Genomic DNA, 55447 nt, shown 5'->3' with positions numbered 1-55447 from the left:
GCGTTCGACGCTGCGTCCGTCGGGGTGACGGTCAGCGCCCGGGGATCGTGATCGTGAAGCGCTCGTCGAAGTACATGTACTTCACGACGAGCTTCCGGACCGACCCCGGGATGTTCCGCAGCGTCGTGGCCTTGCCCTCGGGCGTGCCGACGATGTTCGCGTAGCCGTTGCCCTCCTCGTCGCCGATGAGGAAGCGGGTCTCGAATGCGCTCGTCGCCGTCAGGGTGATCGCGCCGTCCGCCGCCACGTCGGTGACGCGGACGGGCGAGTCCGCTGCCTCCTCGCCCTCACCCTGACCCGCGCCGGGCCCCGGGACCGGGGTGAAGCCCGGGTCGACGTTGCCGTCCGACGGCTCCGCCACCACCGGCTCCGGCGCGGCGCCCGGCCCCGGCGTGAAGCCCGGGTCGACGTTGCCGTCCGACGGCTGCGCCACCACCGGCTCCGGCGCGGCACCCGGCCCCGGCGTGAAGCCCGGGTCGACGTTGCCGTCCGACGGCTCTGCCACCACCGGCTCCGGCGCGGCAGCATCCCCGGTCACCGTCACCGTGACCCACTTGCTCCCGTGCCACGGCCGGAAGGACCGGACGAGCACGCGGTCACCCGCCCGGACACCACGCAGGGACAGCGAGAACCGCCCGTCGGCGTCGGGCGTGACCAGTCCGTAGGCTCCGCCCCGCTCCACACGCGCTTCGACCTCGTTGTCCGGGTTCGTGGTGCCGGAGACGGTCGCGCCGTCGTCGGTCGCGATCGCCTGCAGTTCGGCAGGTGCGGGCTCGGAGATGTAGAGCTTGACGTCGAGCCATCGCTGTTCCGTCCCGTCCTGCACGGTCACCGTCGTCACGGTGTGCATGCCGGGGCTCAGGGTCTCCGACGGCGTGCAGGCAACGGCCTGGCGCGCGGGGACGGCGACCTCGCACAGCGTCTGGTCACCCTCGACGAAGCGGATCGTGGTCGCTGCGGCCGCCCACCCGGAGATGGCGGGTCGCCCGGAGTCGGGCGTGAAGACGTACTGGCGGTCCTGGTAGTCGACCGGCTGCTGCCCGTCGACCGTCGGGATGTAGGCCACCGGGTGCTCGGCGGCGGATGCGACCGACGGGACGAGCGCGCCACCCGCGGCGGTGAGGCCGACAGCGGCGAGCGCGGCGGTCTTCGAGATGCGAGGCATCGAGGTCCTTCCTGTCTGGACGGGTGGAACGCGTCGTTCCGAGGCCCCGCCTGACCCGCACATCCTAAATGTTGCATATCAAAGGCCCCTGCGTGCGATCCCTTCCCGGAGCCAGACCGTGTGTTCAGCCGCCACAGCGCCGGACGGGAGGCGCGGTGTCAGCCGGCACCGCACCTCCCGTCCGTCGCTGCGTCCGTCGCTGCGTCCGTCAGGGTGACGGTCAGCGCCCGGGGATCGTGATCGTGAACCGCTCGTCGAAGTACATGTACTTCACGACGAGCTTCCGGACCGACCCCGGGATGTTCCGCAGCGTCGTGGCCTTGCCCTCGGGCGTGCCGACGATGTTCGCGTAGCCGTTGCCCTCCTCGTCGCCGATGAGGAAGCGGGTCTCGAATGCGCTCGTCGCCGTCAGGGTGATCGCGCCGTCCGCCGCCACGTCGGTGACGCGGACGGGCGAGTCCGCTGCCTCCTCGCCCCCACCCTGACCCGCGCCGGGCTCCGGGATCGGGCTGAAGCCCGGGTCGACGTTGCCGTCCGACGGCTCCGCCACCACCGGCTCCGGCGCGGCAGCATCCCCGGTCACGGTCACCGTGGCCCAACCGCTCCAGTTCCAGGGCGTGCCCGCGCGCACGAGGACACGCTCGCCGGCCTTCGTCCGCGGGACCACCACGGAGAAGTGCCCGTCGGCGTCCGCGGTGCCGATCTGCAGCGCGGCGCCGAGCTCGGACCGCGCCTGGACCGTGTTGGCGGGGGCGGTGGTCCCGGTCACGACCGCGTTGCCCTCCGAGGTCTCGGCATGCAGGTCGGTCGGCTTCGTTGCGGCGACGTGCACCGTGATCGTGCCCCAGCGCTGCTCGGTGCCGTCCTGGACCGTGACCGCGGTGATGTCGTGCTGCCCGCGGCCGAGCGCCTCGGCCGGGGCGCAGCCGACCGACTGCTGGGTCGGTGCAGCGACCTCGCACAGCGTCTTCTGGCCCTCGACGAACCGGATCGTGGTGGCGGCGGCCGCCCGCCCGAGGATGAACGGGCGGTCCGACTCGGCGGCGTAGACGTACTTGTGGTCGACGTAGTCGAAGGGCTTCTGACCGTCGACCGACTGGATGATCGCCGTCGGGTGGTCAGCCGCCGACGCGACGGACGGGACGAGGGCGCCTCCGGCGGCGACGAGGCCGACCGCCACGACGGCGGTGGACGTGGTGATGCGCGGCATCAGGATCCTTCCTGCCCGTGTGGGTGGAGCACGTCGCTCCGCCATCCCACAGGACCCGCGACATCCTGTATGTCGTGTATGAAAGACCCTCGAACGCGATGCCTTCAGCGTCCGACTCAGGCCGACGGCACCGCCAGCTCGCCGGTCTGGTACTGCGCCCGCCCGAACCCGAAGGACCAGTCCTCGGGGCCGTTCTCGACGTAGCCGATGAAGACGTCCTCGGAGGCGACGCCGACCGCGACGAGTCGCTCGTGCACCGCGGCGTACAGGGCCGCCTTGGCCTCCGCGCTCCGGCCGCGCTGCGTGAAGACCTGCACCATCACGACGCCCTCGGTGCGCTCGAAGCCGAGGCCGGCGTCCTCGGCGATGATCTGCTGCGCCGGGTGCTCCGTGACGATCTGGAACCGGTCGCGCGGCGGGATGCCGTACTGGTCGACGATCGCGGCGTGGATCGCGTCGGCGACGGCGCGGACCTGCTCCGGGGTGCGGCCGGTGGTGAGGTCGATACGGACGAGCGGCATGACGGTCTCCTGCGGGTGGGTGCGTGTCGGGGTCGGGGTGCGCGCTGCTCCCGACCGGACGGCGGACGGGAGGCGCGGTGCCAGCCTGCTCCGCGCCTCCCGTCCGGCACACGGTGCGTCCCCAGGACCGCACCCCCGTCCGTCACCGACCCGTCGGTCCGTCTCGCGTGCCGGGAGGCGCGGTGTCGGTGGGCTCTGCCAGGGTCGCGTCATGCAGATCCTCGCGTTGGTCATCGGTCTCGTCCTCGGCATCGCCGTCGGAGCGGTCGTGGCCTTCGCGCTGGCCCGCTCGCGGGCCGGCGTCGACGCCGCCGCCGCGCACGCCACCGCGGACGCGCTGCGCGCGCAGCTCGCCACGGTCCGGTCCGACAGCGAGGAACGCCTCGACGCGCAGGACGCGCAGTACCGCCGGCAGGTCGACTCGCTCGAACGTCGGGCGGCCGAGTTGGAGCACCTCGTGCAGCGCATGCACGGCGCCGACGCGGCCCGGAAGCAGGACGAGTCGAAGGTGCTCTCGGCCCTCAGCCCGGTGGCGCAGACCCTCGATGTGATGCGCGCCAAGATCGCCGAGCTCGAGCAGTCCCGGAGCGAGCAGTACGGCGCCCTGTCCGCACAGCTGCGGTCGGCGGCCGAGTCCGAGGAACGCCTGCGCGCGACTGCCGACACCCTCGCGAGTGCCCTGTCCTCGAACAGCACCCGCGGCGTGTGGGGCGAGACGCAGCTTCGGAACGTCGTCGAGGCCGCCGGGCTGCTCGAACGCGTCGACTTCGACGTGCAGTCGTCGGTCACCACCACCGCGGGCGCGGCCCGTCCGGACATGGTCGTGCACCTGCCGGGCGGCAAGACCATCGCCGTCGACGCCAAGGTGCCGTTCAGCGCGTACCTGCAGGCTGCCGAGATCCCCGCGACCGCCGGCGGTGCCGAGGGGGCGCGGCGCGACCAGCTCGTCGCCCAGCACGTCAAGGCGCTGCGGGCACACGTCGACGCCCTCGCCGCGCGCGAGTACTGGTCGGGCTACGACGCCTCCCCCGAGCTGACGATCGCGTTCATCCCCTCGGAGTCGCTCGTGTCCAGCGCCCTGGCCGCCGACCCGGGCCTGCTCGACCACGCGTTCCGGAAGCGGATCGCGCTCGCGTCGCCGGTCACGCTGTGGTCGGTGCTGAAGACCGTCGCGTTCTCGTGGCAGCAGGACGTCGTCACCGCCGAGGCCCGCGAGCTGTTCCGGGTCTCCCGGGAGCTGCACGGCCGGCTGTCCACGATGGCCGCGCACGTGGACAAGCTCGGGCGCTCGATCCGCGGCAGCGTCGTCGACTACAACCGGTTCGTGGGGTCGCTCGAGCGCCAGGTGCTGCCGAGTGCCCGGCGGTTGTCGCTGCTCGACGAGTCGAAGGTGATCGCGGACCCCGCCGCCGTCGAGGACGAGCCGCGGCTGCTCACCGCGCCGGAGCTCGTCGGCGCCCTCGACGAGGACTGACCCCGGGGCTGCAGCGCTGCGCCCGCGGCGCGGCGCACGCCCGCGCCGCGCCGGCCGACGGCCGGCCGCGCCGGCGCGGGCGGGCCCGGCGCGACGTGATCGCACACAACGGAAAGCACCTCGCACCACGTCACTTCGCGGCGCGAGGTGCTTCCGCTTGTGCGAAACGCCGCGTAGCAGCGCCGCGGCAGGCGCGGCCGCCCGACCGCCGCCGCAGGCGAGGCGGGCGGCCGGCACGGCGCGGTTCCGGCGCGACGTGCGCGCGCACAACGGAAAGCACCTCGCACCACGTCATCGCGTGGCGCGAGGTGCTTCCGCTTGTGCGAAGCGCCGCGTAGCAGCGCCGCGGCCGCCCCGCCGCCGGCGGCCGGGCGGCCGGGCGGCCGGGCGGTCCCGGCCGGGTCGGCGGCGCCGGCCGGGCGCGGGCCCGGCGCGACGTGCTCGCGCACAACGGAAAGCAGCTCGCACCACGTGATCACGTGGTGCGAGCTGCTTTCGGTTGTGCGAAGCGCAGAGCGGCGGTCGGCGGCGCGGCGCGCCGCGCCGCGCGGCCGCGGCTCAGCGGATCAGAACCACTTCTCGGCGCGGTGGTCCGCCTGGATGCGACGGATCGTGTTCGAGCGGGAGCGCAGCACGAGCGAGTCCGTGTGGATGACGCCACGCGAGCGACGGACCCCGTCGACGAGGACGCCGTCGGTGACACCGGTCGCGACGAAGAACGTGTTGTCGCCCGTCACCAGGTCGTCCTGGTCGAGGACCTTGTCGAGGTCGTGGCCCGCGGCGAGTGCACGCTCGCGCTCCTCGTCGTCCTTCGGCTGGAGCTTGCCGAGGATCACGCCGCCAAGCGCCTTGATCGCGCACGCGGTGATGATGCCCTCGGGCGTGCCGCCGACGCCGACGCACATGTCGATCTTCGAGCCGGGCAGCGCCGCCGAGATGCCGCCGGCGACGTCGCCGTCGAGCAGCAGCCGGGTGCCCGCGCCGGTCGCACGGATCGCGCGGATGAGCTCGTCGTGACGGGGACGGTCGAGGACGGCGATCTGCATGTCCTCGATGTCCTTGTGCTTCGCCTTGGCGAGCGCACGGATGTTCTCGCCGATCGGCTTCTCGAGGTCGAGGACACCACGGCCCTCGGGGCCCGCGGCGATCTTGTCCATGTAGAACACGGCCGACGGGTCGTACATCGAACCGCGGTCGGAGACGGCCATCACCGAGATGGCGTTCTGGCGGCCGGCAGCGGTCAGCGAGGTGCCGTCGATCGGGTCCACCGCGATGTCGCAGGACGGGCCGTGGCCGTTGCCGACGTGCTCGCCGTTGTAGAGCATCGGGGCGTTGTCCTTCTCGCCCTCACCGATGACGACGACGCCGTCGAAGTTGACGGTGCCGAGGAACTTGCGCATCGCGTCGACCGCGGCGCCGTCGGCGAGGTTCTTCTCGCCCCGACCCACCCACGGCTGTGCACGGATCGCGGCGGCCTCCGTCGCACGCACGAGCTCGAGCGCCAGGTTGCGGTCGGGCTGGAGGAACAGGGAGCCGGTCTCAGTCGTGGGAGTCACGACCAGAGCCTACCGACCGGTGGCCACCCGGGGCCGCGCAGGCGGCGGTCGTGAACGCATGTGCACGACCGCCGCAGGCGGTCTGCGGAACGGGCACCGCGCCTCCAGTCCGCCTGACTAGGCTCGGACGGGAACCACACGTCGAAGGAGATCGCAGTGCCCATCGCAACGCCTGATCAGTACGCCGAGATGCTCGAACGAGCGAAGGCCGGCAAGTTCGCCTACCCCGCGGTGAACGTGTCCTCCTCACAGACGATCAACGCGGTCCTCCAGGGCCTGCAGGAGGCCGGCTCGGACGGCATCATCCAGGTCACCACCGGTGGTGCCGACTACTTCGCCGGCCACACCGTGAAGAACCGCGCGGCGGGTGCCCTCGCGATGGCGCGCTTCGCCCACGAGGTCGCGAAGAACTACGACATCACGGTCGCCCTGCACACCGACCACTGCCCGAAGGACGCCCTCGACGGCTTCGTCCTCCCCCTCATCGCCGCGAGCGAGGAGGAGGTCCGCCAGGGACGCAACCCGATCTTCCAGTCGCACATGTGGGACGGCTCGGCCGTGCCGCTCGACGAGAACATCGAGATCGCTCGGACGATGATCCAGAAGACCCGCAACATCAACGCCATCCTCGAGGTCGAGATCGGCGTCGTGGGCGGCGAGGAGGACGGCGTCCAGCACGAGGGCACGAACGACGCGCTCTACACGACCCCGAACGACGTCGAGAAGGTCGTCGACGCGCTCGGCCTCGGCGACCAGGGCCGCTGGATCGCCGCGCTCACCTTCGGCAACGTGCACGGCGTGTACAAGCCCGGCAACGTCAAGCTCCGTCCCGAGCTCCTCGGCGAGATCCAGGCTGCCGTCGCGCAGAAGCACGGTACCGGCGAGAACCCGCTCGACCTCGTCTTCCACGGCGGTTCCGGCTCGACCGACGACGAGATCCACGAGGCCGTCCGCAACGGCGTCATCAAGATGAACATCGACACGGACACGCAGTACGCCTTCACGCGGTCGATCGCCGACTCGATGTTCCGCAACTACGAGGGCGTCCTCAAGGTCGACGGCGAGGTCGGCAACAAGAAGCAGTACGACCCGCGCGCCTGGGGCAAGGTCGCCGAGACCGCCATGGCGGCGCGCGTCGGCGAGGCCGCGAAGGTCCTCGGCTCGGCCGGCCACACCAAGGGCTGATCCTCCGGACACCAGCCGGGAGGAACGGGGCGCGTCCGACGGACGCGCCCCGTTCCGCGTCCGGTCACCCCCACGGCCCGTGCCACGATGGGCGGGTGACCTCCGACGCCATCGCCTCCGCATTCGCCCAGTACGTCACCGAGTCCCCCACCGCGTTCCACGCGGCGGCGGTCGCCCGTGACCAGCTCGTCGCAGCGGGGTTCACCGAGCTGTCCGAGCTCGACGCCTGGCCCACCGAGCCCGGCGCCTACGTCGTCGTCCGCGACGGCGCGGTGATCGCCTGGCGCCTGCCGGAGTCCGCGACCGCGACGACGCCGTTCCGCATCCTCGGCGCGCACACCGACTCCCCCGGCTTCCGGATCAAGCCGAACCCGACCGTGCGGGTCGGCGGCTGGGAGCAGCTCAACGTCGAGGTCTACGGCGGCGCACTGCTGTCGACGTGGTTCGACCGCGACCTGCGCATCGCCGGCCGGGTCGTCGACGCCGACGGCTCGGTGCGCCTCGTGGCGACCGACGCCGTCGCCCGGATCCCGAACCTCGCGATCCACCTCGACCGCGGGGTGAACGACGGCAAGGAGATCGACCGGCAGCGGCACGTCCTGCCGGTCGTCGGCACGGACGGCACCACGGGCGGCACCGACGTGCTCGGGTGGCTGCGCGGCCGGCTCGGCGAGACCGCCGTGTCGTGGGACCTGTTCCTCGCGGACACCCAGGCGCCGGCGCGGATCGGGATCGGGCACGAGTTCCTCGCGTCGGGGCGCATGGACAACCTGACGAGCGTGCACGCCGGTCTGCGCGGGATCGTCGAGGCCCCGGCCGACGGCGACCACGTGCCGGTCTTCGCGGCGTTCGACCACGAGGAGATCGGCTCCTCGACGCCGTCCGGCGCGGGCGGACCGTTCCTCGAGGACGTGCTCGGCCGCGTGCAGGAGGGGCTCGGCGCGACCCGCTCCGAGGCCGCGCGGGCGTTCCGTGCCTCGTGGCTGCTGTCGAGCGATGCCGGTCACCTCGTGCACCCGAACCAGTCCGAGAAGCACGACCCGACGAACCGCCCCCGGCCCGGCGGTGGTCCGCTCCTGAAGATCAGCGCGAACCAGCGCTACATGACCGAGGCGAAGGGCGAGGCCGTGTGGGCCGCCGCGTGCGACACGGCCGGGGTGCCGTGGCAGCCGTTCGTCAACGTGAACACGATCCCGGGCGGCTCGACCATCGGCCCGATCGCGGCGACGCGGCTCGGCATCCCGACGATCGACATCGGCGTCGGCCTGCTGTCGATGCACTCGGTCCGCGAGCTCGTGCACGTCGACGACCTGGCGGCGTTGCACGGCGCGGTCGCCGCGTTCCTCGCCGGGTAGCGTTCGCGGCCGACCGGCTCGGCGTCGTCGAGCCGGTCGGGGTCAGCCGCCGGAGTGCTGCAGCACGGCCTGCAGGAAGCGGGGGTCCCGCAGCACCACGGCGATGAACGCCGCCACGCTGATCGCGGTCGCGACGACCCCGCCGAGCAAGGGCACCCAGAAGGTCCACCGGCGGGCCCGCAGGCGTCGCGCCGACCACCACGCGACCAGGGCGAACACGACCACGTTGCCGATCGCGCCGACGACGGCCGCCGTGGAGAGCGCCGCCGGGTCCGAGAAGGTCGTGTACTGCCGCTCGAAGGTCTCGCGGACCGAGGAGGCCACCTGCGAGACGGCGAGCGCCTGCACGGTCGAGAACAGTCCCGTCGCGAGCAGGCCGACCGTCACGACGAAGTCGAGCGGCGTCGCGCCGTAGCGGTTGCCCGCGCCCGGTGCGCCCTCCGTCGCAGCGGCGCGTCCCTCGGGCCGAGCAGCGGTCCCCGCTCCGGGCCGCCGGGACGACGCGGAGGACCCGGTCGTCTGCGCACCTGCGGCCGCGCCACGCTCGCGCTCGTCGCGGCGCTCCTGCTCGACGAGGACCGGGTTCACCCAGCCCTCAGGCGCGTACTCGCCGTACCCGGGTGCCGGCGTGCCGTGCACCCGGCCGTCCGCGCGACCGGCGGCCGACGTGGCGGAGGCGGGGCGTGCCTCCCGGCCGAGGGCCGTCTCGTCGACGTGACCCGGCTCGCGTTCCGGAGCCGCCGACCACTCCCCGCCGCTCACCGGCGACGCCCGCCGAGCGAGCGCGTCGGGTTGCCCGACGCGTCGGTGCGGAGCTCCTTCGGGAGCGAGAACATGAGGTCCTCGTGCGCGGTGACGACCTCCTCGACGGCGCCGTAGCCGGCGTCCGCGAGCTGCTCGAGCACCTCGGTGACCAGTTCCTCGGGCACCGACGCGCCGCTCGTGACTCCGACCGTGGCGACGCCGTCGAGCCACTCCTGACGGATCTCCTCGGCGTAGTCGACGCGGTGCGCGGCCGCGGCGCCGTACTCGAGGGCGACGTCGACGAGCCGGACGCTGTTCGAGGAGTTCGCGGACCCCACCACGATCACGAGGTCGGCGGCGGGCGCGACCTTCTTCACTGCGACCTGGCGGTTCTGCGTCGCGTAGCAGATGTCGTCCGAGGGCGGGTCCTCGATCGTGGGGAACCGCTGCCGCAGCCGGCGGACGGTCTCCATCGTCTCGTCGACGCTCAGGGTGGTCTGGGACAGCCAGACGAGGTTGTCGGGGTCCGGTACCTCGAGCGTGGCGACGTCCTCCGGCCCGTTGACCAGGATCGTCTGCTCGGGGGCGTGGCCCATCGTGCCCTCGACCTCCTCGTGTCCGGCGTGGCCGATCAGGACGATCGTGCGCTCGGCCTTCGCGAAGCGGGTGGCCTCGCGGTGGACCTTCGTGACGAGGGGGCACGTGGCGTCGATGGCGTGCAGGTCGCGCTCGGCGGCACCGGCGACGACGGCGGGTGAGACCCCGTGCGCGCTGAAGACGACGTGGGCGCCGCGCGGGACCTCGGTGACGTCGTCGACGAAGACGGCTCCGCGCTGCTCGAGCGTCGACACGACGTGCACGTTGTGGACGATCTGCTTGCGGACGTAGACGGGCTCGCCGTACTGCTCGAGGGCCTTCTCGACGGCCACCACCGCACGGTCGACGCCGGCGCAGTAGCCGCGGGGAGCGGCGAGCAGCACCTTCTTGGTGCCGGCGACGGGTTCGTCCCGCAGTCGACCGCGCGCTGCGTGCACCCGCGGCGGGGCGAGCGGGACCGTGCGGCCGTTGGTGATCGTCACGCCCTCGATGATAGGTGGCGGGCAGGGGCGCGGCCTGGGTGCCGTGGACCGGCCGCCGACCGCCGCCCGGTGCCGCCGGACCGCGGCGAGGGTCCCGTCGTCCGGTGTCGCCCGGATGCGGCGAGGGGCCCGCCGCCCGGTGTCGCCCGGATGCGGCGAGGGGCCCGCCGCCCGGTGTCGCCGGGATGCGGCAGCATTGGGGGCATGGCGATCGAACAGGGACCCCCGACGGCGGACGACCCGTGGCCCGTCGCACTGCTCGGGGCGAAGCTGCGCGACTGGATCGACCGGCTCGGGGTCGCCTGGGTCGAGGGCGAGATCACCCAGTGGAACGTCGCCGGCGGCAACGTCTACGGCAAGCTCAAGGACGTCGAGGTCGACGCCACGGTGTCCTTCTCCATCTGGTCGAGCGTGCGCTCCCGGGTGCCGGCGGACCTGAAGCAGGGGGCCCGGGTCGTCGCCGCGGTCAAGCCGAACTACTGGGTCAAGGGCGGCTCGCTGACCATGCAGGTCGTCGAGATGAAGCACGTCGGGCTCGGTGACCTGCTCGAACGGCTCGAACGCCTGCGTCGCACGCTGGCGGCCGAGGGGCTGTTCGACCCCGCCCGCAAGAAGCGTCTGCCGTTCCTGCCGCACCGCATCGGGCTCATCACCGGCAAGGACTCCGACGCCGAGAAGGACGTCAAGCGGAACGCGCAGCTCCGGTGGCCGCAGGTCGAGTTCCGCACGGTGCACACCGCGGTGCAGGGCGAGCGCGCGGTCGGCGAGGTCACGGCGGCGATCGTCGAGCTCGACGCCGACCCGACGGTCGACGTCATCATCGTCGCGCGCGGCGGCGGCGACTTCCAGAACCTGCTCGGCTTCAGCGACGAAGGGCTCGTGCGGGCCGCCGCCGCGGCGAGCACCCCGATCGTCTCGGCGATCGGCCACGAGGCCGACCGGCCGATCCTCGACGAGGTCGCCGACCTGCGGGCCTCGACGCCGACCGACGCCGCCAAGCGGGTCGTCCCCGACGTCGCCGAGGAACTGGCCAACGTCCGCCAGGCCCGCGCCCGGCTCGGCCTGCGGCTGTCACACGTGCTCTCCGTCGAGGCCGACCGGATCGCCTCGCTGCGGTCCCGTCCGGCGCTCGCGTCGACCGCGTGGCTCGTCGACACCAGGGCCGAGGAGATCGCCCGCGACCTGTCCCGGGCCCGGGAGCTGCTCGACCGTCGGCTGGAGCGCTCGCACGCCGAGGTCGGCCACCTGACCGGCCGGCTGCGCGCGCTGTCGCCGCGGGAGACCCTGCGCCGCGGGTACGCCATCGTGCAGACCGCGGACGGCGGGGTCGTCCGCGGCTCGGAGGACCTGCGGGGTGCGACGCCCGTGCACGTCACGCTCGGTGCCGGGACCGCGACGGGCACGCTCGAGCCCGACGGGCCGGGGCCGGACGGCGCCGGGGCCTGACCGGGGTCGGGGTGGACGCGGGGCCGGAAGGCTCCGCGACCAGACCCGAAGCGAGGCCGGACCTGGGCCGGGGCCCGCCGTCCGTCCTCCACAGGGGGTACCGCGCGGTACGGCACGTCGGAGGGTGCTCGGTAGGATCGAGGAGTGTCGACCCAGCAGGAACCCACGCCGTCCGACGTGCAGTCACTGAGCTACGAAGCGGCGCGCGACGAACTCGTGCGCGTCGTCGGCGAACTCGAGCAGGGCTCCGCGACGCTCGAGCGGTCGCTGGCCCTCTGGGAGCGCGGCGAGGCCCTCGCCGCCCGCTGCGAGGAGTGGCTCGTCGGCGCACGTGCCCGGCTCGACGCCGCCCGTGCCGCCGGCACTGACCAGGACGCCGACGGGGGTGCCCGGTGACCGACCCCGACGGCCGCCCGATCGTCGCCGAGCTCGGCCGCCCCGAGACCCCCGAGGAGACCTGGGCGCGCAAGGACGCCGCCCGCCGCTCCCGCCGCGAGCACCAGACGGCGTTCAACCTCGTCCTCGCGCTCATCGCGTCGCTCGGCATCGTGCTCTTCCTGGTCCTCGTCGTGGTCCGACCCGACCAGACCGTCGACCGCTCCGTCGACTACCAGCAGATCGCGTCGCAGGCGAAGGTCCCCAGGGTCGAGCTCGCGGCTCCCGACCTGCCGAAGGGCTTCTCGTCGAACCGCGCCGACTTCCAGGACGGCTCCTCCGACCAGGTGCGGGTCTGGACCGTCGGCCTCGTGACCCCGGACCGCCAGTACATCGGGCTGCAGCAGGGCATCGACGCGAACGCCTCGTGGGTGTCGAACCAGCTCGACCAGAAGCCGGCCACGGGTGTCCGCACCATCGCGGGCACGAAGTGGACCGTGTACGACCGCCGCGACGAGGGCAAGGACGCCGGGAACCACGCGTACTCGCTCGTCACCACCATCGACCGCAACACGATCGTGCTGAGCGGCACCGCCGACGACGACTCGTTCGAGACCGTCGCGAAGGCGGTCACCGAGCAGTTCTCCCGGTAGCGTCAGCACCGCAGCTCCGTGGTCGCACCGTCCCCGTGCGCCACGGGCCGTGACGAACCCCGACCCGATCCGCACCGCCCGAGGAACCTGATGACCGACCGCGCCGCCTCCACCCCGTCCGAGGCCCTGCGCCTGCTCGTCGAGGGCAACTCCCGCTTCGCCGCCGACAAGCGCCGCACGGGCCGCATCGACCCGGACCGCCGCACCGAGCTCACCGGCTCGCAGGCACCGTTCGCGACCGTCCTCGGCTGCTCCGACTCGCGCGTGCCGTTCGAGCACGTGTTCGACGCCGGCATCGGGGACGTCTTCGCGATCCGCAACGCCGGTCAGATCGTCGACGACGTCGTCCTCGGCTCGATCGAGTTCGCGGTCGTCGCGCTCGGCACCCCGCTCGTCGTCGTGCTGCGCCACACCCGCTGCGGTGCGGTCGCCGCCGCCCGGTCCGGTGAGCCCGTGCAGGCCCCGCACCTGCAGGCACTGGTGGACGCCATCGCCCCGAGCGTCGAGCGCGTCCGGGCCACCGACCCCGACGTGCCGCAGGAGGTCGTCGGCGCCGCCCACCTCGAGGCCACGCTCCGCCAGGTGATCGAGCGGTCCGGCGTCGTCTCCGACGCGATCGCAGACGGTAGGTTGGCGGTCGTCGGGGCGACCTACGACCTCACCACGGGCGAGGTCTCCTTCGACACCGTGGTGGGCCAGGCCTGACACGAGGCCGACCGGCCCGCCAGGCCGGTCCCCCACCGCGACGAGCGTCCCGGACGACCTCCGGGGCGACCCACCGCCGGGGCAACCCGCCCCGGCAGCGCACCCCAGGAAGGACCACGACGACGTGACCGACACCACTGCGACCGACACCACCGGCTCCCCCGCAACCGACGGGTACCGCATCGAGCACGACACGATGGGCGAGGTCCGGGTCCCCGTGGACGCCCTGTACCGCGCACAGACGCAGCGCGCCGTCGAGAACTTCCCGATCTCGGGCGCCGGGCTCGAGCCGGCGCAGATCGTCGCCCTCGCCCGGATCAAGCGTGCCGCGGCGATCGTGAACGGGCAGCTCGGCATCCTCGACGCCCCGATCGCCGAGGCCGTCGCCCAGGCCGCCGACGCGGTCATCGGCGGGGACCACCACGACCAGTTCCCGGTCGACGTCTACCAGACCGGCAGCGGCACCTCGTCGAACATGAACATGAACGAGGTCCTCGCGACGCTCGCCACCCGGATCGCCGGGTCGGACGTGCACCCGAACGACCACGTCAACGCTTCGCAGTCGTCGAACGACGTCTTCCCGACCTCGGTGCACGTCGCCGTGACCGAGGCGCTCATCCGCACCCTCGTGCCCGCGCTCGAGCACCTCGCGGAGTCCCTCGAGGCGAAGGCCACGCTCTGGGCCGACGCCGTGAAGTCCGGCCGCACGCACCTCATGGACGCCACGCCCGTCACGCTCGGGCAGGAGTTCGGCGGCTACGCCCGCCAGGTCCGGCTCGGCATCGAGCGCGTGCAGGCCACGCTGCCCCGCGTCGCCGAGGTCCCGCTCGGTGGCACCGCGGTCGGCACCGGCATCAACACGCCGAAGGGCTTCCCGCAGCAGGTCATCGCGCAGCTCGCCGAGGACACCGGCCTGCCGATCACCGAGGCGGTGGACCACTTCGAGGCGCAGGGCGCGCGCGACGCCCTCGTCGAGGCGTCCGGCGCCCTCCGGGTGATCGCGGTCAGCCTGACGAAGATCAACAACGACCTGCGCTGGATGGGCTCCGGCCCGAACACCGGCCTGGGCGAGCTACACATCCCGGACCTGCAGCCGGGCTCGTCGATCATGCCCGGCAAGGTCAACCCGGTGATCCCCGAGGCGACCCTCATGGTCGCGGCCCGGGTGGTCGGCAACGACGCGACGATCGCGTGGGCCGGGGCCTCCGGCTCGTTCGAGCTCAACGTCGCGATCCCGGTGATGGGCACCGCGCTCCTCGAGTCGATCCGCCTGCTCGCGAACAGCTCGCGGGTGCTCGCGGACAAGACGATCGACGGCCTGCAGGCGAACCTCGAGCGGGCGCGCGCCTTCGCCGAGTCCTCGCCCTCGATCGTGACGCCGCTGAACCGCGCCATCGGCTACGAGGCCGCCGCCAAGGTCGCGAAGTACGCCGTCGCCGAGGGCGTCACCGTCCGCGAGGCCGTCGTCGCCCTGGGGCACGTCGAACGCGGCGAGGTCACCGAGGAACAGCTCGACCGCGCCCTCGACGTGCTCAGCATGACCCGCCCCGCCTGACCAGCGGGACCCCCTGACGGACGGGAGGCGCGGTGCCAGCCGGCACCGCGCCTCCCGTCCGTCGTCCGGTCGCGCCCACCGCGCGCCGGCTCGTCCACGGCCCCTTCCCCGTGCCCTGGATCGCGAAAGCGACAGATCGCGCTGAACCATCAGCGGCGATCTGTCGCTTCCGCGGACAGGACGGGCGCGCGGTCCCGCGATCTGTCGCTTTCGCGGGACGGGCCCGGGCCCGGCCGGGCCGGGCCGGGCCCGGCCCGGCCCGGCCCGGCCGCGCGCTACCCCAGGTCGGGCGAGTCGAGCAGCTCGGTCACGAGCGCCGCGATCGCCGAGCGCTCCGACCGCGTCAGCGTGACGTGGGCGAACAGCGGGTGTCCCTTCAGCCGCTCGATCACCGAGGCGACGCCGTCGTGCCGGCCCACCCGCAGGTTGTCGCGCTGGGCGACGTCGTGGGTGAGCACGACGCGGGAGTTCTGCCCGATGCGCGACAGCATCGTGAGCAGGACGTTCCGCTCGAGCGACTGCGCCTCGTCGACGATCACGAACGCGTCGTGCAGGGACCGACCGCGGATGTGCGTCAGGGGCAGCACCTCGAGCATCCCGCGCTCGACGACCTCCTCGAGCACGTTCTCCGACACCAGTGCACCGAGCGTGTCGTACACGGCCTGTGCCCACGGGTTCATCTTCTCGCCGGCGTCACCGGGCAGGAACCCGAGTTCCTGGCCGCCCACCGCGTACAGCGGGCGGAACACCATGATCTTCTTGTGCTGCTGCCGCTCGAGGACGGCCTCGAGCCCGGCGCACAGCGCGAGCGCCGACTTCCCGGTCCCGGCCGAGCCGCCGAGCGACACGATGCCGATCTCCGGGTCGAGCAGCGCGTCGATGGCGAGCCGTTGCTCAGCGGACCGACCGCGGAGGCCGAAGACCTCGCGGTCGCCGCGCACGAGCGCCACCGACCCGGCGGTGTGCACGCGGCCGAGGGCGGAGCCGCGCTCGGACTGGATGACGACACCCGTGTTCACGGGCACGTCCGCGAGCTGCGCCGAGGCGATCTCCTCGCGCTCGTACAGGTCGCTCATCTGCTCGCCGGAGACCTGCAGGTCGGTGATGCCGGTGTAGCCCGAGTCGACCGCGAGCTCGGCGCGGTACTCCTCGGCGGCCATGCCGATCGACGACGCCTTGACCCGCAGCGGCAGGTCCTTCGACACCACGACCACGTCGAGCCCGTCGTTCGCCAGGTTCGACGCGACGGCGAGGATCCGGGAGTCGTTGTCGCCGAGCTGGAGTCCCGAGGGCAGCACCGACTGGTTCGAGTGGTTCAGCTCGACCCGGAACGACCCGCCGTCGGCCAGGGCGATCGGGAAGTCGAGGCGTTCGTGCTCGATGCGCATCTCGTCGAGCAGCCGGAGGGCCTGTCGCGCGAAGTACCCGATCTCCGGGTCGTTCCGCTTGGCCTCCAGTTCGCTGACGACCACGACGGGCAGGACCACGGCGTGCTCGGCGAAGCGGAACAAGGCCCGCGGATCGCTGAGGAGCACCGATGTGTCGAGCACGTACGTGCGTTGGGCGACCGAGGTGGACGAGTCCGCGGTGGGGTGCTGCTGGGTTCCGCGCGAGACGTTCTGAGAGGTCACGACCACTCCATCCCCGGGCCGCGAGCAGCCCGGTCCATGTCCTCGACGCGGCCGTGGAGCGGGTCTCGAAGCACCGACCGTGGCCGCCTCGACCGGGCGCTGTGCCCGATGTGGCGACCGTACGTCCGGCCCGTGGCGTCCGACCCGCGACACGCTGCGCCGCAGGTTACGGTCGCGTGAACGGGACGGTGCGGGGTGCTACTGCATCGTGGCGTAGGACAGGCAGGCGTCCCGGAACATGTCGAGCGTCTCGTCCGTGGTGGACGCGAACACCGACACCCGGGCGACCCCGAGCCGCGTCGTCGCGGTCACGCCGTGGTTGTGGAACGCGGCGGACAGCGCGGTGAGCCGGCCCTGCGGCGGACGCAGCGTGACGATCCCGGCGCGCTCGCGCGGGTCGCGGCTCGACTCGATGACGAGGCCGAACTCGTCGGCGATGTCGAAGACACGCTCGACACGGTCGGCGACGACCCGCTCGACCTCCGCGACACCGACGGCGACGAGCCGCTCGAGCGACACCGCGAGGCGCGCCTGCGCCACCGGGTCGACGCGGGTCATCTGGTAGCCGGCGGCGCCCGGCTTCACCGCGGGCACCTCGGTCGGCCACCCGGTGGTGCCGTGCGGGCCGGACAGCGCCGGACGGAGCCGGTTCAGGGCGCGGTCGCTGAAGGACACGAAGCCGGTGCCCCACCCGGCGTGCAGCCACTTCTGTCCACCGGTCGCGACGACGTCGGCGGCCTCGTAGGGCGCGTCCACGACGCCGAAGCCCTGGATGGCGTCGACGACGAGCAGGCGGTCGCCGATGACCTCGCGGATGCCGGCGAGGTCGGCCAGGTACCCGGTCTGCCAGTCGACGAGCGAGACGGCCACGGCGGTGACGTCGTCGGTCAGGCGCGAGGCGATCAGCTCGGGTGTCATCCACCCGGCGCCGGCCTCGACGACGACGGGCTGCACGCGGCCGCCCGTGGCCGACGCGGCGCTCGCGAGGGCGAGGGGCAGCGACGGGTACTCGTCCGCGGCCACGAGCACGCCGCCGGTCATGCCGAACGCGGCGTGCAGCAGGCCCGGGGTGGTCGCGGTCTGCGACACGACCTGGTCCTCGCGGCGGCCGACGAGCCGTGCGGCGACGGTGCGGACACGGGCGTCCTGCTCGTCGAGCGTCTCCATGGCGCCGAAGCGCATGTGCTCCTGGATGGTGCCGAGCACGCGCTGTTCCTCGAGGACGGCTGTCTGCACGGGACCGAACGCGGCGTGGTCGAGGTAGCCGGGCTCCTCGGCGAAGCCGGCCGCGTACTCGGTGGTGTTCACAGGGGCAACCTTCCGTGGGACGAAAACCCTGTGAGTCTACTGGGATGGACCGGTCCGACCGAACGCAGGCCACCAGGCGCACATCGGTCGCGCCGGGGCGGGTGCCCGCCGGCAGCCTGAGCACCGCCGGGCAACCGCCCGCCGGCCGCCCGAGCACCGCCGGGCAACCGCCCGCCGGCCGCCCGAGCACCGCCCGGCAACCGCTCGTCAGCCGCCGAAGCGCCGCGACCGCCGTCCGAAGTCGCGGACCGCGCGGAGGAAGTCGACCTGCCGCAGGTCGGGGTAGAACGCCTCGACGAAGTAGAACTCGCTGTGCGCGCTCTGCCACAGCATGAAGTCGGAGAGCCGCTGCTCGCCCGAGGTCCGGATCACCAGGTCGGGGTCGGGCTGCCCCTGCGTGTAGAGGTGGTCGCCGATGAGCTCGGGGGTGAGGACCTCGGCCAGGGTGTCGAGCGTGCCGCCGCCCTCGCCGTGAGCCCGGACGATGCTCCGCATGGCGTCGGCGATCTCCCGCCGTCCGCCGTAGCCGACCGCGAGGTTGACGTGCAGCCCGGTGTGGTCCTTCGTGCGTTCCTCGGCGGACTCGAGTGCGGCGACGAGGTTCTCCGGCAGGCCCTCGTTCGCACCGACGTGCTGCACCCGCCAGTCGCGGTGCTCGGCGAGCGTGCCCGCGAGGTCGGCGATGATGCCGACGAGCTCCTCGAGCTCCGCGCCACCGCGCCCGGTGAGGTTGTCGGCTGACAGCAGGTAGAGCGTCACGACCTGCACGTCGACGTCGTCGCACCAGTCGAGGAACTCGGGGATCTTCGCGGCGCCGGCCCGGTGGCCGTGGGCCGCGGACTCCAGCCCGAGCTGCTTCGCCCAGCGCCGGTTGCCGTCGACGATCATGCCCACGTGCTTCGGCATCGCCTGGCCGTCGATCTGGCGGCGGATGCGTCGCTGGTAGGCGCGGTAGAGGATCCCGCTGCCTGCCCACTGCACCTTGCCCGCCACGGCACGACTGTAGTGCACCGTCGTGCCCTCCGTGCGATGCTCGGCTGCCGTTCGGCCAGCGCCCCTACTGTGTCGTCCCATGCAGGACGAGACCGCGACCCTCCCCCACGTCCCGTTCACCGAGGAGGCCTCCGCCGCGCAGGAGGCACCCCGGCCGGCCTGGCGTGGGTGGATCCACCTCGGCACGTTCCCCGTCGCGGTCGCGATGGGCGTCGTGCTCGTCACCCTGGCCGACAGCGCGGCGGCGAAGGCCGGCAGCGCCGTGTTCATGGCGACGTCCCTGCTGATGTTCGGCGTCTCCGCGACCTACCACCGGTTCCCCTGGGGACCGCGGGTGAAGGCCGTCCTCAAGCGGATCGACCACACGAACATCCTGCTGCTCATCGCGGGCACCTACACGCCGATCGCGATCTGCGCCCTGCCCCACCAGCTCATGGTGGTCGTGCTCTGGGTGATGTGGACGGGGGCCGCGCTCGGCATCGCGTTCCGGGTCCTGTGGATCGGTGCCCCGCGCTGGCTCTACGTGCCGATCTACCTGGTCCTCGGGTGCGCGGCGCTCGGGCTCCTGCCGCAGTTCTTCGCCGCGAGCGTCCCGATGACCGTGCTCGTGCTGTCCGGCGGCCTCGCGTACGTCGTCGGTGCGCTCGTGTACGGCTTCAAGCGTCCCGACCCGGCGCCGACCGTGTTCGGGTTCCACGAGGTCTTCCACGCGCTGACCGTCGTTGCGTTCGCCGCCCAGTGGGTCGGCGTGCTCATCGTGGCGCTGCACCCGGTGCGCTGACCAGGACCACCGTTCCGACGGTCCTGACGGACCGGGCCGTCCCCGGGACGCGACCGGTCACGACCGCTCGGGACCACGTGACGGACGGGAGGCGCGTGGCGGGCCCGCCACGCGCCTCCCGTCCGTCACCGGGTCGCGACTAGCCGCGTTCGGTGTCGTCGCCGACGTCGGCCCGGCCGTCCTCGGCCGCACGCCGCTCCGGCTCGTCCGTCACGGCACCGGTGTCGCCGGCCTCGAGCCGCTCGCGCACCTCGGCGCGGTAGCGGGTGCGACGGATGCGTCGCGTCATGTCGACGACGAGGAAGATCGTCACGACGGCGACCACCGCGATCGCGATGAAGCCGACGACCCCGGGGGTGACGTCGACGTCGGGGACGACCGACGGGCTCGGGCTCGGTGCGGCGGCGGCGAGGGCCGTCAGGATGGTGCTCACGCGGCGTGCTCCTGGTCTGCCGGGATCCCGGCGAAGAGGTCGGACTCGGGCAACTCGGTGGGCACGCGGGCCTCGACGAGCTGGTAGTCCTCGGTCGGCCAGACGGTCGCGAGGAGGTCGTTCGGCCAGTAGAAGAACGCGCTGTCCGGCGGCACCTGGCTCGCGTGCGCGCGCAGGGCGGCGTCACGGGCGTCGAAGTACTCGTGCACGTCGACGTGGGTCGTCGCGAGGTCGGGCCGGTCGGCGAACCGCTCCACCCACTCGCGGAGTTCACCGAGCGCCGGGCTGTCGGGCTCGCGTTCCTGCAGGGCCTCGAAGATCGTGCGGAAGCGGCGGGGGTTCATCGTGCGCTCGTAGTAGAGCTTCGCGACCTCCCACGGCTCCCCCGCGTCCGGGTACTTCGCCGGGTCGGCGGCGTCGCGCCAGGCGGCCACGGAGACCTCGTGCGTGCGGATGTGGTCGGGGTGCGGGTACCCGCCGTTCTCGTCGTACGTGACGAGCACGTGCGGACGGAATCGACGGACCACGCGGACGAGCGCCTCGGTCGAGTACTCGAGCGGGACGGTCGAGAAGGTCCCGGGTCGCACCGTCTCACCCTTCTCGGCGTCGGGCAGCCCGGAGTCGTGGTAGCCGAGCCAGAGGTGGTCGATGCCGAGCGCGGCCTGCGCGGCGGCCATCTCGGTCCGCCGGTAGCCCGCCATGTCGCGGTGCGCGCGCGTGGTCGCCGGCTCGCCGAGCTGCTCGTTGAGGACGTCGCCGGCCTCGCCGCCGGTGCACGACACGACGAGGACCTGGTGGCCCTCGGCGACGTACCGGGCCGCGGTCGCCGCCCCCTTGCTCGACTCGTCGTCGGGGTGGGCGTGGACGGCCAGCAGGCGGTACGGCACGGTGATCCTCACGGGTGGCGAGCGGGACGGTGGTGGGGTGTCGGGCGGCGTCGCACGGGCGGCACCACCGGGACGTGACGCACACCGACGGTGTCCGGGGACCCGGGCGGCACACAGCGGGGCGTGAACTACCCTGGGATCAGGATAATCACCCCAGGAGCCCCGAACTGTCCGAACCGCTTGCACCCGACGCGTCCACGACCGCGCGTCCCACCGGCACCGCCGCACTGGACGACCGGTACGGACGCACCCCGGACCGCCGCAAGCGCTCCCGACTGTTCGGCGTGGTCGCGGCGGCCGCCATCGTCGTCGTGTTCGCCGCATGGGTGATCTGGGCCGGTCTCGACCAGAGCTCGCACGGCCTCGACAACACCGAGGTCGGGTACACCGTCGTCTCCGAGCACCAGACCGTCGTGCACTCGCAGGTCTCGGTCGACCCCGGGACCGAGGCGAAGTGCGCCGTGCAGGTGCTCGACAAGGGGTACGCGATCGTCGGGTGGAAGGTCATCACCCTGCCGCCGTCGGACCAGCGCACCCGCACCGTCACGACCGAGGTCAACACGGCGACTCGCGGCGTGACCGGCTTGATCCACGACTGCTGGGTTCCCTAGACTCGTCTGATTCGCGAGCGAGACCGGCCACACCGGCCGGTCTCGTTCTCTGTCGAAGGGAACCCACATGAGCAACGACCCCCAGGTCACCTGGCTGACCCAGGAGGCGCACGACCGTCTGACGGCCGAGCTCGAGCAGCTCTCCGGCCCGGCCCGCAAGGAGATCGCGGACCGCATCGAGGCGGCTCGCGAGGAGGGCGACCTCAAGGAGAACGGCGGCTACCACGCCGCCAAGGACGAGCAGGGCAAGATCGAGGCGCGCATCCGCCAGCTCACCGAACTCCTCAAGCACGCGACCGTGGGCGAGGCCGACTTCGACGGCACCGTCGAGCCGGGCACCGTCGTCACCGCGGTGATCGCCGGCGACGAGTCGACCTTCCTCGTCGGCAACCGCGAGATCGTGGCCGACGGCTCGGACCTCACGGTGTACAGCCCGGTCAGCCCGGTCGGCGCCGCGATCGTCGGCCTGCGCGCCGGCGAGAAGACGACGTACACGGCACCGAACGGCAAGGAGATCGCCGTCGAGGTGACGAAGGTCGAGCGCTACGAGCCGTAGGCTCCGCCGCAGCACCTGACGACGCGCTCCGCTCCGGCGGGGCGCGTCGTCGTTCGTGGGCGGGGCGCGTCGGTCTCGGGCGGCACGCGTCAGTGCTCGAGCAGCTCCGGCTGGAACCCGACCTCGTGCAGGCGCTGCATGACCTCCTGCGCGTGCTCGGGACCGCGGGCCTCGATCGACAGGTCGAGGGCGACCTCGTTGATGACGAGCCCCTGGCCGTGCCGGGTGTGCAGGACCTCGACCACGTTCGCCCCCGCGTCGGAGATGACCTGGGCGACGCGGGCGAGCTGGCCCGGACGGTCCGGCAGCATGATCCGGATGCCGATGTAGCGCGACGCGGCGACGAGTCCGCGCGTGATCACGCGCTCCATCATCAGCGGGTCGATGTTGCCGCCACTGAGGAGCACCACGGTGCGCCCGGTGTCGCGGACCGCACCCGACATGATGGCGGCGACGCCGACCGCCCCGGCGGCCTCGACGACGAGCTTCGCCCGTTCGAGCAGGACCAGGAGCGCCCGTGCGGTGTCGTCGTCGGAGACGGTGACGATCTCGTCGACGTGGTCGCGGATGATCGGGAAGTTCATGTCACCCGGTCGGGCCACCGCGATGCCGTCGGCGATGGTCGGTCGGGTGGTCACGGTGACCGGCTCACCCGCGCTGATCGAGGACGGGTAGGCCGCGGCGTTCTCGGCCTGGACCCCGATCACCCGGATCTCGCGACCGAGGCGCTCGGCGGTGCCCTTGACCGCGAGCGCGATCCCGGAGATGACCCCGCCGCCACCGATCGGCACGACGACCGTGTCGACGTCCGGCACCTGGTCGAGGATCTCGAGCCCGAGGGTGCCCTGCCCTGCGATCACCGCGGGGTGGTCGAACGGCGGGATGAAGACCGCGCCGGTGCGGTTCGAGAACTCCTTGGCGGCGCTCAGGGCTTCCTCGACGGAGTGGCCGCGCAGGACGACCTCGGCACCGTAGTGGCGGGTGGCCTGGAGCTTCGGCAGGGCGACGCCGACCGGGGTGAAGATCGTTGCGGGGATGCCGAGCTCGCGAGCCGCGAGGGCGACGCCCTGGGCGTGGTTGCCGGCGCTCGCGGCCACCACGCCCGCGGCACGCTCCTCGGGGCTGAGCGCCGCGAGCCGGTTGTACGCACCGCGGAGCTTGTACGCCCCGGTCCGCTGCAGGTTCTCGCACTTCAGGTGCACCGGGGACCCGAGCAGTCCCGCGAGGAACTCCGAGGTCTCCATCGGTGTCACCCGGGCGACCCCGGCGATGGTGCGTCGGGCGGCCTCGATGTCCGCGAGCGTCGGGAACGCGGCGGTCTGCTGCTGGGGCACGCTGGTGTCGGTCACGGACCCATCATCGTCGTTCGGGGCCGGTGCGGCGAACTCGTGACACGGATCTGTGGACGGACTCAGCCGTCCACAGCGGGTCGTGCCGGAGGTCAGCCTGCCGTGCCCTTCGTGGCCGTCGGCTGCTCGTCGCTGCCGGGAGCGGGCACGCCGTCGGGGTGCCGCTTCCGCCACTTCCGCTTCCGCTTCGCCTCGACGCTCGCGTGGTGGTCGCGCTGCTTCGCCTCGAGCACGTGGTCGGAGTCGAGGCCCTTCCACCGGCCGCTCGCGATCGTCGTGACCATCGAGTTGACGGTGGCGATGAGGGGCACGGCGAAGAACGCCCCGGCGATGCCGGCGAGCCCGGAGGCGGCCGTGACGCCGAGGACCACGGCGAGCGGGTGCACCTTGACCGCGCTGCCCATGACGAGCGGCTGCAGGATGTGCCCCTCGACCTGCTGCACGACGAGGATCACGCCGAGCATGATGACCGCGGCCACCCACCCGTTGAAGATGAGGGCGATGAAGACGGCCAGGAAGCCGGTCACGATCGCACCGACGACCGGGATGAACGCGCCGAGGAAGACGAACACCGCGATCGGGATGACGAGCGGCAGCTGCAGGGCGGCGGCGCCGATGCCGATGCCGACGGCGTCGACGAAGGCCACGAAGATCTGCACGCGGATGAAGCTCGTCAGGGTGGTCCACCCGGCGACCCCGGCGCCGTCGATGGCCGAGCGCGCGTTCTTCGGGAAGAGGCGCACGGTCCAGCGCCAGACGTTCTTGCCGTCGATGAGCAGGAAGATCGTGGTGAAGATCACGACGAACAGCCCGGCGAGCAGGTGTGTGAGCGACGAGCCGGCACTGGCGACGCCGGACAGGATCGAGCCGGAGTTGCTCGAGAGCCAGTCGGTGGCCTGGTTGAGGTACCGGTTGACGTCGTCCTGGCTGATCCCGAGGCCCGAGTTCATCACGAAGTCGCGGATGGTGTCGTACTGCGACAGGGTCCGTTCGCGCAGCGAGGGGTAGGACGCGGCGATCTGGTCGACGACGAGCCAGACGAGGCCGGTGACGGCGGCGAGGCCGCCGACCAGGCTCACGACCACGGCGACCCACTTCGGCACGTGGTGGCGCTGCATCCAGTTCGACAGCGGCACGAGCAGCGCCGCGACGACGATCCCGATCAGGAACGGGATGAGGACCTCGCTGAACAGGGTCACCAGGTAGATGACCACCGCGACGACGCCGATCACGACGAGGACGCGCCACGACCACGCCCCCGCGATGCGCATGCCCGCGGGCACCGTCTCGTCGACGACGGGATCGGGCTGTGTCTTCTTTCCCCAGGCCATGTCCGCCACTGTACCGACGCGACAGATCGAACGTTCCAGATGCGGCATACACCGCGAACACCCCGTGTCGGCGGGGATCGGTAGCGTCGGGCGCATGGTCAGGACGACGCTCTCCGCTGCCGAGGCACGCCGCATCGCGCTCGGCGCCCAGGGCTTCGCCGCCCCGCGACCGGCGACCGTCGGGACGCGGTCGCTGAACACCGTCGTGCACCGACTCGGGCTCCTGCAGATCGACTCCGTGAACGTGTTCGAGCGGTCGCACTACCTGCCGCTCTTCGCCCGGCTCGGTGCCTACGACCGGTCGGCCCTCGACCGCCTGACGATGACGAGTCGCGGCCCCTACGTCGAGTACTGGGCGCACGAGGCGGCGTTCGTCCCCCGCGCCGACCTGCCGCTGTACCGCTGGCGGATGGACGCGTACCGCGAACGGGACGCCGGACCCACCCGCGCCACGGGTGTCGAACGGACGGCAGCGGTGCGACGGGAACTCCTGGCGCTGCTCCGGGCCGAGGGGCCGATGCCGGCGAGCGCGGTCGAGCACGAGTCGAACGTCCGCCGCGGGCCATGGTGGGGGTGGAGCGACGTGAAGACCGGGCTCGAACAGCTCTTCCGCTGGGGCGACGTGGTGAGCGCCGGACGGGCGGGCTTCGAGCGCGTGTACGCCCTGCCCGAGCAGGTCCTGCCGCCCGGGTTCCTCGAGACCGCCCCGGACCGGCACACCGCGATCACCGAGCTCGTCCGACGCGCCGCGCGGGCGGTCGGCGTCGGGACCCGGGCGGACATCGCCGACCACCACCGGCTGCGCGCCGACGACACGGCAGCGGCGATCGCCGAACTCGTCGACCGCGGCGAGCTCGTGCCGGTCGAGGTGGCGGGCTGGCGGGACCGCGCCTGGATGCACGTCGACGCCCGGCTGCCGCGCCGCATCGACGCCGACGCGCTGCTCAGCCCGTTCGACCCCGTCGTGTGGTTCCGTCGCCGGGCGGAGCGGATGTTCGGGTTCCACTACCGCATCGAGATCTACACGCCCGCGCCGCGCCGGGTGTTCGGCTACTACGTCCTGCCCGTGCTGCAGGACGACCGCCTGGCCGGTCGGGTCGACCTTAAGAGCGACCGGCAGCGCGGGGTGCTCCGCGTCCGGACCGCCTGGCAGGAGCCCGGCGGACAGCTCGACGCCGAGCGCCTGGCCGAGGCGCTCCGGCGTGCCGCCGCGTGGCAGGGGCTCGACGGGATCGAGGTCACCGACCGCGGGTCGGCAGCGTCCGCGGTGGCCGGGGCGCTCGGCGTCCCCCTCGTGCCGCACGTGTCGGCCGACGACACCGACGCCGCGGAGCCCGCACCCGAACCGACGGCGGACTGACCGGCCGCGGTCCGCGACGGACGGACAAGCTCCGACGGCCGCCCGTCAGAACTGGACGCGCGGCGGTTCCGCGATCGCCGCGGGCTCCGCGGTCTCGAAGAACCGCGCCTCGGTCACGCCCTTGCTCCTGGCGAAGGCCGAGTTCGGGAACGAGCGGATCTTCGTGTTCAGTTCCCGCACGCCGCCGTTGTAGGCGCGGCGGGCAGCCTGGATGCCGTCCTCGGTCGCGACGAGCTCCGACTGCAGCTGCAGGAAGGTCTGGCTCGACTGCAGCTGCGGGTACCCCTCGGCCACCGAGAACACGCTCTTCAGTGCCTTCTGCATGTGTCCCTCGGCGGTGGACGCACTCGTGGCGTCGGTCGCACGGAGGGTCTCCGCCCGCGCCGCAGCGACGTCGTCGAAGACCGCCTTCTCGTGGGTCGCGTACCCCTGCACCGTCTCGACGATCGTGGGGACGAGTTCCGCGCGACGCTCGAGCTGGGCCGCGATGTCCGACCACGCGCCGTCGACGCGGGCCTGGAGCGACACCATGGACCGGTAGCTCACCCAGAGGGCGATCCCGACCACGACGAGCAGGACCACCACCACTCCGACGACGATCAACGTCGTGACGAGACCGGTGTCCATCGCGTGTACTCCTCTGCGCGTCGGGTCCCGCGGGGTGCAGCGCGGGTGCGAGGCCGTCTGACGGCCGTTGTCGATCCTACCGAGCAGCACCCTGACCGCCGGACGGGAGCCTCGGTTCACGGGGGATTCCCGAGTGGCGTCCACCTCGCGTGCGGCAGTCGCCCTGGCCGACCGGCCGACGTGGGTGTCATCCGTGTGGTGGATTGACCCGAGCGCCGCGATCACGTGTGATGGAAACGGTGAACACGCTCGGGGACAACGTGGACGAACGGGCCGTCGGGGACGACGGCCCAGCCGAGCGACCCCGCGGGCGTCGACGAGCCCGCGCGGGTGCCCTCGGCGCCGCCCTCGTCGCCGCGGTCGCCGGCCTGCTGGTGATCGCCCCCGCGGCGCTGGCCGACACCGCCGCACCCGCCACGACGACACCGGCGGTGACCGCCGGGAACACCGCGACGGCGTCGCCGCTGACCGCCTCCACCGAAGCCCTCGCCGCCGAGGCCCCCGCCGCGGCCGAGGCCCAGACCCCTGCCGCCGGCTCGTCGACCGGCGCCCCCGACCGCACGCCGCTGCTCGGCACCCTGCCGCCGGCCACCGGGCGCCCGGGGACACCGACCCCGACGCCCACCGACCCACCGGTGACCCGTCCCACGATCGCCGACCCGGGCGACGTGACGACGGCGACGGTCCGTTTCAACGGCAGCGGCACGGCCGGGCACGCGGTGCAGGTCTCCGGTCCGGCTGACACGGGCTGCGGGACGACCGTCGCGGCCGACGGCTCCTGGGCGTGCCTGGCGACGGTGCGCTCGGGACCGCAGCAGGTCTTCACCGTGACCGACCGCACCGACCCCGCCCTCGGCTCGGCCGCCGCGCCGGCGTCGGACGTCGTCGTCCCGCCCGTCGTCACGACCGCCGGTGCCACCGTCGGCCCGGTGAGCGGCACCGGCCTCGCCGGCGCCCGCGTCGCCGTCGCCGTGGCCGGTTCGACCGGCGAGGCCTCGGCGATCGTCGGGGCCGACGGTCGCTGGACCGTGCCCCTCGCGGCCACCGGTGCCCAGGACGGTCAGCTCACCGTCACCGCCACCCAGACCGCGAGCACCGCGGCCGGCTACCGGTCCGACCTCCGCAGCGCGGCGTCCGCACCGCAACGCGTGGTCCTGGACCGCTCCGCGCCGGCCGCCCCCGTCGTCACGGCGCCGGTGTCGGGCGACCGGCTGACCGAGGCCACCACCACGGTCAGCGGCACCGGCGAACCGGCTGCCGTCCTGACGGTGTACCTCGACCGCGCACCCGTCTGCCGCACGACCGTCGGTGGTGACGGAACGTGGCGGTGCACCACGTCCGGCCCCGGCGCGACGGCCGGCTCCCACGACCTCACCGCGACCCAGCAGGACGCCGCGGGCAACTTCTCACCGTCCTCGTCGGTCGTGCGGGTGGTCGTCGCCGGGGACGCCGTCGCGGGCGCCACCGCCAGCGCCGGCACGCCCACCCCGGGCCGGGGCACGACGCCGACGCGTGCGGGTGCCGGTCCGGGTGCGACGGCCGGTCCGGGCACGCCGGTCCCGGACCCCGCGGGGACCGGGACGAGTACCGGCGCGCCGTCCGACGGTGGCGCGGGGACCACGGGCGGCCCCTCCGCTGGTCACGGCGGCCCCGGCTCGGGCGCGTCACGCGACTGGACCGGACCCGCGGGCGACTGGACCGCGTCCACCTCCTTCGACCGGGGCGTCCCGACCGTCCAGTCGTCCTGGTCGTGGCCCACGGCGGGCACCGCCGCCGCCGTCGCCGTCGGCTTCCTGGTGCTCGTCGCGGCACCGTTGGCGCTCGTGGGAGCGGCCGCGCGGGGACGGCTCCGGAACCCGTTCGTCGGTCTGCTCGGACGGAACCGACCGCGATCCGAGCGTCGGCCCGGCGACGAGGTCCTGCCGACCTGGGCGGCGGTCACCCTCGGTGTCGGGATCGTCGCCGTCACGACGCTCCTCGGCGTCGGTGTCTCCCTCGAGGCCCGGTACGTCCGCCTCGCCCTGGCCGTCCTGGTCGGGTCCGCCCTGCTCGCCGCGGCTGTGGTCCTCGCCACGCGCTGGGCGGCCGGCTCGGACCGTGCCCTCGTCGGCTTCCGCGTCTCGCCGTGGCTCGTGGCCGTCGCACTCGTGGCCTGCGCGGTGACCCGGGCGGCCGACTGCTCCCCCGCGCTCGTGCTCGGGCTCGTCCTCGTCCCCGTCGGTCGCCCGGGCGACGGCACCGGGTCACTCCGCCTCGCGTCCACGACGGCGAACGGGGTGCGCGTCGCGACGGCACGGACGACCGCGGTGCTCGTGCTGGCGGTCACCGGGTGGGTGCTGCACTCGCTCACGCCCGAGACCGGGTTCCTGCCGGCCCTCACCTCCGAGGTCGCGACCACCCTGTGCGTCGGCGGCGTCGGTGCGCTCGTCGCGTCGCTCGTCCCCGTCCCCGGCACCGCGGGCGCGGTGCTGCTGGCGCACGCCCGGACGCGGTACGTCGCCCTCGCCGCGGTCTCGCTCGCGCTCGGCACGGCGGTGCTGTCCGGGCCCGGTACGGCCGGTCCGGCCGGCACCGCGGCCACGGCGGTCGCCGTGACCTGCGCGCTCGGGGCGCTCGCGACGTGGTGGGTGCTGCGCCGGACGGCTCCGGTCGCCGCGCGCTGATCCCCGCGGGCGCCACGGCGCCGGGCCGGGAGGCGCGGGTCGGCTCCTCGACGTCGGCCCGGCGCTGCCCCCTGGTCGGTGCGGTCAGGCACGGTCAGGGTGACGGCTCGTCCACCGGCATCGTCGGGATCGACCGCGTGTGCGGCGCGTTGCGCCGGAACAGGCCCGGCAACAGCCCACCGAGCTTCGTGCCGATGCACAGGCTCACGAACGTGGCGATGGGCGTCCCGAGCGCGACGGGGTCCGAGGTGGCGACGGCGACCAGCCCGACCGTCCCCGGGACGAGCAGCAGGAACGCCGGCAGGAACGACACGGTCGCCGGGATCGCGGGCACGAGCCGTTCGAGCAGACGGGTCGCGACGAACAGGACGGCGGCCGTGACGCCGGTCGCGACGACGCTGCCGGCGATGGGCGTCACGCCGGACACGAGCGCGTAGGCCGCGGTCATCACGACGACGGACGCCACGGTGAGCTTCCACCCGGCGACGAACACCAGGCTGATCCCGACCGCGAGCAGGGCGACCGCGACCCAGGACACCCAGTAGGGCGGGACGGCCTCCCACCCGGCGCGGTCCGTGCCGACCCCGGCGACCTCGCCGACGAGCGCGGCGGAGGCCGGGTCGACCCGCAGGCCCGTCAGCGCGCTCCCCGCGGCGATGCCCGCAGCCATGAAGCCGAGCATGATGAGGCCCTGCACGAGCCGCGACGCCCCGGTGACGATGTCCGCCGCCGTGAGCTCGAGCAGGGCGTTCGTGATGAGTGCGCCGGGCACGAACACCGCCACGGGTGCGCACACCGCGTAGAGCGGCACGTGGTCGAACCCGGTCCCGGCGGCGACGAGCCCCACGATGGACGTCGACCCGAATGCGGCGAGGAACGGCACGATCGCGACGGCCTCGCGGAACCGCCGGAGCACCAGGCTGAGGACGCCGACGAGCGCGCCCACGCCGAGGGCCACGAGCACCGCCCACCACGGGCAGCGGAAGACGACCGCGAGCCCGGCCGAGGTCAGGGCGTTCCCGAGCACCCACGGCAGCCCGGGCGGCGGGACGGTCACGGCGCGGATCGCGCGGACCCGGGCGGGGATCTCGGCGAGGGCGATCGACCCGCTCTCGAGGCCGAGCACCAGTCGGTTCGCGCGGGCGACCTGGCGGAACGAGAGCTCGACGCCCTCGGCGTTCACGATCGTGGCGGCGCCCGTCGAGGTCTCGCTCACCATGACGAGTGCGGGGAGCACCCCGATCGCGAGCGACGGTCCGACCCCGGCCGTGTCGCGGGCCTTCTCGAGCGCGGACCGCACGTCGGTGACCGAGCTGCCGGCGTCGAGCAGGAGCGCGCCGAGCGTGCCGAGCAGCATGCCGGTCGGGACCGTCTCGCCGTCGACGACCTCGACGTGGGCCTCGGGGCGACCGAGGGCGTTGCGCAGGTTCGCGAGGGCGCTTCCGAGTCCGACCACGGAGACGATGCTAGGTCCTCGCGCCCGGTCGCCGGACCCGGCCACGGGACGGACGCGGGCCGGGCGCCCGAGGCGGGTCGCGCCTCCAGGCCGTCCCGTACCCCCGGTGGGACTCGAACCCACAACTCGGCGAATAGGAAGGGGCTATCCCGCCCCTTCCCTCCTGTATCCCGGAAGCACCCCTGACCGGGGCTTATCAGGACTTTGGGGACCCGGGTAACACCCGCTCTATCCCGTACTTTCCCGAGCAAAGCGGCGGGTAAGCGGCACCTACCGCGATGGTTCCACCGGTACCGCGGCGGGCGGCGACGGCTGGACCACCTGGGGCGGCCAGAAGCGCTGCGGAACCCGGAGCTCTGCCATCTCGTCGGACACGAGATCGCGGAGGACCCACTCGTAGTCCGCTGCGCTCGCCGCGGCGGCGTTCCCGGTCACGCGTCCTCGCCGAACTGGTCGAGCACGTCCCGAACGTCGGGAGCGAGGTACTCGCGAGCCGCGTAGAACTTCCGGGTCACGTCGGTCCCCGAGTGGCCGAGCTGGCCCCCTGCATCCTCGATCGACCGGCCGTCGCGGATCGCGGTCGCCACGGTCTTCCGGAATGACTTCGGGGTGATCCACTCCGGGTAGTCGTTCGCGAGCTTGAACTCGCGCCACTGCCGCCGGAGGTTCGCCGGGGACCGGAGCGTGCCGGTCGAGGACGGGAAGACCCAGTCGGAGTAGGAGGCCTCGCGGCGGCGGACGAGCATCTTCCAGACGAAGTCGGGTAGCTGCAGCTTCCGGAAGGACGAGTCGGACTTCGGGCGTTCCTGACGGATGAGCCCGACGCCGTCGAGCTGTACCGCGGTGGCCTGCACCGTGACGAGCGGCACGTCGACGTCGAGGGCCAGGTCGGTCCAGCGGAGCGCGACGAGCTCGCCGGTGCGCATGCCCGTCCCGAGCAGCATGTCGATGACCGAGGCGAGGTCTGTCGTGCGCTCGCGGCCGGCACCGTCCTTGCCGCCGTCCCAGGCGCGAAGCTCCTTGCGGAGCCGCTGCACCTCGGAGAGCGCGACGACGCGCACCTCCTTGCGCTCGAGTCGAACGGACTGCGCGTCGCGCACCGGGTTGGCGGCGACCGCGCCGCGGCGGACGGCGAGGGCGAACATCGCGTTCAGAACGACACGGGCGGTCTTCGCCGCTCCGGGCCCGCGGCGCTGAGCAAGAGTCTCGACAACGCGGTCGATCACGGGCACCGTCGCTTCACGCAGCCGCACCCCGCCGAGCGCCGGGAGGACGTTCACCTCGAGCGACGCCTTGTACTGCTGCACGGTCGAGGGCGCTCGGCCCAGCTTCTCGAGGACGGTGACCCACTGGGCCGCGAGGTCTGAGACCTTGCTGTCGGACGTGAGGTCCGAGCCGTGGGTTCGCACGCGGTCCCGGAGGTGCTCGACGAGGGCATCCTCCGCGCGGCGTCCGGTCGGCCCCTGACGCGAGACCTTGCGGGTGACGCCGTCGAAGTCGCGGAAGCGGGCTGTCGCGGTCCACTTGCCGGGGCCCTGCTGCAGTCGGGAGATGGCACCCCAAGTGCCGAGAACGAGTGGTGGTCGCGCCATCAGCTGACCCGCCTTCCTGAGGCGTAGGTGCGCTCGCCGAGTCGGGCGAGGACGAGAGACTGGAACGCCTGTACGAGATCCACGGTAACGCAGAGCTCGTCGGCGATGGCATGGACGTCGCCGCTGTACAGCAGCTCCGCACGTGCGTACTCGGTGGGCTCGATCAGGAGTCGGGCTGCGTAGGCGTCAGCCTGCCGCTCGATCGGGCTGTCCGCGCCGAGGTCGCAGGTGTGCCCGTGGTGGACGTGCCCGAGCTCGTGCGCGATGACGCTGCACTTCTCGTCGGGCGTGCAGCGGACGTCCGCGTACACCCGGTGCTCGAGCGGGTTGTAGTAGCCGATCACGCCGGCTGGCATCGGCGCGTAGGTGATCCGCACCCCCAGCGATCGCGCGACCTCGCCCAGAGAGGTCCGCCGAGATCGCCCCGTGTCACTCCGCATGTGGCTGATCCACCTTCCGTTCTCCTCGCTTCGCGGCGAGGCCCATGTCCTTCTGGACGTCAGTGGCGACGTCGAAGTCCTCTTCATGGTCCGGGTGGTCACTGACATCGGAGGACGCTCTGGGCACGTCCGGGAACACGATGCGGGACGCGAACGGCTCGCGCTCCTGCGCCTCTCGCTGCGCCCGCGCAGAGATGTCCGCCGCCCGGTAGACGATCGTGGTGATCGCGTCGTTGTCGTCTGATCGAGCAAGCAAGCCCACGGTCCCGGAGTCGATCGCGACTGCGACCAGCGCAGAGGTGAAGTCCCGGATGAGGGCCGGATCGACACCAACCGCGACCGCTTCCTCGGCCCAGTCCAACGCCTTCACCGCGCCTTCGTACAGCCGGAGCACCTTATCGACGAACTCATTCGGGTCCTCGGTGCTCGCCGCTTGCGCTCGGAGCCGTTGCACCGCGCGGTACAGGTCATTGACCATCCGCTCGCGCTCTTCGGGCTCGGCCGGCGTCGAGCGGAGAGGAACCTCGGTCGAGTCTGCCTGCGGGAGGATCTCGACGATTTGCTTCCAGTGCTTCCGCGGGACAGCTCCGCCTCGCTCCCAATTCCCGACGGTGCGGAGTGCGATGCCGAGCCCATCCGCGAGGTCCTGCTGCGTCATGCGTGCGCTGTGGCGGGCGGCCCTAAGGCTCTGTCCTGTGATCACATGCCCATCGTAGGCAGTGGCAGGCAACACAGCAAGACCAGAATCCGCAGAAACTCGCGACGCGGGAAACTTTTTGTTGCCTACTGGCACTCAACAGGCAAAGTTGCCTTAGATTGTCTGGCATGGAACAGCGACGCACGAACGGCCCGGCAGTCCGGGTGATCCGCGAACTGATGGGCATCCGTCACGGGCAGTTCGCCCGCCGGGTGGAGATCGACCCCGGCTACCTCACGAAGATCGAGGCAGGCAACAGGCAACCTTCACCGGAGGTAACTGTGCGCATCGCGAACGCGCTCGGCGTCTCGCTTGAGGTCATCTCCTACCCCGTCACCGTGTTGGAGTACGCCGCGTGAGCGCCGGCCAGCCCGTCATGCGCACGGAAGAGGCGGCCGCCTACATCGGCATCTCGCCGAAGACGCTCCTCAACTGGCGATCGCTGCGCAAGGGCCCCGTCGCCGTCAAGCAGGGCCGACTCCTGGCCTACCGGCAGGCGGACCTCGACGCCTACCTCGAGCAGCACACCGAAGAACGGCCCGGCGTCATCCGGGACTGACCCGCGCCAGGCGGCGTACCCGGTTCGACTCCGGGGCGGGTCACCAAGCGCCTGGATACGGCTCCCTCGGGAGCACGCCCTCGCCGCACCTGCAACTCGACAACTACACAGCGTGGCAACAAGCAAGGCGAGACGTACACGGCCCCCGTCGCTGGACAACCCGTCGTCTCGCATCCACCACTTCGGACCGAGAGCTACCCCACCAGGGGTCAACACGGCCGCCCTCGTGGCGGTCAGGAACGGCTCGGTCTAGCTCGTCCTCAGGAGGCGGCGCGCAAGCGACCGTCGGGGGCACGTCGGGATCGGCACTCGACGGCGAGCACTCCCTCGCACTCGCTCACCAGAAGGAGCAGCCATGCCAGCAGCACGAACCTCCGACCCAGAGACCAGCCACGCCGCAGCCCGCTCGGCGCACAAGCCGACCGAGGTCCAGCAGCACATCCTCGAAGTGCTTCGCGCACAGACCGACCCACGCGGCCTCACCGACGATGACCTCTACAGCGCGTACAGCCGACGGGCCATCCGCAACGGCTGGACCGTCCCGACTCCCCAGTCCGTCCGCTCCCGCCGCAAGGAGCTCGAGAAGCGCGGCACCGTCCGCTTCTCGGGGCACTACGGGCTGACCGACACCGGCCGGAAGTCGCGTCGATGGGTGGCCGCCTCGTGAAGCGCGCCGCCGCGAAGGAGTGGGCGCTCGCCGCGGCCTTCTTCGCGGCCGTCATCGCGGCCATGTTCCTGCCCTCCGCGCTGTGACGGACGGCCCGGAACCGCGCGCCTGGCGCAACCCTCTCCGCTCGCGACGGGCGCTCGAACTGCGCCGCGACCTCACCGCACCCGCCGAAGACCTCGACCCGACCGACTGGTGGATCGAGGACGACGCGGCCGCCACCTGATCTCCCCCACCAACGACGAGGGCCCGGCGCTGCAACGCCGGGCCCTCCACTCCCGAAGGAGCAACACAGTGACTTCCGCAACCCTCTCACACCGCGCCGACATCCGCGCAGCCCGCCGCAGGGCCGCGAAGGACGTCCGCATCCTGCGCCGCAACATCAAGGCCGCCGCCGTCCGTCTCGGCTACTCCACCCCGCGCCTCGCCAAGGAGGCGCGCGTCCCGCTCCTACGAGTGCTCGCGATCCGTCTGCACCTCGGCAGGCAGATCACCGTCCCCGAGCTGTTCGCGCTCATGTTCGCCGTGAACCTCGACGTCGACGGGCTCTTCGCCGGGACCCGGGAGACGAGCGCATGACGTTCCAGCCGACGCCCGCCCAGCGCCAGAAGTACGCCGGCTACGACGTCGAGATCCGAGACGCGCAGAACAATCACGTCCGCATCGCTGTCGAGGACGGCGCGGTGATCCGCTTCTACGCCCGAGCACACCGCGTCCCCTCGCTCAAGAAGTTCGTCGTGTTCGTCTACCTCGGCGCGACGGACCAGGACCGCCGCCGTGCCGACCAGTGGGCCCGCGACCTGCCCCTCGGCGGCTGGGCTCAGTTCCCGTCCTGCTGGTTCAAGCGCCGACGGCCGGACGGCTCCTACCTGTGGAAACAGGAGATCGGGGTCGTCGCGCCGGACCCGTTTGCGCAGCTCGAACTCGAGATGATGATCGACGCGGGCAGCGAGGTGCACGCATGAAGATGGCACCTCCCGGCACCGGCTCGCAGCTCAAGGCACTCCGCACGAGCGGCCGAGCACCCCAGCCGCTCGTCGCGGCTCTCGTCGGCTCGTCGACGGCGTACCTCGCGAAGGTCGAGGACGGCGTCGTCTCCCCCTCCCGGGCCTACGTACAAGCAGGCGAGCGCGTACGCCGCGGCCCTCAACGGACGGCCCTCGCAGGTGACGCCATGACCTTCCCCGTCACCGCCGAGCAGTTCGAGGACGACCCTCCCGTAGTCGTCGTCGCACTCGACAACCTCCTCCGCGAACTCATCAACACGTCCGAATGGGACGGCTACACCCTGACGCTCCGCCCAGACCGTGCCGACGCGCTCGCCGCGGCACTCACCAGCAAGGCGGCCGCCATCCGCGCCGGCCGCATCGACATCCACTTCACCGAGGACGACGACGCATGATCGACCAGACCCCCATCGACACCACACCGAACACCCCTCTCGACGCCATCAAGGGCGCGTACCTCCGCAGCCACGACCGCATCGGCTCCGCGATCGACGACCTCGTCGGCGGGCTCGGCGTCGACGAGGACCGCGCCGGCATCGGGATGCTCGACGACGCGAACCACACGCTCGCCCAGCTCGTCTGCGAAGCGCTCGGCTACGACAAGCCCGGACGGGGCTGGGTTCCGACCCGAGAGAGCGCTCCCGAGCTGTACCGGTACGACGACGGATCCCCGATCGTCTACTCCGTCCCCATCGCCCCGCACACGACGATGGACATCTGGCCGCGGTTCGACACGATGGACGACGTACAGACCGTCCTCGGGTACTCACTCGACCTCGCCTTCCCGAGCGCCGGCGAGCGCGCAGCCCGACGGGCGGAGGAAGAGCTGCAGCAGCGAGAAGGCCCAGCCGTCGGAGGCGAGGTGCCCGTCCAGGACATCAACATCGTCACCCGCTTCGGCGAGCCCGCCGCCTCACACGCGCTCAAGCGAGCACTGGACACCCTCAGGCAGGGCGGTGTCGTATGACGCACCACCTCGCGGTCTCATCCACTCTCTCGACGGCCGCCCGTGAAGCGCTCGCCGACTTTCTCTCCGCGTCGTGCCCGACATCGGAGATCCTCGCCCCGGACTCCGGCTGGCCTGAGGAGGCGAACGCGTCCGTCGTCCGCGAGCTCGTCGCTGCTGGCTACGGCACTGAGAGCGACGGCACGTTCACGCTCGACATCCGTCCGCTCGCACCGCAGCAGCTCCCCACCGACGCGCTCGACGACCTCATCCCCGCCCTCCACACGGTCGACCAGATCGTGCAGGACACTGACCGCCGACGCGCGCCGCAGCGCCCCAACCCCGGCAACGAACTCGGCGTCTCGTTCGCGATCCTCATGCAACTGCAGAACGTCCTCCGCCTGGCCGTCTACGGGCGTGAGGGACGCCTCAGCAGCGACGACGTGGCCCGGCAGCTACCCGCGGTCGCGACGATGCTCGCACGGGCCGTCCGGGCGGAGGTGCGCTGATGGGTATCCGTCGCTCAAGCCTCAGCTTCGAGGGACGGTACGTGCAGGTGCCGAACGACTGGGCACGCGACGAGCGCCTGTCCCGGCGGGCGAAGGGCATGCTCGTCGAGCTCATGTCCCACCGGGTCGGGTGGCACATCACCATCGCCGCGCTGCAGCGGACCGGACCTGAGGGGCGCGACGCGATCCGCACGGTCGTCAACGAACTCGCCGCTCTCGGCTACCTCCGCAGAGTGCAGGGGCGCGGTGATGGCGGACGGTTCAACGAGGTCGAATACGAACTTAGCGAACCGCTGCCCGCTGACGGGAAATCCGACATCGGTGGATTTGCCGTCGTCGGTTCATCCGACGACGGTTCACCCGTCGTCGGTGAATCCGACACTAAAGAAGACCATCAATCAGAAGACCATCTGGAAGAAGACGATCCGGAAGAAGATCTCTTGCTCGCTCCTTCGGAGACGAGCCCGAGAGAGAGCCTTTCGGCTGCGTTCGAGCGCTTCTACACGATCTTCCCGAGGAAGGTCGGACGGCTCAAGGCCGAGGCCGCCTTCGGGAAGGCAGTCGCGAACGGCATGCCGGTGCACGTGCTGATCGAAGCGGCACGGAGGTTCGCCACCGACCCGAACCTGCCCGCGGACAAGCAGTTCATCGTGCACCCCGCGACATGGCTCAACCAGGGCCGTTGGGGCGACGAACCGCTGCCGCCTCGGGCGCAGAGCAACCACAAGCAGCCGGCCTACGTCGGGAACCTCGACGTTGTCCGCCAATTCGAAGAGGAGGAACGCCATGAACAAGAGCGAGGTATCGAAGCTGCTCACGGTCGCTTCGGCAATTGACCACCGCAGCATCACCCCGGAGATCGTCAACGCCTGGCACGCGATCGTCGGAGACGTGCCGTTCGACGAGGCGCAGGCGGCCCTCATCGCGCACCGCCGCACCAGGCCGGGCGTCTACTTCGAGCCGGGACACATCATCGAGCAGCGGAAGCTCCGCATCGCTCGGGAGCGGGAGCTGAACGGCCCGCACCCCGCGCCGCCGCCCGGGAAGCGGTGGGCGGCGGACGCGATCGAGAACGACCCGCAGTGGGGCAGCGGCCCGGGCGGAGTGCAGGTGGCGAGCCTTGAGCCGCCGCACTGACCGCCGCGGGCGGGAGCGGGACGCGGAGCGCCGGTACGAGCACGCCGCGTCCGTGGCATCCGCCGAGCGGCTCCGCCGTCACGCCGCCGAGCGGGAACGCGACGACGCCCTCGACCGGGCCGACCACCTCGCCCGGGAGCTACACCGCCTGAACGAGATCCACGAGGCGACCGTCGGCTTCCCGACGGCCGCCGACTACGAACAGATCGGAGCCGAACCGGATGGGTCGAGCTAGTTTCGACCGCGTCATCGACGCCTTCCACGCGAAGGGCCTCAAGGTCCAGATGCGCGGACAGGACGCCGCGGACGCGCAAGGCCCGGGCCACTCGGGCCGCGACAGGTCGGTGTCGATCCGCTCGGTCGAGGGCCGCACCCTGGTCTGGCCGCACGCCGACGACCGGGACGAGGTGCTCGCCGAACTCGGCCTGACCCTGCAGGATCTCTTCGACGAGCCGCGGAAGGGCATCGAGTACCGCTACCGCGACGGCCGCGTCGTCCACCGCTCTCCCGACAAGAAGTTCCGGCAGTCCGGCAACACGAAGGGCCGGGACCTCTACCGGGCGGAACGCATCACCGACGCCGTCTCCGAGGTGTGGATGGCCGAGGGCGAGCAGGACGTGCACGCGCTCGAGTCGCTCGGCGTCGTCGCGGTCTGCACCGCAATGGGTGCGGGCAAGGCGGCCATGTTCGACCTCGCGCCGCTGCACGGTCGCAAGGTGTTCCTCGTCCGTGACATGGACGAACCGGGACTGAAGCATGCCCGTCAGGTTCGGGACCTGCTCGCGGGGAAGGCGACGGTGATCCTCCTCGAACCCATCGAGGGCAAGGACGCCGCCGACCACATCACCGCCGGCCACTCCCTCGAGGACTTCCGCCTCGCCCCGCTCGACCCCGTCGAACCGGAGCAGGACGAAGAGCCGCCCCCGCCCCCGCCAGTGGACGACCAGTTCGAACGGCAGGTCGCCTACGAGCTCGAGAAGCTCGAGGTGCGAGACGAGGTCGCTCGCCGCCGTTCCAACGTCGGCGCGGCCGTCCTCCGCCCGAAGTACCTGGACGAGATCCTCACCATCACGGACACGCAGGACTGGCTCATCCCGGGCCTGCTCGAGCGCCGCGACCGGCTCATCCTCACCGGCGGGGAAGGAGCCGGGAAGTCGTTCTTCAGCCGTCAGCTCGCGATCGCCGCGGCCGCCGGAGTCCACCCGTTCCGCAACGAACGGATCGCCCCAGTCCGGGTCCTCGCGATCGACGCGGAGAACAGCGAAGTGCAGTGGGCCCGCAACGCCCGCTACGTCGCGAGCATGGCCCGCACCTACGGCTCCGTCGACCCCGGCAGGCAGGTCCTCGTGTCCGCCGGCACCCGACTCGACCTCACCCGCCAGGCCGACCTCGACCAGGTGCACCGCCTCATGGACCAGCACAAGCCCGACCTGCTCTACATCGGGCCGCTGTACAAGCTGCTCGCGAAGGCCATCAACTCCGATGACGACGCAGCACCGTTGATCGTCGCCCTCGACGGTCTCCGCGAACGCGGCGTGGCTCTCCTCATGGAAGCGCACGCCGGCCACGGCAAGTCCCTCGGCGGCGAGCGAGACCTCCGTCCGCGCGGATCGTCCGCGCTCCTCGGCTGGCCCGAGTTCGGCCTCGGACTCCGACCCATCGAGGACGACCCCGGCATGGTCTCCGTCGTCCGCTGGCGCGGAGACCGAGACGAACGGGACTGGCCGAAGCACCTTCGCCGAGGCCAGCAGGGCGAGATGCCCTGGATGCCCGCTTAACCACCCACCGAACACCGCGGCGAGCGCCACCCCAACCCCGGGGCACGGCGCTCGCCGCGTCTTCACCACCAGGAGGTCACAGACCATGGAGCAGATCACGAAGCGCCTGATGAACTGGGCGAGCATCCTCGAGCCCGACACCCGGGCGCAGGCGGAGCGGCTGTCGCGGATGCCGTTCGTGCACCCGCACGTCGCCCTCATGCCGGACGCGCACCTCGGGAAGGGCGCGACGGTCGGGTCGGTCATCCCGACCGCCGGCGCAATCATCCCCGCCGCGGTCGGCGTCGACATCGGCTGCGGGATGATCGCGGTCCGGACGCAGTGGGCCGAGAGCGACTTCCGCGACACCCTCGGCCCGGACGGGCTCCGGTACCTGCGCGAGCGGATCGAGCGCGCCGTGCCGCTGTCGGCGGGCAAGTACAACCAGCGCGTCGAGGTGTCAGCCGTCCCGCGCCTGGTCGACCTCGAGCTCCTCGCCGATGCCGCCGGCTTCGACCCCGCCGCCTACGCGCCGAACTGGAAGCTGCAGCTCGGGACGCTGGGGTCCGGGAACCACTTCATCGAGGTCAGCGTCGACGAGGAGGACCGGGTCTGGCTGTTCCTGCACTCCGGCAGCCGCGGCGTCGGCAACAAGATCGCCCAGCACCACATCCGCGTCGCCCAGCAGCTCGCCGAGCGGTACTTCATCCCCCTCGAGGACCCCGACCTCGCCTACCTCGTCGACGGGACCCCGGAGTTCGACCGGTACATCGCCGAGCTCGGGTGGGCGCAGCAGTTCGCGCTCCTCAACCGGGAGGAGATGATGCACCGCGTCATCGCGCAGGTCGAGCTCGTCACCGGCGGCGCGGTCGTCGAGTCGGAGCGGGTGAACTGCCACCACAACTACACGACGCAGGAGCGGCACTTCGGCAAGACGGTGTGGCTGTCCCGGAAGGGCGCGATCGACGCATCCGAGGGCACGCTCGGGCTGATCCCCGGGAGCATGGGCGACCTGTCCTACGTCGTCCGAGGCCGCGGCAACCGCCTCGCGCTGAACAGCAGCCCGCACGGTGCCGGCCGGAACTACTCCCGCTCGGCCGCCCGCCGCACCTTCACGCACGAGCAGCTCCGCGAGGCGATGGCCGGCATCGAGTACCGCGACACCGACGCGTTCCTCGACGAGATCCCCGCGGCGTACAAGCCGATCGACGTCGTCATGCAGGACGCCGCCGACCTCGTCGACGTCGTGCACACCCTCAGCCAGATCGTGAACGTGAAGGGCGACTGACCGGTGCCGAGTACCAACGCCCAGCGCTTCCGCCGCGAGGTGTGGCCGGGTCTCGCAGCTCGCCTCATCTGGCTCATCGTTGGAGCGTTCAGCGGCTCCTTGCTCGTGACCGCCGTCCGCGCCCTCACCGGGTGGTGGTGACCACGGCCGACACCCGACCGCCAGCGACCTACGAGGTGGTCGTCCATCCATCCGGGCTGCCCGTCCGCGAGAACAGCACCATCAAGCTCGGGCACGTCGTCCTCATCGGGGACGACGAGATCGCGATGCACCCACTCGACGTCAACGCCCTCCGGTACCCGAACCCGTTCGACCGCCTCCGCGCGCTCGAGCGCTGGGCCGCCGACGAGCTCCGCCGACGCATCCGCTGATGCTGCAACCCCTCCACCAGCCCGGGGAGCTCTGCGCACCGCAGTGCAAGGAGCTCCCCGAGCTGTGCCCCGCCAACACCCCATCACCACCACGGCGAGCGCTCCGATCCCGCAGCGCTCGCCGCAGCACCCGCAAGGAGCGCAGTTGAGCACCGATGTCTCCCACGACACCGACACCACCACCGACGCCGTCGTCGTCTTCGACGCCGCTGTCGCCGCCTCGTTCGTCCGGGCCCGGCTGGCGAACGCCGCCGACCACGTCGGCTACATCCGCGGGCTCGTCGCCCCCGGCAGCGCGCAGCGGTCCGACGGGCAGCCGCGAAGCTCGAGCACCGAGCCGCCGCTCCCGATCCGGGTCGACCCGCTCGAGGCCTCCGATCGCGTGTACGCGCACCTGCTGAACTGGGTCCGGTACTGGGCAGCCGAACTCGCGATCGAGCCGCCCGTCGCCGCGGTCTACGCGTGGGCGACCGACGGCGGCCCGCAGGGCTTCCGGTCGACCGTCACCCCGCTCGGCGCGTGGGGTCTCACGTCGACCCTCACGACGTGGCTGCTGCTGCACCACGACACCATCCGCCAGCAGCCGGACTCCGACGAGTACTTCGGCCAGGTCGACGACATGCTCGGCCAGCTGCGCGGCCGCTTCCCGATGGACGCGCCCCGCGCACGACCGACGCTCGCCCGTGCCTGCCCGGTCTGCGGCAACGAGACGATGAGGATCGAGCGCCGCGGCGAGACGGAAGGCGGGGTCGCGGCGAGCATCGCACTGGTCTGCAGCTACTGCGCGTTCGAGGGCGACGCGAAGGCGCTGACGAAGGACCGGGACGTCCGCACCCTCGTCGCCGACATCCGCGTCGAGGAAGCGCCCGATCCCGCCGAGTGGTGGACGAAGCGGCAGGCGCTCGACGAGATGCACCTCACCTCGCAGACCCTCAACCGGTACATCCGCGAGGACGGCCTCGCCACCCACACGGACGCCGGCGTCGTCTACGTGCGCGCCGAGGACGTCCGAGACCTGTGGCGCAGCAAGCGCATCCGCCAGCTCAAGAGCATGCGCCGTTGGGTGGGGCCGCTCCCGGAGCCGACCGAGGGCTAGAAGTGACGGGCGGCGCGGCGGGCTACCCCTGCCGCCGTCGCCCGCCGCACCCGGTGCGCGACGAGCGCGTGCTCGGCGAGCACGTCCTCGCGCTGCACAAGGCGGAGGAGGAGCTGCCGGTACCGGACCCACGACATCGCGAACCCGGTCCGGATCGCCGCTTCCTTCTGCCGGTCGTCACGAGGGTTGGCCTCCTCGAACTCGAGGATGCGCCGCTCGTCGTCCGACATGCCGGCATCATCCACCGCACCACCGACACGCCGCACCCGCGCACTTGTGCGGGTGTTCAGTTCACGGTTAGTATGTCCGTGACATCGCATGCCCGCCCGGGATTCCGGCGGGCATTACTTGTACCCGCCGCTCTCATGCGGCCGGTCACGCGCCCCTAGCTCAGCGGAAGAGCACGCGGCTTCTACCCGCACGGTCGGCAGTTCGAATCTGTCGGGGCGCACGAGCGAGACGGCAACGCGCCCGTCCGCGACAAGAAGGACACGGCAGCGACCCCGCTGCCCCTCGCCCCGTCACTGGGCAGTCCGAGGAGTGACCGGGTGGTTCCGTCAGCGACCCTCGAGCCCTTCCTCGGCGACCGACGCACCGGTCCACGGCAGAGGGGGACAGCGCTCCTCACGGGAGCGCCGAGGCCGGTTCGACTCCGGCGGGGTTCACGCGGAGTACCGCCCTCACGGGTACGGCACCAGCCATGGCAGACGGCAAGGAGTAGTCGGCCACCCACACTTCCCCATGCCCCGCCGACACGCACCGCTACCGCATCGGCCGCCGGTCCCGCCCTCGGGTGGAACGCCGGCCGCCTCGCGACTCCACGACGGCGGCGCGAGGCATGGGGACCACCACCCCGCCGCGCACCCCGAGCACACCAGCTGACCCCCCCGCTGCAGCCCGGCCGGAACGGCACCAACCTGGGGGCGTCAACGAGGACCCACAGTCACCTCGAAGGACGTTCACGACGGCGTCAACCTTCTCGCCGAGACGCACCTGCGCGCCCAGCACCACCACCGAGGAGCGTCAGCGTGGACGACCCCGACCTCACCGCCCACCGGGCCCGCAGCAACCGCCGCTCGGACCACACGCCGGACGCACCACCCGCCCTCGTCGCAGCAGTCGACGAGGTGTACGACGCGCTCGAGGACAGGAGCTGAGATGAACGACGACGCACCTCTCTCCGGCGGCTACATGTCGTGGGACGACGACCGCCGAGCACGCTTCGACGAGGCGCGCGAGCTCGCAGGCAAGGCCATCGCGGACATGTGCCGCATCCACACCGAAGACGGTCACCCCGACGACCCGCCGTACGTGCAGGGATGGGTCGCTGCAGCCGAGTGGACGAACGTGGAGTTCGAGCGCAACAACTCAGGCGGGCGGTTCATCTTCGCGCCGTACGGGCAGATGCTCTCGGTCGGAGCTGGCCTGGCCGACTGGGCCCGCACGCGCCACCTCTGATCGGCAGCCAGCATGAGCATGCGCGTGTGTGCAGTGCACGGCTGCCCCGCCGTCTTCGACGGAGCCACAGGCACCCGGTGCCCCCAGCACCGACGCAGCGCCGACCGGTACCGCGGCACCGCCACCGAGCGCGGCTACACCAGCGCCGGACACCAGCGCTTTCGCCGGGCAGTCCTTGACCGCGACCCCATCTGCATCCGCTGTGGTACCGCGCAGTCCACCGTCGCCGACCACTACCCGCGCTCACGCCGGGAGCTGCAGGCGCTGTCCCTGGACCCAGACGATCCGCAGTACGGCCGCGGCCTCTGCTCCCCATGTCACAACACCGAGACCGCACGGAACCAACCTGGCGGCTGGAACGACCGAGGGTGAGCAGGCAGGTCCGCGACGACGACGGCGACGACGTCGACGGGGTGGGGAGGGGGCCCCGACGACGGGGGGCGTCGGAACCGCCGGAGAGGTGATCAAGAAGTCCGTCAAGTTCAAAACGCCCCGGATACCCCCGGGCTGACCCTCATTCGGGGGTCACCAGCGCCGCGCAATGCGGCAAGAGGTGGTCGCCATGCCCAGCGGAGGAGCCCGCACACGATCCGGTCCCGCACCGGACCCGAACGCACTGCGCCGGGACCGGAAGACCGACGCCGAGTGGGTGTCGCTGCCCGCCGAGGGCTACCAGGGCCCCATCCCCGAGCACCCGCTGCCGGCGAACCCGATCTACGACATCTACTGGGTCGACAAGCAGCGCGTCAAGGAGCTCGACGAGGACGCCACCAACGCGTTCCGTGACCGCGAGGTCGCGCTCTGGGACAAGCTCTGGCGGCGACCGCAAGCAGTCATGTGGGCGCGGCTCGGCCTCGAGTACGAAGTCGCGGCGTACGTCCGCGCCTACCTCGAGTCGAACCTCCCTGACGCGGTGTCCGGCATGAAGACCGCAACGCTGCGGATGGCCGCCGAGCTCGGTCTCTCCCTGCCGGGCATGCACTCGCTCCGCTGGAAGATCGTCGAAGACGACCTCGCCGCCAAGCGCGCCGAGACCCCGACTGCGACGAAGCCGCCGGTGAAGCGACAGAGCGCCCGCGATCGACTCAAGGCGGTTGGCGATGCCTAGACCGATGATGGTCGTCCCCGAGTGGATCGAAGCGCACTGCGTCATCCCGGACCAGGAGAGCCGCGGCGAGCCGTTCATCCTCGGCTCCGAGCAGCTGCAGTTCGTCGCGAACCACTACACGGTCAGCGACGCCGCGAAGGTCGGGCAGAAGAGCACCGCGTTCGTCTACCGCCGGTCGCTGCTGGTCCGCTCGCAGAAGTGGGGCAAGTCCCCCCTGATCGGCGCGTTCGTGTGCGTCGAAGGTGTCGGCCCGGTCCTCTTCGACGGGTGGGCGCTCGGCGGCGAGATCTACGACTGCCGGGACTTCGGCTGCGGCTGCGGCTGGTTCTACGAGTACGAGCCCGGCGAGCCGATGGGCCGCCCGTGGGCGACGCCGCTCATCCAGATCACCGCGACCAGCGAAGACCAGACCGACAACACCTACGACGCCCTCCGGCCCATGATCGAGCTCGGCCCGCTCGCCGAGGTCATCCCGAAGACCGGCGAGGAGTTCATCCGGCTCCCGAACGACGGGCGCATCGACGTCGTCACGAGCAAGGCCACCTCCCGCCTCGGGCAGCGCGTCACGTTCGTCCCGCAGGACGAGACCGGCCTCTGGGTCGCCTCGAACGGTGGCCACAACCTCGCGAAGAAGCAGCGACAGGGCCTGGCCGGCATGGGCGGGCGCGCGATCGAGACGACGAACGCGTGGGACCCCGCCGAAGACTCCGTCGCGCAGCGCACCTTCGCGTCCACCGCGAAGGACCTGAACCGAGACTTCCGCCAGCCGCCCGCGCACCTGAACTTCAACGTCAAGCGCGAGCGACGGAAGATCTTCCAGTTCAACTACGCCGGTGCACCGTGGGTCGACATCGACGCGATCGAAGGCCAGGCCTTCGAGATGCTCGAGAAGGACCCCGCCGACGCGGAGCGCTTCTTCGGCAACCGCATCGTCCCCGGACAGGGCCGCTGGCTCGACTCGGCGAAGTGGGACAAGAAGAGCGAGCAGCGCGACGTGCCCGCCGGCACTCGCGTGTGCCTCGGCTTCGACGGCTCCGACAACGACGACTACACCGGCATCCGCCTCGAGACCCTCGACTACTACCAGTTCACGCCCACCTACGGCGACGCGGAACGCCCCACCCAGTGGCGGCCGCAGGACTGGGGCGGCCGCATCCCCCGCGCGGAGGTGCGCTCCGCCGTCGAGGAGCTCTGCAAGCGCTACGACGTCGTCCGCGCCTACCTCGACCCGAAGATGTGGGAGACCGAGATCGACGAGTGGGGCTCCCTCTTCGGGGAGAAGACCTTCATCAAGTGGCCGACGAACCAGATCGGCCGCATGTGGCCCTCGCTCGAGCGGTTCCGGACCGACGTCTACAACCCCGACTCGGCCTTCCGTCACGACGGCGACCCGGAGCTCGACGACCACACCCGCAACGCCGTCGTCCGCTCCCGCGGCCTCGACGCCGCGACCGGTGAACGCCGCTACATCCTCGGCAAGGCGTCCGAGCACCAGAAGTTCGACTACCTCATGTCCGCCACCCTGGCCCACGAGGCCACCTGCGACGCGATCGCCGCCGGCGCGAACACCACGCCCGACGACGACTACGTCTACTTATAGCCGGTTGGAGGCCGTATGGACGCCGAAGCGGCCCTGTCCCTCACGAACACCATCTACGCCCGCCTCGCGGCCCGTCGCGGCGGGTTCGTGACCCTCGAGGACTACTACGCCGGCAAGCAGCCGCTCTCGTTCGCGACCGAGGAGTGGAAGAAGGCGAACGCGTCCCGCTACGCCGACTTCTCCGACAACTGGTGCGGCCCGGTTGCCGACGCGATGGGCGAGCGGATCCGGCACACCGGCATCAAGCTCGGCGACGACCGCGCCGGCGCACGGAAGCTGTGGTCCGAGTGGGGCCGCAACGAGATGGACATGCAGGCCTCGCAGGGCGTGCTCTCCACCCTCATCACGTCCCGCTCGTACGTGATCGTCTGGGGCGACAAGAACGACAAGCCCGTCATCTCGTGGGAGCACGGCGCGAACGTCGAGATCGAGTACGACTGGTCGAACCTCCGCCGCCCCGTCGCCGCGCTCAAGGCGTGGGTCGACGGCGACTTCGAGTACGCGATCCTCTACACCGACGACAAGCTGTGGAAGTACCGCAAGCCGCGCATCCAGCCGCAGGACTCCCGCCGGTCGCAGGCGCAGCAGGCCAAGCTCGGCCGCGCCGAGCAGGGCACCTGGCAGCAGTGGCAGCCCGCTTCCGACGACACCTGGCCGCTGAACAACCCGCTCGGCGAGGTGCCGGTGGTCGAGATGCCGAACCGGCCCATGCTCGCCGGCGACCCGAAGTCCGAGATCGCCGGCGTGATGGCGATGCAGGACGCGATCAACCTGCTCTGGGCGTACCTGTTCCTCTCCGCCGACTACGCCTCCATGCCCGCCCGGGTCGTCCTGCACCAGGGGCCCCCGATGACGCCGATCCTCGACGCCAACGGCGTGAAGATCGGCGAGAAGCCCGTCGACATGCGCGAGCTTGCCGAGAAGCGGCTGCTGTACCTGTCGGGCAAGGACACCTCGATCGACTCGTGGGAGGCGGCGAAGCTCGACGTCTTCACGGACGTCATCGAGACCGCCGTCGGTCACATCGCCGCGCAGACCCGGACCCCGCCGACGTACCTGGTCACCAAGACCGGCATGTCGAACGTGAACGGTGAGGGCCTCAAGGCCTCGGAGATCGGCCTGGTCAAGAAGACTCTCGAGTTCCAGACGTTCGCCGCGCCCGCGCTTCGCCGCATGTACCGGCTGATCGCCCTGGTCCTCAACGACCAGGGCCTCGCCGATGCCGCGTCCCTGGCGACGATCTCGTGGATGAACCCCGAGATCCGGTCCGAGTCGCAGCTCGCCGACGCCCTGGTCAAGAAGAAGCAGATGGGCTACCCGCTCGAGTACCTCATGGAGCTCGACGGGCTGCCCCCGGAGGAAGTCACCCGCGTCATGGCGATGGTCGAGCAGGAAGCGTTCGACCCGCAGCTCGAGCGCGCGACGAGGGAGCTGAGTGAGCTTGGCGACACCGGCGGCAGCGGAGACGTACTACCGAACGCAACAGCAGATCGCGGCCACGACGGCCTCAGCAGCTAACCGGCTGCTGCGCCGACGCTTCACGGGCGACTTCGACTCGTCGTGGTCGCGGCTCCGGCCGGACCTGCTGTCGCTGATCGCCACCGGCCGCGCCGCGGCCGCGGCGTCCGCGGTGTCGTACATCCCCGCGGTGCTCGACGAGACCGGGCAGCGCGGGGACCCGGTGGGTGTCATCGACACCGCCGGGTTCCTCGCTACCGCACCCGACGGCCGCGACGTGGGCACCCTCTTCGACCAGACCACCATCCGGGCGAAGCAGGCCGTCGCCCGCGGCCTGACCGTCGCGCAGGCGCTCACCGCGGCGCAGTCCTGGGTCACGGGGACCACCCTCACCGTGATGGCCGACACCGGCCGCGGCGTCGTCGCCGCCGACATCGCACAGCGCCCCGCGATTACGGGCTACGTCCGCATGCTCAACCCGCCCTCGTGCGACCGTTGCGTCATCCTCGCCGGCAAGTGGTTCCGGTGGAACCAGGGCTTCCAGCGGCACCCCCGCTGCGACTGCCGGCACATCCCCGCCAGCGAGGACACCGCCGGTGACTACCGCACCGACCCGTACGAGTACTTCCACTCCCTCAGCACCGAGGAGCAGTACCGGATCTTCGGGAAGTCCAACGCCCGAGCGATCACCGAGGGTGCCGACATCTACCGCGTGGTGAACATCAACACCCGCGGCCTCGCGACTGCGAAGTCGGCCCGGAAGTTCGGCACCCCGCACCGGATGACACCCGACGACATCTTCCGCGTCGCCGGCACCCGCACGAACGCGATCAAGCTGCTCGAGCGGGAGGGCTACATCACCGGCCCGCAGGTCCGCGGCGGCAACATCCTCGGCCAGCGCGAGGGCTTCGGGCAGTTCGGCAAGGGCGGCAAGGCACGCGCCGCGTCCGACGCCGTCGTCGCCGCCCGCCAGTCCGGCGTCCGCGACCCGCTGAACCGGTACACGATGACCGCCGCCGAGCGCCGCCTCTACGACGCGAAGGTCCGCTACGACGTCGCCAAGACCGGCGTCTTCCCCCGGTCAATCGGCGCGAACTCCGCCGACAAGTACGTCCGCCCCGAGCAGATCACCGACCGGCAGCTGCAGAGCATCCGCGAGCAGTACGAGGCCGAGGTCAACAAGCTCCGCGCGAACCGCGACCGCACCCCCGAGTCGATCCGCACCCTCGCGCGGCTGCTCGACATCCACATCTGATCTTCCCGCCGCCGGCGGGACGCACAGCCGCGCACGGCGGCCACCACCACCAGGGAGCAACTCCTATGACGGATTCGACCGACACCACCACGGACACCACCACCGACACGACGGCGACGGACACCACCACGACGACCACCACCGAGGTCATCGACGGTGCTGACCAGCTCGGCGACGCGGGCAAGAAGGCCCTCGACAGCATGAAGGGGCAGCGCAACGCCGCCCGTCAGGAGCTGCAGAGCCTCAAGGACCAGCTGGCGACCCTGCAGGCCGAACGCGACAACGCGGGCAAGACCGCGGAGGAGCAGGAGCTGGACAAGGCCCGCAAGGACGGCGAGACGGCAGCCACGAAGCGGTTCAACGAGCTCCTCGTCGGCGCGGAACTCCGCGCCGCAGCGAAGGGCAAGCTCGCCGACCCCTCCGACGCCTCGCTGTACCTCAAGCTGTCCGACTTCCAGGTGTCCGAGGACGGAACGGTCGACGCCGAAGCGCTCGGCGAGGCGATCGACGACCTCCTCACCCGCAAGCCGCATCTCGCGGCTGAACCGCAGTCGCGGTTCCAGGGCGACGCCGGCCAGGGCAACCGCGGCGAGAAGCCCAAGCCCCAGGTCACCGAGACCGAGCTCAAGTCCATGTCCCCCGCCCAGATCAACGAGGCCCGCCGCGACGGCCGCCTCAACAAGGTCCTGGGCGTCTCTTCCTGAAAGGGGTACCCACCATGGGTATCAGCCACTTCATCCCCGAGGTGTGGTCCGCGTCGCTGCTCGAGCAGTGGTCCGACCAGACCATCCTCGCCAACCTGCTCAACCGTCAGTACGAGGGCGAGCTCCGCTCCGGCAACACGGTCCACATCACCGGCATCGTCCCGCCGTCGATCAAGACTACAAGGCCAACAACCGCACCACGTCGGCCGACCCGATCTCGGACACCGGCCTCGACCTCGCCGTCGACCAGGAGAAGAACTTCGACTTCTACGTCGACGACATCGACCGCGCCCAGGCGGCCGGCTCCCTCGAGGCCTACACCGGCGCTGCGGGGACCGCGCTGAACGAGGACACCGAGAAGTTCCTCTTCGCGCTCCTCGTCGCCCAGGGCACCGCCGCGAGCGGCATCACCCGGGTCAACGACCCGGCGACCGCGTTCAACGCCGTCCGCGACCTGCGGAAGGGCCTGAACAAGGCCAAGGCCCCTGCCGGCAACCGCATCCTCGTCGTGAACGCCGAGTTCGAGGCGCTCCTGCTCTCGAACGACTCGAAGCTCACCTCGGTCGACACCAGCGGCGACAACCAGGGTCTGCGCAACGCGACCATCGGTGGTCTCCTCGGGTTCCGCTCGGTCGTGTCGAACTTCGCGCCGGAGCAGAACTACCCGCAGGCGATCGCGTTCCACCAGGACGCCGCCGCGTTCGTCTCCCAGATCCAGGAGACCGAGGGCATGCGGGCCACCGACCGGTTCGCCGACCGCGTCCGCGGTCTGCACGTCTACGGCGGCAAGGTCGTGCGTCCGAAGGGCGTGCAGGTCTACACCGGGACGGCGACCGCCTGATGCGCGTCGTCGGAGACTCCGGAACGGAGTTCGAGCTCGAGGACACCGTCGCGACGAGCATGATCGCCGCCGGCCACCTCGCGCCCGTCGACCCGGACGACGTCGAGGCCACGGCCACCGGCGTCGCCGCGAGCGACGAGGACCGCCTCGGGCTGCTCGAGGACCGCGTCACCGCGCTTGAGGCCCTGATCGCCTTCGAGCTGGTCCCGCCCGGCCCCTCCGAGGGCGAGGGCGAGGGTGACGGCGAGCCCGACCCGGAGGGCGGCACCGAGCCCGCCTCCGGCGAGCAGTCCGGCCCCGTCAAGGAGGGGGAGCCCGAGACGGGCCCCGCCACCGACGAGGCGCAGGACATCCTGCACGACACCAAGCCGCCGGCGAAGCGCACCCGCGCCCGCCAGACGGACACCGACAAGTCCTAGGAGGACAGGTGGACGCGTTCGCATCAGTCGAGGATCTCGGCATCCGGCTCGGCCGCGTCTTCACCGACGAGCAGAAGCCGCAGATCAAGCAGCTGCTCGAGGACGCGTCCACCTACCTCCGGGACGACGTGATCGGCCAGCAGATCTACCCACCCCGCACGACCACGTTCACCGCGTGGCCGGACAACGGGTGGGTGGACCTGCCCCAGCAGCCCGTCACCGCCGTCACCACCGTCACCCGCGGCGGGAAGCCGGTGCCGTACGACTGGCGGCCTGGAATCGTCCGGGTCGACGGTGACGGCCCCGTGGAGATCACCTTCACCTACGGGTACGCCACCGCCCCGGACAGCCTCGCCCGCTGGGCGTGCGTGCTCGTGTCCCAGACCCTCACCACCATCGAGATGAACCTCGGCCTCACCGCCGGCGGCCTGTCCTCGGTCGGGATCGACGACTTCCGTGCGGCGTTCGCCGACGGCGGGGCCTCGACCGGCATGGAGCTCACCGCCGCGAACAAGGACCGGCTCCGCGAGCAGTGGGGCAACACGGTGAACGTCGGAGGGACCCGATGACGCTCACCGCCGGCATCCTCGCGATGGGACGCCGGCAGGCCGAACGGCTGATGACCGACCGCTGCCAGGTCGGCACCGTCACGCGCGGCCCGATCGACCCGGACACCGACGACTACCCGACGGTCTTCGAACCCGTCTACGACGGCCCCTGCCGGTACAAGGCGGGCAACGTCCAGGCGCACGACGCCGAGGTCGCCGGCCAGCTCCTCGTCAGCCAGCTCGCCACCCTCTCGCTCCCGATCGACACCTCTACCGCCGTCCGGGCGGGCATGCAGGTCCGCATCACCAGCTCCGCCACGGACCCGGCACTGCCCGGCACCGTGGCGACCGTGAAGGCCCCGTTCCGCTCGGCGGACGCGACCGCCCGACGATTCCCCGTGGAGGTCACCGATGGCTGACGATGACCTCTTCCGCCTCGCCCGCAATCTCGGGCAGGTGCCCGGCGGCACCGGCCCGAAACTCCGCCAGGCGATCGAGATCACCTCGCGGAAGATCAAGGACCAGATCAAGTCCGACTACGACGGCTCCCGCAACCTGCCGCACGCCGGCGGGTCGATCTCCTACGACATCAAGGGCACCGGCTCGAACCAGTACGGCGGCCAGCTTGAGGCCGAGATCGGTCCGGTCCTCGGCGGGCAGGGCTCCGTCGTCGGCCTCGTCGACGAGGGAACCAGCAAGACGCCCGGGAAGAAGCGCATCCCGAAGGCGCTGGCCGACAACGCCGACGACTTCGAGCTCGGCATCCAGCGCGCGATCGACGACGCACTTGGGGAGGCCGGCCTGTGAGCCTCGCTGACGACGCCGCCCTGCTCGAGCTCCTCCGGAGCGACGTCGAGCTGGCGAAGCCGGACCGGCTCTTCGACAGCATCGCTGAGCGCGCGGACGACAAGCCGATCTCGGCGACCTGGTACGTCGTCGTGCAGCCCGGTGCGGACGTGGACACGGTCCAGCGCCTCGCGGGCCCGCAGGTGCACCGGCAGCCCTCGACCACGTTCCAGTGCGTCGGCTCCACCCCCGAGCAGGCTCGCCGCGCCGCGGAGCGCGTCGATCGCATGCTCCGGCCGCGCGGCTTCGGCGTCGTCCTCACCGTTTCCGACCGGGTCACGACGCCGCTGATGCGGGACTACGTCGGCCCGGTGCAGCGCGACCCCGACTCGAGCCCACCGATGTGGTTCCAGACCCTCGAGTACTCGTTCCACTCCGACCCCGCCTGACCCCCACCAGCCGCGCCGCGGCACTGACACCAAGGAGCCCACATGGGTATCAACACCACGGTCCAGCCGTCCGTCGGCATGGACTCCAACCTGCTCATCCTCTGCTCGCTCGCGAGCAACCTCCCGACGGACCTCACCACCGTCAAGGTCTCGGACCTCGCCAAGGCGACCGCTGTCGACGTCACCTACGCGCTCACGACCGACGGCTTCAAGGAGGGCGTGAAGGAGGACACCGTCACCGACGACCGCCTCGCGCTCGTCGGCGTTCTCGCGCAGCCCGGACGTGTCACCGAAGACCTCACCGTCCGGTACGTCTTCGGCTCCGCGAACGACGTCGCCGACCCGCTGCTCGTCCCCGGCGCGACCGTCGTCTACGCCGTCCGCCGAGCCGTGCCGCACGACCAGGCCCTCGCCGCCGGCGACAAGTTCGACTACTTCCCCGTCAAGTGCGGCCAGAAGCAGAACGACGCCTACAGCGCGAACGCGAAGTTCACCCGCACCCAGGCCATGTACCCGCAGGCGCTCGCCAAGCGGAACGTGCCGCTGCTCGCCGCGTAGCCCACTCCCGGCCGGACGCTTCCCCCATCGGCGTCCGGCCGGGTCACCACCGATGGGGAAGAGATGGGACTCTCATGGCCTTCACCGACAAGCTCGCCGCCGCGAAGAGCGCACCGCGGCCCACCCGCGACGTCACCGTCGCCCTCGACTCCGCCGTCGAAGCGCGCCGCAAGGAGCTCTCCGACGAGCTCGACGCCGCACGCGACAACGACGACCCGCGCCTCGCGGCCGGCAGGGACCCCGCCGAGCTGCAGCAGCAGATCGACGCGCTCGAGGCCGAGTACGCCGCGGCGCTGATCGTCATCCGCTTCACCCGCCTCCCCGGACAGGAGTGGGCCGAGCTCACCCTCCGGAACCCGGCCCGTCCGAACGTCATCGCCGACACGATCGTCGGGGGCTACAACGTCCACGCCGTCACCCGCGCCGCCGCCATCGTCTCGGGCGTGATCGTCGACGGCGACGAGGAGTACTCGCCCACCGAGGCCGAGTGGAACGACCTCTTCGACACGATCTCGGGCTACGAGTTCGGCAACGTCGTCGACACCGTCTACGCGCTGAACCAGTCGGACGCCCAGCAGGCGATCGAGCTCGCGGGAAAAGCATTGGCAGCAATCCACGACTCCGGGCGGATGTCGCTGCCGCAGTAATGCTCGGCATCTCCCCCCGGAGATTCTGGGGTTGGGAGCCCCGCGAGACCCACCGCATCATCCGCACGGGGAACCGCACCGTCGGCCACGAGGTCGAGCGCGAGGCCGAGTGGAACGACGCCGACCGTGCGCTCGTCCTCGCGCTGCAGCGGTACACCGACAGCCTCGGACCGCACGGCTTCCCGATGGAAGACGTCGTGTCGGAGCTCGCCGACCCGACCAACCCGGAGGCCGAGTACGGCTACGTCGCGGGCGTCCCGACCCGGATGCCCGACGGCTCGCTCCGCGACATGCCGGTCATCGACCAGGCCCGCAAGGCGCAGCAGGACGCCGAGGACGCGTACCGCGAGCTCGTCGGCCCGGACGCACCCATGAACGGCGTCTTCTTCCCCGTCAGACGCGTCGCACGGACACCACCGAAGACCTGACGCCACCACCACAACTCAACAGCGCTCGACGGGAGACCCGCCATGGCCGATCGCATCGTCCGCGTAGTCCTGCAGACCCTGTCCTCGAACTACGTGCAGGGCATGCACGACGC

66 protein-coding genes and 1 tRNA gene (1 of these 67 cut by a window edge) are annotated in these 55447 nt (G+C 71.7%); 48 read left to right on the top strand and 19 right to left on the bottom strand.

Going from position 1 to position 55447, the window contains the following annotated elements; all coding sequences use genetic code 11:
• Window positions 1-31: 31 nt before the first annotated feature.
• The 3 genes from QOL16_RS04615 to QOL16_RS04605 all read right to left on the bottom strand — a co-directional run bounded on the left by QOL16_RS04615 (window position 32) and on the right by QOL16_RS04605 (window position 2896).
• The gene (locus QOL16_RS04615) at window positions 32-1165 is read right to left on the bottom strand and encodes a hypothetical protein (protein WP_305411407.1); all 1134 of its coding nucleotides are present in this window, start codon (window positions 1163-1165) and stop codon (window positions 32-34) included.
• Window positions 1166-1385: 220 nt separating this feature from the next.
• The gene (locus tag QOL16_RS04610) at window positions 1386-2375 is read right to left on the bottom strand and encodes an Ig-like domain-containing protein (RefSeq protein WP_305411406.1); all 990 of its coding nucleotides are present in this window, start codon (window positions 2373-2375) and stop codon (window positions 1386-1388) included.
• Between the two features lie 116 nt (window positions 2376-2491).
• Window positions 2492-2896, bottom strand: a complete 405-nt coding sequence (locus QOL16_RS04605) for a tautomerase family protein (protein WP_071285672.1) — start codon at window positions 2894-2896, stop codon at window positions 2492-2494.
• A 211-nt stretch (window positions 2897-3107) separates the two neighbouring features.
• Between QOL16_RS04605 and QOL16_RS04600 the strand changes: the two genes are divergently transcribed.
• Complete coding sequence (locus QOL16_RS04600; protein ID WP_065959743.1) at window positions 3108-4370, top strand: DNA recombination protein RmuC; 1263 nt, start codon at window positions 3108-3110, stop codon at window positions 4368-4370.
• A 566-nt stretch (window positions 4371-4936) separates the two neighbouring features.
• On the opposite strand, the gene glpX is transcribed toward QOL16_RS04600, so the two are convergent.
• The gene (gene glpX / locus QOL16_RS04595) at window positions 4937-5926 is read right to left on the bottom strand and encodes a class II fructose-bisphosphatase (RefSeq protein ID WP_083230403.1); all 990 of its coding nucleotides are present in this window, start codon (window positions 5924-5926) and stop codon (window positions 4937-4939) included.
• 156 nt (window positions 5927-6082) lie between these two features.
• Between glpX and fbaA the strand changes: the two genes are divergently transcribed.
• Together fbaA and QOL16_RS04585 are read left to right on the top strand one after the other, a co-directional pair.
• Window positions 6083-7111, top strand: a complete 1029-nt coding sequence (fbaA, locus tag QOL16_RS04590; RefSeq protein ID WP_065964681.1) for a class II fructose-bisphosphate aldolase — start codon at window positions 6083-6085, stop codon at window positions 7109-7111.
• Between the two features lie 95 nt (window positions 7112-7206).
• On the top strand, window positions 7207-8466 hold the full coding sequence (locus tag QOL16_RS04585; protein ID WP_065964682.1) for a M18 family aminopeptidase: 1260 nt from the start codon (window positions 7207-7209) through the stop codon (window positions 8464-8466).
• Between the two features lie 42 nt (window positions 8467-8508).
• On the opposite strand, the gene QOL16_RS04580 is transcribed toward QOL16_RS04585, so the two are convergent.
• Together QOL16_RS04580 and QOL16_RS04575 are read right to left on the bottom strand one after the other, a co-directional pair.
• Entirely contained in the window at window positions 8509-9228 is a 720-nt protein-coding gene (locus tag QOL16_RS04580; RefSeq protein WP_071283215.1) for a DUF6264 family protein, read from the bottom strand.
• A complete protein-coding gene (locus QOL16_RS04575; protein ID WP_065964685.1) occupies window positions 9225-10289 on the bottom strand; it encodes a 4-hydroxy-3-methylbut-2-enyl diphosphate reductase in 1065 nt (354 codons plus the stop codon). The genes QOL16_RS04580 and QOL16_RS04575 overlap by 4 nt, the downstream gene beginning before the upstream one ends.
• A gap of 204 nt (window positions 10290-10493) precedes the next feature.
• Here QOL16_RS04575 and xseA point away from each other — a divergent pair, with 204 nt between their 5' ends.
• From xseA to QOL16_RS04550, 5 genes are all read left to right on the top strand, one after another.
• On the top strand, window positions 10494-11735 hold the full coding sequence (gene xseA, locus QOL16_RS04570) for an exodeoxyribonuclease VII large subunit (protein ID WP_071283217.1): 1242 nt from the start codon (window positions 10494-10496) through the stop codon (window positions 11733-11735).
• Window positions 11736-11879: 144 nt separating this feature from the next.
• On the top strand, window positions 11880-12131 hold the full coding sequence (locus QOL16_RS04565; RefSeq protein WP_065964688.1) for an exodeoxyribonuclease VII small subunit: 252 nt from the start codon (window positions 11880-11882) through the stop codon (window positions 12129-12131).
• The gene (locus tag QOL16_RS04560; protein WP_071283219.1) at window positions 12128-12763 is read left to right on the top strand and encodes a DUF4245 domain-containing protein; all 636 of its coding nucleotides are present in this window, start codon (window positions 12128-12130) and stop codon (window positions 12761-12763) included. The genes QOL16_RS04565 and QOL16_RS04560 overlap by 4 nt, the downstream gene beginning before the upstream one ends.
• A gap of 90 nt (window positions 12764-12853) precedes the next feature.
• Complete coding sequence (locus QOL16_RS04555) at window positions 12854-13468, top strand: carbonic anhydrase (RefSeq protein ID WP_065964691.1); 615 nt, start codon at window positions 12854-12856, stop codon at window positions 13466-13468.
• A 124-nt stretch (window positions 13469-13592) separates the two neighbouring features.
• The gene (locus QOL16_RS04550) at window positions 13593-15023 is read left to right on the top strand and encodes an aspartate ammonia-lyase (RefSeq protein WP_083230404.1); all 1431 of its coding nucleotides are present in this window, start codon (window positions 13593-13595) and stop codon (window positions 15021-15023) included.
• 275 nt (window positions 15024-15298) lie between these two features.
• Here the strand turns inward: QOL16_RS04550 and QOL16_RS04545 are convergent, their stop codons facing one another.
• From QOL16_RS04545 to QOL16_RS04535, 3 genes are all read right to left on the bottom strand, one after another.
• On the bottom strand, window positions 15299-16660 hold the full coding sequence (locus QOL16_RS04545) for a PhoH family protein (protein ID WP_175473050.1): 1362 nt from the start codon (window positions 16658-16660) through the stop codon (window positions 15299-15301).
• A 192-nt stretch (window positions 16661-16852) separates the two neighbouring features.
• Window positions 16853-17962: an aminotransferase class V-fold PLP-dependent enzyme gene (locus QOL16_RS04540; protein ID WP_065961824.1), complete on the bottom strand. Its 1110-nt coding sequence runs from the start codon at window positions 17960-17962 to the stop codon at window positions 16853-16855.
• Between the two features lie 207 nt (window positions 17963-18169).
• On the bottom strand, window positions 18170-18955 hold the full coding sequence (locus QOL16_RS04535; protein WP_065961821.1) for an isoprenyl transferase: 786 nt from the start codon (window positions 18953-18955) through the stop codon (window positions 18170-18172).
• 79 nt (window positions 18956-19034) lie between these two features.
• Here QOL16_RS04535 and QOL16_RS04530 point away from each other — a divergent pair, with 79 nt between their 5' ends.
• On the top strand, window positions 19035-19736 hold the full coding sequence (locus QOL16_RS04530) for a hemolysin III family protein (RefSeq protein ID WP_065961817.1): 702 nt from the start codon (window positions 19035-19037) through the stop codon (window positions 19734-19736).
• 139 nt (window positions 19737-19875) lie between these two features.
• On the opposite strand, the gene QOL16_RS04525 is transcribed toward QOL16_RS04530, so the two are convergent.
• Both QOL16_RS04525 and mca read right to left on the bottom strand, forming a co-directional pair.
• The gene (locus QOL16_RS04525) at window positions 19876-20169 is read right to left on the bottom strand and encodes a hypothetical protein (protein ID WP_083230175.1); all 294 of its coding nucleotides are present in this window, start codon (window positions 20167-20169) and stop codon (window positions 19876-19878) included.
• Window positions 20166-21056: a mycothiol conjugate amidase Mca gene (gene mca / locus QOL16_RS04520; RefSeq protein WP_139197268.1), complete on the bottom strand. Its 891-nt coding sequence runs from the start codon at window positions 21054-21056 to the stop codon at window positions 20166-20168. The genes QOL16_RS04525 and mca overlap by 4 nt, the downstream gene beginning before the upstream one ends.
• 284 nt (window positions 21057-21340) lie before the next feature.
• Here mca and QOL16_RS04515 point away from each other — a divergent pair, with 284 nt between their 5' ends.
• Together QOL16_RS04515 and greA are read left to right on the top strand one after the other, a co-directional pair.
• Window positions 21341-21667 carry a DUF4307 domain-containing protein gene (locus QOL16_RS04515; RefSeq protein ID WP_171898747.1) on the top strand — a complete coding sequence of 109 codons (327 nt, stop codon included), beginning with the start codon at window positions 21341-21343 and terminating at the stop codon, window positions 21665-21667.
• A 67-nt stretch (window positions 21668-21734) separates the two neighbouring features.
• Window positions 21735-22223 carry a transcription elongation factor GreA gene (gene greA, locus QOL16_RS04510; protein ID WP_065961813.1) on the top strand — a complete coding sequence of 163 codons (489 nt, stop codon included), beginning with the start codon at window positions 21735-21737 and terminating at the stop codon, window positions 22221-22223.
• A gap of 89 nt (window positions 22224-22312) precedes the next feature.
• Here the strand turns inward: greA and ilvA are convergent, their stop codons facing one another.
• A complete protein-coding gene (gene ilvA, locus QOL16_RS04505; protein ID WP_083393807.1) occupies window positions 22313-23572 on the bottom strand; it encodes a threonine ammonia-lyase in 1260 nt (419 codons plus the stop codon).
• 92 nt (window positions 23573-23664) lie between these two features.
• The gene (locus tag QOL16_RS04500) at window positions 23665-24903 is read right to left on the bottom strand and encodes an AI-2E family transporter (protein WP_065961812.1); all 1239 of its coding nucleotides are present in this window, start codon (window positions 24901-24903) and stop codon (window positions 23665-23667) included.
• Between the two features lie 94 nt (window positions 24904-24997).
• On the opposite strand from QOL16_RS04500, the gene QOL16_RS04495 reads away from it, so the two are divergent.
• Window positions 24998-26263 carry a winged helix-turn-helix domain-containing protein gene (locus QOL16_RS04495; RefSeq protein ID WP_071283253.1) on the top strand — a complete coding sequence of 422 codons (1266 nt, stop codon included), beginning with the start codon at window positions 24998-25000 and terminating at the stop codon, window positions 26261-26263.
• A 45-nt stretch (window positions 26264-26308) separates the two neighbouring features.
• On the opposite strand, the gene QOL16_RS04490 is transcribed toward QOL16_RS04495, so the two are convergent.
• Window positions 26309-26890 carry a LemA family protein gene (locus QOL16_RS04490; protein ID WP_065961803.1) on the bottom strand — a complete coding sequence of 194 codons (582 nt, stop codon included), beginning with the start codon at window positions 26888-26890 and terminating at the stop codon, window positions 26309-26311.
• A gap of 230 nt (window positions 26891-27120) precedes the next feature.
• Between QOL16_RS04490 and QOL16_RS04485 the strand changes: the two genes are divergently transcribed.
• Window positions 27121-29553, top strand: coding sequence for an Ig-like domain-containing protein (locus QOL16_RS04485; protein ID WP_175473051.1), 2433 nt, complete (start codon window positions 27121-27123; stop codon window positions 29551-29553).
• A gap of 94 nt (window positions 29554-29647) precedes the next feature.
• Here QOL16_RS04485 and QOL16_RS04480 read toward each other — a convergent pair whose 3' ends face one another.
• The 4 genes from QOL16_RS04480 to QOL16_RS04465 form a co-directional block, all read right to left on the bottom strand.
• A complete protein-coding gene (locus tag QOL16_RS04480) occupies window positions 29648-31009 on the bottom strand; it encodes a threonine/serine exporter family protein (RefSeq protein ID WP_071245505.1) in 1362 nt (453 codons plus the stop codon).
• A gap of 431 nt (window positions 31010-31440) precedes the next feature.
• A complete protein-coding gene (locus QOL16_RS04475) occupies window positions 31441-32601 on the bottom strand; it encodes a tyrosine-type recombinase/integrase (protein WP_071283221.1) in 1161 nt (386 codons plus the stop codon).
• Window positions 32601-33041: an ImmA/IrrE family metallo-endopeptidase gene (locus QOL16_RS04470; RefSeq protein WP_302847178.1), complete on the bottom strand. Its 441-nt coding sequence runs from the start codon at window positions 33039-33041 to the stop codon at window positions 32601-32603. Before QOL16_RS04470 ends, QOL16_RS04475 begins: the two co-directional genes overlap by 1 nt.
• Window positions 33031-33744 (bottom strand): helix-turn-helix transcriptional regulator, encoded by a 714-nt coding sequence (locus tag QOL16_RS04465; protein WP_302847179.1) that lies wholly within the window; start codon window positions 33742-33744, stop codon window positions 33031-33033. The genes QOL16_RS04470 and QOL16_RS04465 overlap by 11 nt, the downstream gene beginning before the upstream one ends.
• Window positions 33745-33866: 122 nt before the next feature.
• Here QOL16_RS04465 and QOL16_RS04460 point away from each other — a divergent pair, with 122 nt between their 5' ends.
• From QOL16_RS04460 to QOL16_RS04380, 17 genes are all read left to right on the top strand, one after another.
• Window positions 33867-34097: a helix-turn-helix domain-containing protein gene (locus tag QOL16_RS04460; protein ID WP_083394935.1), complete on the top strand. Its 231-nt coding sequence runs from the start codon at window positions 33867-33869 to the stop codon at window positions 34095-34097.
• The gene (locus QOL16_RS04455; RefSeq protein ID WP_217637615.1) at window positions 34094-34297 is read left to right on the top strand and encodes a helix-turn-helix domain-containing protein; all 204 of its coding nucleotides are present in this window, start codon (window positions 34094-34096) and stop codon (window positions 34295-34297) included. The genes QOL16_RS04460 and QOL16_RS04455 overlap by 4 nt, the downstream gene beginning before the upstream one ends.
• Window positions 34298-34652: 355 nt before the next feature.
• Entirely contained in the window at window positions 34653-34964 is a 312-nt protein-coding gene (locus QOL16_RS04450) for a hypothetical protein (RefSeq protein ID WP_071283228.1), read from the top strand.
• Window positions 34965-35046: 82 nt separating this feature from the next.
• Entirely contained in the window at window positions 35047-35190 is a 144-nt protein-coding gene (locus QOL16_RS04445; RefSeq protein WP_175473052.1) for a hypothetical protein, read from the top strand.
• Window positions 35191-35258: 68 nt separating this feature from the next.
• Entirely contained in the window at window positions 35259-35543 is a 285-nt protein-coding gene (locus tag QOL16_RS04440; RefSeq protein WP_071283230.1) for a hypothetical protein, read from the top strand.
• Entirely contained in the window at window positions 35540-35929 is a 390-nt protein-coding gene (locus QOL16_RS04435) for a hypothetical protein (RefSeq protein ID WP_071283233.1), read from the top strand. Before QOL16_RS04440 ends, QOL16_RS04435 begins: the two co-directional genes overlap by 4 nt.
• Complete coding sequence (locus tag QOL16_RS04430; protein WP_139266343.1) at window positions 35926-36366, top strand: helix-turn-helix domain-containing protein; 441 nt, start codon at window positions 35926-35928, stop codon at window positions 36364-36366. Before QOL16_RS04435 ends, QOL16_RS04430 begins: the two co-directional genes overlap by 4 nt.
• A complete protein-coding gene (locus QOL16_RS04425) occupies window positions 36363-36938 on the top strand; it encodes a hypothetical protein (RefSeq protein WP_071283238.1) in 576 nt (191 codons plus the stop codon). Before QOL16_RS04430 ends, QOL16_RS04425 begins: the two co-directional genes overlap by 4 nt.
• A complete protein-coding gene (locus QOL16_RS04420) occupies window positions 36935-37426 on the top strand; it encodes a hypothetical protein (RefSeq protein ID WP_071283240.1) in 492 nt (163 codons plus the stop codon). Before QOL16_RS04425 ends, QOL16_RS04420 begins: the two co-directional genes overlap by 4 nt.
• Window positions 37426-38262, top strand: a complete 837-nt coding sequence (locus tag QOL16_RS04415; RefSeq protein ID WP_071283242.1) for a hypothetical protein — start codon at window positions 37426-37428, stop codon at window positions 38260-38262. Before QOL16_RS04420 ends, QOL16_RS04415 begins: the two co-directional genes overlap by 1 nt.
• Window positions 38213-38563 (top strand): hypothetical protein, encoded by a 351-nt coding sequence (locus tag QOL16_RS04410; RefSeq protein WP_139266344.1) that lies wholly within the window; start codon window positions 38213-38215, stop codon window positions 38561-38563. Before QOL16_RS04415 ends, QOL16_RS04410 begins: the two co-directional genes overlap by 50 nt.
• Window positions 38547-38798, top strand: coding sequence for a hypothetical protein (locus QOL16_RS04405; protein ID WP_071283246.1), 252 nt, complete (start codon window positions 38547-38549; stop codon window positions 38796-38798). The genes QOL16_RS04410 and QOL16_RS04405 overlap by 17 nt, the downstream gene beginning before the upstream one ends.
• On the top strand, window positions 38785-40341 hold the full coding sequence (locus tag QOL16_RS04400) for an AAA family ATPase (protein WP_071283248.1): 1557 nt from the start codon (window positions 38785-38787) through the stop codon (window positions 40339-40341). Before QOL16_RS04405 ends, QOL16_RS04400 begins: the two co-directional genes overlap by 14 nt.
• Before the next feature lie 85 nt (window positions 40342-40426).
• Window positions 40427-41608 (top strand): RtcB family protein, encoded by a 1182-nt coding sequence (locus QOL16_RS04395; protein WP_305411401.1) that lies wholly within the window; start codon window positions 40427-40429, stop codon window positions 41606-41608.
• A 3-nt stretch (window positions 41609-41611) separates the two neighbouring features.
• Window positions 41612-41749, top strand: a complete 138-nt coding sequence (locus QOL16_RS04390) for a hypothetical protein (protein ID WP_175473146.1) — start codon at window positions 41612-41614, stop codon at window positions 41747-41749.
• Entirely contained in the window at window positions 41746-41979 is a 234-nt protein-coding gene (locus tag QOL16_RS04385) for a hypothetical protein (protein ID WP_139266507.1), read from the top strand. The genes QOL16_RS04390 and QOL16_RS04385 overlap by 4 nt, the downstream gene beginning before the upstream one ends.
• A 145-nt stretch (window positions 41980-42124) precedes the next feature.
• On the top strand, window positions 42125-43075 hold the full coding sequence (locus QOL16_RS04380) for a hypothetical protein (protein WP_071285381.1): 951 nt from the start codon (window positions 42125-42127) through the stop codon (window positions 43073-43075).
• Here QOL16_RS04380 and QOL16_RS04375 read toward each other — a convergent pair.
• A complete protein-coding gene (locus QOL16_RS04375; protein WP_071285379.1) occupies window positions 43072-43305 on the bottom strand; it encodes a DUF3263 domain-containing protein in 234 nt (77 codons plus the stop codon). The two genes, QOL16_RS04380 and QOL16_RS04375, sit on opposite strands and share 4 nt — an antisense overlap.
• A gap of 149 nt (window positions 43306-43454) precedes the next feature.
• Here QOL16_RS04375 and QOL16_RS04370 point away from each other — a divergent pair.
• The 18 genes from QOL16_RS04370 to QOL16_RS04285 form a co-directional block, all read left to right on the top strand.
• Window positions 43455-43526: transfer RNA gene (locus QOL16_RS04370), tRNA-Arg, on the top strand.
• A gap of 577 nt (window positions 43527-44103) precedes the next feature.
• Window positions 44104-44232 (top strand): hypothetical protein, encoded by a 129-nt coding sequence (locus QOL16_RS04365; protein WP_302847186.1) that lies wholly within the window; start codon window positions 44104-44106, stop codon window positions 44230-44232.
• A gap of 1 nt (window position 44233) precedes the next feature.
• Window positions 44234-44533, top strand: a complete 300-nt coding sequence (locus tag QOL16_RS04360; RefSeq protein ID WP_305411397.1) for a hypothetical protein — start codon at window positions 44234-44236, stop codon at window positions 44531-44533.
• A 562-nt stretch (window positions 44534-45095) separates the two neighbouring features.
• A complete protein-coding gene (locus QOL16_RS04355) occupies window positions 45096-45641 on the top strand; it encodes a hypothetical protein (protein ID WP_071284870.1) in 546 nt (181 codons plus the stop codon).
• Window positions 45634-47241, top strand: coding sequence for a hypothetical protein (locus QOL16_RS04350; protein WP_071284871.1), 1608 nt, complete (start codon window positions 45634-45636; stop codon window positions 47239-47241). The genes QOL16_RS04355 and QOL16_RS04350 overlap by 8 nt, the downstream gene beginning before the upstream one ends.
• 15 nt (window positions 47242-47256) lie before the next feature.
• Complete coding sequence (locus QOL16_RS04345; protein WP_071284872.1) at window positions 47257-48759, top strand: phage portal protein; 1503 nt, start codon at window positions 47257-47259, stop codon at window positions 48757-48759.
• Window positions 48677-49954 carry a hypothetical protein gene (locus tag QOL16_RS04340; RefSeq protein ID WP_139266443.1) on the top strand — a complete coding sequence of 426 codons (1278 nt, stop codon included), beginning with the start codon at window positions 48677-48679 and terminating at the stop codon, window positions 49952-49954. Before QOL16_RS04345 ends, QOL16_RS04340 begins: the two co-directional genes overlap by 83 nt.
• 65 nt (window positions 49955-50019) lie before the next feature.
• Window positions 50020-50658 carry a hypothetical protein gene (locus tag QOL16_RS04335; RefSeq protein ID WP_071284874.1) on the top strand — a complete coding sequence of 213 codons (639 nt, stop codon included), beginning with the start codon at window positions 50020-50022 and terminating at the stop codon, window positions 50656-50658.
• 67 nt (window positions 50659-50725) lie between these two features.
• Window positions 50726-51499, top strand: a complete 774-nt coding sequence (locus QOL16_RS04330; protein WP_217637636.1) for a P22 phage major capsid protein family protein — start codon at window positions 50726-50728, stop codon at window positions 51497-51499.
• Complete coding sequence (locus tag QOL16_RS04325; RefSeq protein WP_071284875.1) at window positions 51499-51918, top strand: hypothetical protein; 420 nt, start codon at window positions 51499-51501, stop codon at window positions 51916-51918. Before QOL16_RS04330 ends, QOL16_RS04325 begins: the two co-directional genes overlap by 1 nt.
• A gap of 8 nt (window positions 51919-51926) precedes the next feature.
• Window positions 51927-52487 carry a hypothetical protein gene (locus QOL16_RS04320; protein ID WP_071284876.1) on the top strand — a complete coding sequence of 187 codons (561 nt, stop codon included), beginning with the start codon at window positions 51927-51929 and terminating at the stop codon, window positions 52485-52487.
• The gene (locus QOL16_RS04315) at window positions 52484-52885 is read left to right on the top strand and encodes a DUF6093 family protein (protein ID WP_071284877.1); all 402 of its coding nucleotides are present in this window, start codon (window positions 52484-52486) and stop codon (window positions 52883-52885) included. Before QOL16_RS04320 ends, QOL16_RS04315 begins: the two co-directional genes overlap by 4 nt.
• Entirely contained in the window at window positions 52878-53273 is a 396-nt protein-coding gene (locus tag QOL16_RS04310) for a hypothetical protein (protein WP_071284878.1), read from the top strand. The genes QOL16_RS04315 and QOL16_RS04310 overlap by 8 nt, the downstream gene beginning before the upstream one ends.
• The gene (locus tag QOL16_RS04305) at window positions 53270-53701 is read left to right on the top strand and encodes a hypothetical protein (RefSeq protein ID WP_071284879.1); all 432 of its coding nucleotides are present in this window, start codon (window positions 53270-53272) and stop codon (window positions 53699-53701) included. The genes QOL16_RS04310 and QOL16_RS04305 overlap by 4 nt, the downstream gene beginning before the upstream one ends.
• 42 nt (window positions 53702-53743) lie before the next feature.
• The gene (locus tag QOL16_RS04300) at window positions 53744-54259 is read left to right on the top strand and encodes a hypothetical protein (protein WP_071284880.1); all 516 of its coding nucleotides are present in this window, start codon (window positions 53744-53746) and stop codon (window positions 54257-54259) included.
• Window positions 54260-54333: 74 nt separating this feature from the next.
• Window positions 54334-54906 carry a hypothetical protein gene (locus tag QOL16_RS04295; protein WP_071284881.1) on the top strand — a complete coding sequence of 191 codons (573 nt, stop codon included), beginning with the start codon at window positions 54334-54336 and terminating at the stop codon, window positions 54904-54906.
• On the top strand, window positions 54906-55334 hold the full coding sequence (locus QOL16_RS04290) for a hypothetical protein (RefSeq protein WP_071284882.1): 429 nt from the start codon (window positions 54906-54908) through the stop codon (window positions 55332-55334). Before QOL16_RS04295 ends, QOL16_RS04290 begins: the two co-directional genes overlap by 1 nt.
• Before the next feature lie 42 nt (window positions 55335-55376).
• On the top strand, window positions 55377-55447 hold the beginning of the coding sequence (locus tag QOL16_RS04285; protein WP_071284883.1) for a phage tail tape measure protein. The gene runs 2833 nt beyond the window's last position; the window shows 71 of its 2904 coding nt (coding positions 1-71); the start codon lies at window positions 55377-55379; the stop codon falls past the right edge of the window.

The sequence above is a fragment of the Curtobacterium sp. MCBA15_004 genome (genome assembly GCF_001865055.2).
Taxonomy (GTDB): domain Bacteria; phylum Actinomycetota; class Actinomycetes; order Actinomycetales; family Microbacteriaceae; genus Curtobacterium.
This window is presented reverse-complemented; position numbering and strand designations above follow the sequence as displayed.

Coding starts and splice junctions, on each gene's coding strand:
- QOL16_RS04615 (WP_305411407.1), bottom strand. CDS start 1,165: ATGCCTCGCATCTCGAAGACCGCCGCGCTCGCCGCTGTCGGCCTCACC.
- QOL16_RS04610 (WP_305411406.1), bottom strand. CDS start 2,375: ATGCCGCGCATCACCACGTCCACCGCCGTCGTGGCGGTCGGCCTCGTC.
- QOL16_RS04605 (WP_071285672.1), bottom strand. CDS start 2,896: ATGCCGCTCGTCCGTATCGACCTCACCACCGGCCGCACCCCGGAGCAG.
- QOL16_RS04600 (WP_065959743.1), top strand. CDS start 3,108: ATGCAGATCCTCGCGTTGGTCATCGGTCTCGTCCTCGGCATCGCCGTC.
- xseA (WP_071283217.1), top strand. CDS start 10,494: ATGGCGATCGAACAGGGACCCCCGACGGCGGACGACCCGTGGCCCGTC.
- QOL16_RS04555 (WP_065964691.1), top strand. CDS start 12,854: ATGACCGACCGCGCCGCCTCCACCCCGTCCGAGGCCCTGCGCCTGCTC.
- QOL16_RS04530 (WP_065961817.1), top strand. CDS start 19,035: ATGCAGGACGAGACCGCGACCCTCCCCCACGTCCCGTTCACCGAGGAG.
- greA (WP_065961813.1), top strand. CDS start 21,735: ATGAGCAACGACCCCCAGGTCACCTGGCTGACCCAGGAGGCGCACGAC.
- QOL16_RS04500 (WP_065961812.1), bottom strand. CDS start 24,903: ATGGCCTGGGGAAAGAAGACACAGCCCGATCCCGTCGTCGACGAGACG.
- QOL16_RS04495 (WP_071283253.1), top strand. CDS start 24,998: ATGGTCAGGACGACGCTCTCCGCTGCCGAGGCACGCCGCATCGCGCTC.
- QOL16_RS04490 (WP_065961803.1), bottom strand. CDS start 26,890: ATGGACACCGGTCTCGTCACGACGTTGATCGTCGTCGGAGTGGTGGTG.
- QOL16_RS04485 (WP_175473051.1), top strand. CDS start 27,121: ATGGAAACGGTGAACACGCTCGGGGACAACGTGGACGAACGGGCCGTC.
- QOL16_RS04475 (WP_071283221.1), bottom strand. CDS start 32,601: ATGGCGCGACCACCACTCGTTCTCGGCACTTGGGGTGCCATCTCCCGA.
- QOL16_RS04470 (WP_302847178.1), bottom strand. CDS start 33,041: ATGCGGAGTGACACGGGGCGATCTCGGCGGACCTCTCTGGGCGAGGTC.
- QOL16_RS04460 (WP_083394935.1), top strand. CDS start 33,867: ATGGAACAGCGACGCACGAACGGCCCGGCAGTCCGGGTGATCCGCGAA.
- QOL16_RS04450 (WP_071283228.1), top strand. CDS start 34,653: ATGCCAGCAGCACGAACCTCCGACCCAGAGACCAGCCACGCCGCAGCC.
- QOL16_RS04435 (WP_071283233.1), top strand. CDS start 35,540: ATGACGTTCCAGCCGACGCCCGCCCAGCGCCAGAAGTACGCCGGCTAC.
- QOL16_RS04430 (WP_139266343.1), top strand. CDS start 35,926: ATGAAGATGGCACCTCCCGGCACCGGCTCGCAGCTCAAGGCACTCCGC.
- QOL16_RS04425 (WP_071283238.1), top strand. CDS start 36,363: ATGATCGACCAGACCCCCATCGACACCACACCGAACACCCCTCTCGAC.
- QOL16_RS04420 (WP_071283240.1), top strand. CDS start 36,935: ATGACGCACCACCTCGCGGTCTCATCCACTCTCTCGACGGCCGCCCGT.
- QOL16_RS04415 (WP_071283242.1), top strand. CDS start 37,426: ATGGGTATCCGTCGCTCAAGCCTCAGCTTCGAGGGACGGTACGTGCAG.
- QOL16_RS04410 (WP_139266344.1), top strand. CDS start 38,213: ATGAACAAGAGCGAGGTATCGAAGCTGCTCACGGTCGCTTCGGCAATT.
- QOL16_RS04400 (WP_071283248.1), top strand. CDS start 38,785: ATGGGTCGAGCTAGTTTCGACCGCGTCATCGACGCCTTCCACGCGAAG.
- QOL16_RS04395 (WP_305411401.1), top strand. CDS start 40,427: ATGGAGCAGATCACGAAGCGCCTGATGAACTGGGCGAGCATCCTCGAG.
- QOL16_RS04375 (WP_071285379.1), bottom strand. CDS start 43,305: ATGTCGGACGACGAGCGGCGCATCCTCGAGTTCGAGGAGGCCAACCCT.
- QOL16_RS04360 (WP_305411397.1), top strand. CDS start 44,234: ATGAACGACGACGCACCTCTCTCCGGCGGCTACATGTCGTGGGACGAC.
- QOL16_RS04355 (WP_071284870.1), top strand. CDS start 45,096: ATGCCCAGCGGAGGAGCCCGCACACGATCCGGTCCCGCACCGGACCCG.
- QOL16_RS04350 (WP_071284871.1), top strand. CDS start 45,634: ATGCCTAGACCGATGATGGTCGTCCCCGAGTGGATCGAAGCGCACTGC.
- QOL16_RS04345 (WP_071284872.1), top strand. CDS start 47,257: ATGGACGCCGAAGCGGCCCTGTCCCTCACGAACACCATCTACGCCCGC.
- QOL16_RS04335 (WP_071284874.1), top strand. CDS start 50,020: ATGACGGATTCGACCGACACCACCACGGACACCACCACCGACACGACG.
- QOL16_RS04325 (WP_071284875.1), top strand. CDS start 51,499: ATGCGCGTCGTCGGAGACTCCGGAACGGAGTTCGAGCTCGAGGACACC.
- QOL16_RS04315 (WP_071284877.1), top strand. CDS start 52,484: ATGACGCTCACCGCCGGCATCCTCGCGATGGGACGCCGGCAGGCCGAA.
- QOL16_RS04310 (WP_071284878.1), top strand. CDS start 52,878: ATGGCTGACGATGACCTCTTCCGCCTCGCCCGCAATCTCGGGCAGGTG.
- QOL16_RS04300 (WP_071284880.1), top strand. CDS start 53,744: ATGGGTATCAACACCACGGTCCAGCCGTCCGTCGGCATGGACTCCAAC.
- QOL16_RS04295 (WP_071284881.1), top strand. CDS start 54,334: ATGGCCTTCACCGACAAGCTCGCCGCCGCGAAGAGCGCACCGCGGCCC.
- QOL16_RS04290 (WP_071284882.1), top strand. CDS start 54,906: ATGCTCGGCATCTCCCCCCGGAGATTCTGGGGTTGGGAGCCCCGCGAG.